Raw genomic sequence first — 55,658 nt, 5'->3', positions numbered from 1 at the left:
CGGCTCGACCTCCGGGGCCACCGCCAAGTACCTGGTGTACCCGGGTGACCTCGATCCGCGCCTGGAGCCGAGCCTGATGATCCCGCAGGACGGCGACGTCCTCGCCGACTCGCGGATCGTGATCAGCGGGCGGGCCGTGGACGACGTCGGGATGCTCAAGGTGGAGGTCCAGATCGTCAACAGCGCCGGCCAGGGAATGAACGCCTCCGGCGTGTTCGCGCCCAGCACCCCGGGCAACGCCCCCTGGCTCACGACGTTCCTCACCAGCCCGGGCTCGCCCGGGTCGAACTTCGCCTACACCACGCCGGTGGTTCCGGCGGGGGCCTACACGTTGACGATCCGGGCGGTCGACAACTACGGGCAGGTGCAGCAGACGCCGAGGGTCATCCCCGTCACGGTGAGCTGAGCCATCCGACCGCCGTCCCCGGTGCCGACCCGGCCCCGGGGGCGGCGGTCACCCGTCTCCGGCGTCCTCGATGCGGATGCCCAGCGCCCCCGCCAGGGTGTACGACAGGGCGGCGAGATCCTGGTGGGCCACGACGGCCCCGGCCATGCTCGTCACCCCGCCGATGCCCGCCAACACGCAGTCGGCGAACCGGGTGCCGGTCAGCGTCGCCTGGGAGAACTGCGCCCCGCTCAGGTCGCAGCCGGTGAACCGGGCCCCGCGCAGGTCCGCGTTCTGGAAGTCCGCCCCGGCCAGGTTGCACCCCTCGAACGCGACGCTGACGAAGTCCGTGAACCGCCACGACGACAGGTCCAGCCGGCAGTCCGAGATCGTCACGTCCCGCACCGAGCCGTCGACCCACTGCACGCCCGTCATGCGCGCCGTCGCCAGCCGCACCCGCAGCATCGACGAGCGCTGCGCCCGCAGGTTCGCCAAGTTCGTGCTCTCGAAGAGGCAGTCGGCGAACGTCGCGCCCTCCAGCCGGGCGCCGCTGAGGTCCGCGCCCCGGAACCGGCACTGCGTGAACTCGGCCCCGTCCGCCGACCGCCCCGACAGGTCGAGGTCGAAGAACCCGAGCCGCCGGAAGGTGGCCTCGTCCTCGACGGCGGCGTCGGAGGCGGTCGCCAGCTCCAGCGACGCCGGGGGCTTGGGCCGCACCGGCGCCCGCCACCCGGCCGCGCCACCACGCGACGATCGCACCGCCATCCCCGCACGCTAGCCGACCCGGCCGGCGGGGCGGAAATTCGCGCAGGTCAGGTGGCGCGCGGGGCGTACATGATGACGGCCACGCCGAGCAGGCAGATCGCCGCGCCGGCGAGGTCCCACCGGTCGGGGCGGAAGCCGTCGACCACGACGCCCCAGGCCAGCGAGCCGGCGACGAAGATCCCGCCGTAGGCGGCCAGGACGCGGCCGAAGTTCGGGTCGGGCTGGAAGGTGGCGACGAAGCCGTACGCGCCGAGGGCGATCAGGCCGGCGGCGATCCACCACAGGCCGCGATGCTCCCGCCAGCCCTGCCAGACCAGCCAGGCGCCGCCGATCTCCGCGAGCGCGGCGAGGGCGAACAGCAGCAGGGAACGGAGGACGGTCACCTGCCGGACCGTACCGCAGCCGAACCCCGCGCCGTCGCCGACCGGCGCGGGGCGGCGGTACGCCGGGGTGCCGAGAACGAGCAGCCGCCGCGTCGCTGTCACCCGGACCTGGTGCCCACGGTGACCGTGCTGTCGTCGTCCCCGCTGTACGGCTTCCAGGAGACCGCGGTCAGCGGCCCAGCAGGCGCTTGGCGACGCGGCGCAGCCGGGAGCGCAGGCCGGGGGCCGGCTTGCTGGCGACGACCTGGACGGGGGCGGCCCCGTCGGCGGCGCACCGGAACGTCAGCGGCAGCCGGCCGTCCTCGGTCCAGCCGTTCTCGGTGAGCCGGGCCTTGAGCAGCCAGGTGCCCTCGGTCCGGCCGGAGTTGATGGTGGCGAAGTCCAGCCGGGCGGTGGCGTGGTGCACGAGGTGCACGACGCCCGGCTCGGCGCCCGGGACCGGCACGTCCTCGACGCGGCACTCGACCGGCAGGAAGAACTCCTCGCCGCCCTCCTTGCGCCGGGCGACGATGTCGAGCCGCGCCATGGCCCGGCGCTTGGTGACGTCGAGCACGTCCGGGTCGACGTCGACGGGCAGGACGATCTGGTAGCGCCCGTCGGAGACGGTGAGGCCGACGGGCTCGTCGCCGGACGCCAGGTGCGCGCTGGCGGTGACGGTGAGGACCATCCCCTCGACCCGGTGCTCGTCGACCTTGGCGCGGACGCGGACCTTCGCCTCCCACTCGGCCAGCTCGCGCAGCCCGTCGACCCGGTCCTCGGCCGTGAGGGCGGTGATCGCCCGCTGCAACGGCGGGAGCCCGGCGGCGACGCCCGGCGCGAAGCGCTCGCGGACGATCCCGCCGCACTCGCGCGCCACCTGCGCCACCCAGTCGGCCGGCTCCTTGAGCAGCCGCTTGCCGCGCAGCCGGCTGACCATCTCGTTGCGCAGCCAGCGCCGGTGCAGCTTGTCGCGCAGCGGCCCCGGCTCGGTGTGCGCGTCGACGACGTCCAGCACGTCCCGCAGGTTGGCGTAGTACCCGGCCGGGTCCATCGCCTGGGCCGTCACGTTGCCGGCGTCCTCGCGGCGGATGTGGTGGTAGCAGACGTAGTTGGACAGCACGGAGGTGCGCTTCGACAGGAAGAACGCCCGGACCACGAAGAGGTGGTCCTCCAGCCGGCGTCGTTCCTCCACGAAACGGATCTCGTGCTCGTTCAGGAACGAGCGGCGGAACAGCTTGTGCGACGTCAGGCTGTCGATCAGCGGAGAGTTCTGCAACGTCGCGTCGGGGCGGTCCTTGCGGAACAGTTCGCGCGGCACCGAACGGTTGTGCCCGGCCATCTTGCCGACCACGATGTCCGCGTCGTTTTCCTTCGCGTAGGCGTAGAGGCGTTCCAGGGCCTCGTCGGCGAACCAGTCGTCGTCGTCGGAGAAGAAGACGTACTCGCCGCGGGCGTTGGCGACGCCGACGTTGCGCGGTCGGGACGGCCAGCCGGAGTTCGGGATGTGCACCACGCGGATGTGCTCGTGGGCGGCGGCCAGCTCGTCCAGGCGGGTTCCCGTGGAGTCGGTGGAGCCGTCGTCGACGAAGACCGCCTCGAACTCCCCGGGCGGCAGCGACTGGCGCAGGAGGGAGGCGATCAGCCGCTCGATGTGCGGGCCGGAGTTGTACGCCGGAACCACCACACTGACCTTCGGCGCATTCGTACTGGCGGTCATGGTCTTCTTCCCGTCAGCGGTCGAGAACACGAACACCGTAGCGGCCCCCGGACAGCGGCGACCGGCCGCCTTCCCGGGAAATCGCGCACCGGAGCCGGTGGGCGCAGGCAATTGTCACGATGTGGTCCGGTTGGGCGTGTCGAACCCGGGGAAGTTGATTTCCACCTCACCAGCCCGCGGAAAGGGATGCGACCGTGACCAACGACCAGTACGACAGGCAGGACCCCCAGGAGCAGTTCCGCACCCCCGAGGAGCAGAGCGGCGGCCAGCAGTCCGCCCCCGGCAGGACCGCGAAGATGCCGGACGCCCCCGACCACGGCGAGGAGAGCTACCGGGGCAACGGCCGGCTCACCGGCAGGCGGGCCGTGATCACCGGCGGCGACTCCGGCATCGGCCGGGCCGTCGCGGTCGCGTTCGCCCGGGAGGGCGCCGACGTCCTGATCACCTACCTGCCGGAGGAGAAGGACGACGCCGAGGAGACCGCGCGGCTGGTGCGCGAGGCGGGCCGGACCGTGGTGACCGTGGCCGGCGACCTGTGCGAGGAGGCGCACTGCCAGGAGGTCGTCCGGCGGGCCGTCGACGAGCTGGGCGGGCTGGACATCCTGGTGAACAACGCCGCCCACCAGATGTCGCAGGCCGGCGGGATCACCGACATCACCACCGAGCAGTTCGACCGGGTGCTGAAGACCAACCTGTACGCGATGTTCTGGCTCTGCAAGGCGGCCGTGCCGCATCTGGAGCCGGGCTCGACGATCATCAACACGGCGTCGATCCAGGCGTACCAGCCCTCCCCCGACCTGCTGGACTACGCCACCACCAAGGCCGGCATCGTCAACTTCACCAAGGGGCTGGCGCAGAACCTCGCCGACCGGGGCATCCGGGTCAACTGCGTGGCGCCCGGCCCCATCTGGACCCCGCTGATCCCGGCCACCATGCCCGAGGACAAGGTCGAGTCCTTCGGCAGGGACGTGCCGCTGGGCCGCGCCGGTCAGCCGGCGGAGCTGGCCCCGGCGTACGTCTTCTTCGCCTCGCAGGAGTCCAGCTACATCACCGGCGAGGTGCTCGGGGTGACCGGCGGCAAGCCGCTGGCCTGAGCCGGCGGCGTCACGGCAGCCGGCGGTGCCACGGCAGGTCGGTCGGCGCGGCGACCCGTCCCCACCGCACGGGTGGCGGGCCGGGTCGCCGCCGGGCGATCCGACGCGCCGGAGGCCGTGTGAGCGGCGACTACCCAGGGTAAAGCGAGATCATGGGATCGCTGCGAACCTCGCCGCCACCGCCCCGGGCCGTCGAACTGAAGTCCTGGCCCCTCACCAACGCGGCGGAGCTGCGCGGGCTCCGCGCGTCCCTGCACGAGGCGCTGACCGGGCACGCCCTCGCCGAGGGCGAGGAACTCGACGACATACCCGAGCGGATCGTGCTCGTCGCCACCGAGCTGGCCACCAACGCCCTCCTGCACGGGCTGCCGCCGACCACCGTCCGGCTGCTCCGCGACGACGACGTGTTCATCCTCGACGTCGCCGACCACGACCTCGCCACCGTGCCCGAGCCGGCGGACACCCGCCAGTTGGGCTCGGGTGGCCGCGGCCTCCAACTCGCCCGGGCCTTCTCCCTCGACGTCGGCTGGTACGCGACCCAGGAGTCGAAACACATCTGGGCCTCGTTCCCCCGCCAGGGCCACCACAGCGCCCGCTGAGCCCGCCGGGGGCCGGCAGGCCGGCTGAAATCCGCGCGCAGGGCCGGCTGAGCCCCCGCGCGGAGGGCCGACAGCGCCGGTTCGGCGCGCGGGAGACGCCCGGCCGACCCCCGGCGGGCCGGCCGCGCTCGGGCCGGGGCCGCCCGGCGGTACGGTTTCCCGGTGGACCGGCGCCGGCCGGTCCCGCCCAGCCACCGGCCACGCACCGGGACCAGGACCGACGGAGGGACGCCCGTGCCGGACGCCGACGAGCTGATCGCCGACGCCCTCGCGGCGGCGCGCGGCACCGACACCCGGGCGGCCGAACGGCAGCTCGACCGGCTGGTGGTCGGCGTCGGCGTGCCGGGCGGCCCGGCCGCGCTGGACGCCGCCCTGGTGGCCCGCCTCGTGCGCGGGGTGGGCGGGCTCTGGCCCCGGGGCTGGCAGCCGGCGGACCTGGCCCGGATCGCGGCCCGCCGCCTCGGCCCGGCGGCCGGACGGCTGGTGGTCGACCTGGTCGCCGCCCAGCGCCGGGTCCAGCCCGACCCGGTGCCCGGGTGGTGGGACGACCAGCTCGCCGGCCTCGACGCGGCCGTGTGGTGGGACGACGACCGCCGGTACCTGACGGCCTGGGCCGCCCGCGAGGGCACGGACCGGATCGCCGCGCTGCGCGAGGCGGTCGAGGTGCTCGCGCTCGTGGAGGGGCTGCCGCCGATCGCGGTGCTCCGCCCGCCGCCCGGCACGGCCGCCCCGGCGGCGGCGACGCCGCGCGGCGGGAGCGGCTCCCGGATGCTCGACCGGGTGCGGGCGCTGCTGGCGAAGGCCGAGTCGACCACCTTCCCGGCCGAGGCCGAGGCGCTGACCGGCAAGGCGCAGGAGCTGATGGCCCGGCACAGCCTCGACGTGGCCCTGGTCGAGGCGACCGTCGAGCGCGGCGACGTGCCCGGCGGGGTGCGGCTCGGCACGGAGCCGCCGTATCCGGGGGCGAAGGCGCTGCTGGTGCAGGAGGTGGCCGCCGCGAACCGGTGCGAGTCGGTCTGGTCCGACGACCTCGGCTTCGCCACCGTGCTCGGCTTCCCCGCCGACCTGGCCGCCGTCGAGCTGCTCTACACGTCGCTGCTGGTGCAGGCCACCGCCGCGATGCTGCGGGGCCGGACCGAGCGCCGGGCGCGGGGCGGCAGCCGGCGCACGAAGGCGTACGACGAGTCGTTCCTCAACGCGTTCGCGCTGCGGATCGGCGAGCGGCTGCGGACGGCCACCGACGAGGCGAGCCGGGAGGCGGCCCGGGAGCAGGGGTCGGACCGGCTGCTGCCGGTGCTCGCGGCCCGCACGGACGCGGTGCGGGAGCGGATGGACGACCTCTTCCCGGGGGTGACCAGCAAGCGGCTCGCCGTCGCCGACGAGGAGGGGTGGTCGTCCGGCACCTCGGCCGCCGACCGGGCCTCGCTGGGCGGCCCGTCCGGGCCACCGCCCCGGGCCGTGCGCGGCGGCCGGGCCACGCGCTGACCGCGCCGCGCGGGGGCGATCAGAACAGGCGGCCCCGGTACGGGTGCGGCCGGCCCCACTTCTCCTCCCAGTTCAGCAGGTCGGCCTCCCGCTGGGCAGGTCCGCCCCGACTTCCCCCGGCGGGTCAGGCCCGGCACTCCCGGGTCAGCTTCGGCGGGATGTCGACGAAGGTCGAGCCGAGCCACTTCACCGGCGTGCTCGACCTCGCCCCCGTGTCGAGCTGCTTCGCGGTCTCCGTGAGCAGCTCCTCGATCTCGTCGTCCTCGGCGCGTTCCGCCTGCTCGCGGACGTCGTCGGCGAGGCCGCCGAGGGTCGCCTTGAGCCGGGAGTTGAGCTCCTCGCTGGTCTCCTCGCCCCGGGTGGCGGCGGCCGACTCGTCGGCGATCTTCTTGCTCCCGGCCACGATCAGCTTGTCGACCGCCTGGCACACCTCGACCGTGTTGGCGGCGGTCACCGCCTGCGGGGACTCCGACGGCTCGGGGGCGGTGCCGGTGGGCGGATCGGCCGGGGCGCTGGTGGGCGGCGCGGCGGCGGGTTCCCCCGCGGTGTCGTCGGCCGACTGGCAGCCGGCGGCGAAGGCGGCCAGGGCCACCAGGGCGGCGGTGCGACGCAGGGTCACGGTACGACGAGACATGATCTCCCCACTCGGTTGTCGACCGTCCCAGCATGACGTTGGGCGTCACCGACCGTACCCGGCGGGGTGTGGGCGCGCACGGCCCGGACACGCCGGCGCCGGGCCGGCGAGTGGCCGGCCCGGCGCGCGTACGAGCTGGTTCAGCTCTTGAAGGCGTCCTTGATCTTCTCGCCGGCCTGCTTGAGGTTGGCCTTGGCCTGGTCGTTGCGGCCCTCGGCCTCGAGCCGCTCGTTGTCGGTGGCCCGGCCGGTGCCTTCCTTCAGCTTGCCGGCGGCGTCCTGGGACGTGTTGGCGAGCTTGTCGTCGATACCCATGTGAACCTCCCGCGTTGCGTTCTGTTTCGGCTACGACCTGGGGATACCCCGCCCCCGGGCTGCCCAACCATCCCCGCCGGTGATCCCGCACTCACGGTGACCGACCGCCTGGTTGGCCCCGACGGGGCGCGGGAAGAGGTAGGGCAGGACGGACGAAAGGAGAAGCCGGTGGACCAGTCCTCCGCGCCGATCCTGGAGGCGCTCGTCGCCTACCGGGAACGCGGTGACATCAACTTCACGCCGCCGGGCCACCGACAGGGCCCGGGGGTGGACGAGCGGGTCCTCGACATCCTGGGCCGGGACCTGTTCGCCGCCGACGTGATGACCATGAACGGGCTGGACGACCGCCTCCAGACGGGCGAGCTGCTCCCACCGCCCAGCGGCTGATGGCCGACACGGTCGGGGCCGACCACGCGTTCTTCTCCACCTGCGGCAGCTCCATCTCGGTCAAGACCCTGATGATCTCGGTCACCGGGCCGGAGGAGAAGCTGCTGATCAACCGCAACGCGCACAAGTCCGTGGTCGCCGGCATCATCATCGCCGGCATCCAGCCGGTCTGGATCGAGCCCCGCTGGGACGCCGACCTGCACCTGGCGTACCCGCCGGGCCCCGACACGGTGGAGGAGGCGCTGCGCGGGCACGTCGACGCCAAGGGCGTGCTGGTGGTGAGCCCGACCGACTACGGCACCTGCGCCGACCTGAAGGCGATCACGGAGGTCTGCCACCGCCAGAACAAGCCGCTGCTGGTGGACGAGGCGTGGGGCGCGCACCTGCCGTTCCACCCCGACCTGCCGGAGTGGGCGATGAACGTGGGCACGGACGCCTGCGTCACCAGCGTCCACAAGATGGGCTCGGGGCTGGAGCAGAGCTCGGTCTTCCACGTCCGGGGCGACCGGATCGACCCGGCGGTGCTCAAGCAGCGCGAGGACATGCTCAGCACCACCAGTTCCTCGCCGCTGATCTACGCCGCCCTCGACGGCTGGCGGCGGCAGATGGCCGAGCGCGGGCACGAGCTGCTGGCGTCGACCCTCGACCTGGCGCGCGAGACGCGGGCGGCGATCGACCGGCTGCCCGGCCTGGCCGTGCTGGGCGAGGAGTTCACCGGCCCGGGGAAGGCGTTCGAGATCGCCCCTTGAAGATCGTCGTCGACGTCTCCGAGCTGGGCATCAGCGGCTACCAGGCGGTCGACTGGCTGCGCGCCGAGCGGCACGTCAACGTGGCGCTGGCCGACCACCGGCGGATGTCGCTGGCGCTGACCCACGCCGACGGCCCGGAGACGACCCGGGTGCTGGTGGACGCGCTGCGGGCGCTCACCGGGGCGGCGGGCGAGCTGCCCCGGGCCAGGCCGGTGGCGCTGCCCGCCCCGCACGAGCTGCGGCTGGAGATGGCGATGCTGCCCCGGGACGCGTTCTTCGGCCGTACCGAGCAGGTGCCCGCCGACCAGGCGGTCGGTCGGGTGGCCGCGGAGCTGATCACCCCGTACCCCCCGGGTGTTCCCGCCGTGCTCCCCGGCGAGGTGATCAACGAGGCGGTGGTCGAGTACCTGCGCAGCGGGCTGGCGGCCGGCATGGGCATCCCCGACCCCACCGACCCGGAGCTGAAGACCATCAAGGTCCACGCCGGCTGAACGACGCCGCGCGCCCGCCGGGGTCGGCGGGCGCGCGGCGGGACCGGTCAGACCCCCCGGAAGCGGCGCAGTCGGAGGCTGTTGGCCACCACGAAGACCGACGAGAAGGCCATCGCCGCGCCCGCGATCATCGGGTTGAGCAGGCCGGCGGCGGCCAGCGGCAGGGCGGCCACGTTGTACGCGAAGGCCCAGAACAGGTTGCCCTTGATGATCGCCAAGGTCCGCCGGGAGAGCCGGATCGCGTCCACGGCGGCGGTGAGGTCGCCCCGGACCAACGTCAGGTCGCTGGCCTCGATCGCCACGTCGGTGCCGGTGCCCATGGCCAGCCCCAGGTCGGCCTGGGCCAGGGCGGCGGCGTCGTTGACCCCGTCGCCGACCATCGCCACGGTCCGGCCCTGCCCCTGGAGCCGCTTCACCACGTCCACCTTGTCGGCGGGCAGCACCTCGGCGATCACCTCGTCGATGCCGACCTCGGCGGCCACCGACCGCGCCACCGTGGCGTTGTCGCCGGTGAGCAGCACCGGGGTCAGGCCGAGGGCGCGCAGCCCGGCGATCGCCGCCGCGCTGGTCGGCTTCACCGCGTCGGCCACCGCCAGCACGCCCCGGACCTGGCCGTCCCAGCCGGCCAGCACCGCCGTACGCCCGGCGGCCTCCGCGTCGGCCGCCGCCCGCTCGACACCCTCCGGCACGTCGAGCCCGCGCTCCCGCAGCAGCCGCGGCCGCCCGACGATCACCTCGCGGCCGTCGACGCGCCCGGTGACGCCCAGCCCCTCGACGTTGGCGAAGCCCGTGACCGGGGCGAGCGGCCCCGCCTCGGCGGCCCCGGCGGCCACGGCCTGGGCGATCGGGTGCTCGCTCGCGGCCTCCAGCGCCCCGGCCAGCCGGAGCAGCTCGGCGGCGTCGGTGCCGTCGGCGGGGAGCACGTCGACCAGGGTCATCCGCCCCGTGGTCACGGTGCCGGTCTTGTCCAGCACCACCGTGTCCACCTGGCGGGTGGACTCCAGCACCTCCGGCCCCTTGATCAGGATGCCGAGCTGCGCGCCGCGCCCGGTGCCGACCAGCAGCGCGGTCGGGGTGGCCAGGCCCAGGGCGCACGGGCAGGCGATGATCAGCACCGCCACGGCCGCGGTGAACGCGGCGGTCGGCCCGGCTCCCGTGCCGAGCCACCAGCCGAGCGTGGCGGCGGCGAGCGCGATCACGATCGGGACGAAGACCCCGGAGATCCGGTCGGCGAGCCGCTGCACGGCCGCCTTGCCGGTCTGGGCCTGCTCGACCAGCCGCGCCATCTGGGCGAGCTGGGTGTCGCCGCCGACCCGGGTCGCGGTGACCACCAGCCGGCCCCCGGCGTTCACGGTCGCGCCGACCACGGTGTCGCCGGGGCCGACCTCGACGGGCACGGACTCACCGGTGAGCATGCTGGCGTCCACGGCCGAGGTGCCCTCGTCCACGACCCCGTCGGTGGCGACCTTCTCGCCGGGGCGGACCACGAAGCGGTCCCCCACGGCGAGCTGGTCCACGGGGACGCGGGTCTCCACCCCGTCGCGCAGCACCGCCACGTCCCTTGCCCCCAGCTCCAGCAGGGCGCGCAGGGCCGCCCCGGCGGTCCGCTTGGACCGGGCCTCGAAGTACCGGCCGGCGAGGATGAACACGGTCACCCCGGCCGCCGCCTCCAGGTAGATGTTGCCGGCGCCGTCGCTGCGGACGATGTCGAGGCTGAACGGGTGGGTCATGCCGGGCATCCCGGCGTCACCGAGGAACAGCGCCCACAGCGACCAGCCGAGCGCGGCCAGCGTGCCCAGCGAGACCAGGGTGTCCATGGTCGCCGCGCCGTGCCGCAGGTTGATCCACGCCGCCCGGTGGAACGGCAGGCCGCCGTAGACCACGACCGGGGCGGCCAGCGTCAGCGACAGCCACTGCCAGTAGTCGAACTGCCAGGCCGGGACCATGGCGAGCACGATCACGGGCACGGCCAGGACGAGCGACACCCACAACCGGGTCCGCAGGCCGCGCAGCTCGTCCACCGGCTCGGCGGCGGCCGGCTCCGCGCCGGCCGGGGCGGGCGGGGGCGGCACGACGGCCGTGTAGCCGGTCTTCTCGACCGTGGCGATCAGGTCGTCGGGGGTGACGTCGTCGGCGTACGAGACGGTGGCCTTCTCGGTGGCGTAGTTGACCGTGGCGGTCACCCCGTCCATCCGGTTGAGCTTCTTCTCGATCCGGGCGGCGCAGGACGCGCAGGTCATGCCGCCGATCGCCAGCTCGATCTGGTTCGGTGCGACCTGCAGCGGCCGCGTGGGCGATGTCATCGCTGCCTCCCGTTCAGTCATGCCCGTGGCCGGGGACGCCGTGTCCGGCGTCGGCGCTCGGGGAGCCGGTGGCGGCCGACGTGCCGGTCGTCGCCGGGCCGGTGTGGTCGTCGGCGGAGCCGCCGGCGACCACGGTGAACTCGGCCGTGCGCACGGCGTCGCCGTGCTTGAAGTCCAGGTAGAGCCGGTAGGTGCCGGCCGAGGGGAACTCGGCGGAGAAGACCACCGCCGGCCCGGCCGGGGTCCGCCCGTCACCGGGCGCGCCCTGCGGGTGCACGTGCAGGTACGCAAGGTCACCTTGACGCAGCGCGACCAGGTGCCCGTACGCCCCGAGGTAGGGCGCGAGGTCGGTCACCGGCGCGCCGCCCCGGCTCACGGTCAGGGTCAGCTCGCTGGCCGCGCCGGGGCGGGGCGTGCCGGCCAGAGTGACGGTGTAGCCGTCGACCGTGGTGCTGGTGGCGGGGGCCGGCAGCGGCCGGGCGTCGAGCGCGCCGGGCACGATGACGTCGACGCCGAGGGTCAACGCCGGGCCTCCGGTGGGGGTGAAGTCGGCGAAGGCGCGCCAGGCGCCCGGGCCGTCGAGCGGGGACGGGACCCGCCAGGTGCCGTCCGAGGCCATCTCCGGGTGGACGTGCCGGAAGCCGGAGAGGTCCCGCCGGGCGACGATCAGGTGCATCCGCCGGTCGTGCGCGACCTCGTACCGGGTCACCGGCGCGCCGTCCGGGCCGGTGACCCGGAAGGCGAACTCGCCGGCCGGGGCGGCCAGCGGGGTGAGGGTGAAGCCCTGGTCGGAGACGAGCAGGCCGCCGGGGAGGTCGGCGGGCGCGTTCCCGGCCGGGGAGTGTGCGGGCTCGCCGGCGTCGTGGCCGGGCTCCCCGGCGTCGTGACGGGTCTCGGCGGCAGGGGTCACGGGGCCGGCCACCCGGCCGACCCCGTACGCCGCGCCGAACACCGCCGCGAGCCCGAGGGCGAAACCGCTCAGTTTCGTCGCCGTGTTCATTCGTGGGCCTCGTTTTCCATGTGGGGCGGCGTCACGCGCCGACGAGGTCGTACCCGGCCTCGTCGACGGCGGCGCGCACGGTGTCGGTGGCCAGCGGGGCGTCGCTGGTGACGGTCACCTGGCCGGCGGCCAGGTCCACCTGGACGTCGGTGACTCCCTCGATCGCGCCGACCTCGGCGCTGACCGACCTGACGCAGTGCCCGCAGGTCATCCCCTGCACCTGGTACGTCGTCGTGACCATTGGAGCTCTCCTTCCGCCGTGCCCCACGTCACCCCGCGAGGGTGAACGCGGGACGGACCACGCCTGTTCGGTTACCGGTACCCGGTCGGGGTATCGACAGCGACGACGTTATCATACCCCCTAGGGGTACGCTATCCTCGATTCATGACCGCACCCAAGTCCTCCCCCGTCCGGGGGTACACCGCCAGCAAGGACCAACTGCTCGCGCGGCTCCGCCGCGTGGAGGGCCAGGTCCGCGGCATCGAGAAGATGGTCGACGAGGACCGCTACTGCATCGACGTGCTCACCCAGATCTCCGCGATCCAGGCCGCCCTGGACAAGGTCGCCCTCGGCCTGCTCGACGGGCACGCCCGGCACTGCATGCACGAGGGCGCCGCCGAGGGGCGGGCCGACGAGATGGCCGGCGAGATGATGGCCGCCGTCGGCCGCCTCATGAAGCGGGGCTGACTCTGCCTGACCGCCACCACGTCGGCGACATGGCGGTGTCCCGGTGGTTCCGACACCGCCATGTCGCCGACAGGCAGTTGATCAGAGCCGGGCGAGGATCTTCCTCATCTGGTCGATCTCACCCTGCTGGCTGCTGACGATCTGCTGGGCCATCGCCTTGGCGTCCGCGTTCGCGCCCTTGGCCAACTCCTCCTTCGCCATGCTGATCGCGCCCTCGTGGTGGGCAACCATCATGGTCAGGAACCGCCGGTCGAACTCGACGCCGCCCGCGCCGGCCAGCCCGGACATCTCCGCGTCGGACATCATCCCGGGCATCTCGTGGTCCATCTCCGGCATCCCGTGCCCGGAGCCGTGCGGCGGGACGGGCCGCCCCCACGCGGTGAGCCAGCCCGTCATGGTGGCGATCTCCGGGGCCTGCGCGGCCTTGATCTGAGCGGCGAGGCGCTTGACCTCCGGGTCCGCGGCCCGGGTCTCCGCCAGCTCGGACATCTCCACGGCCTGCCGGTGGTGCGGAATCATCATCTGGGCGAACATCACGTCGGCGTCGCCGAACGTGGCCGCCCCGCTCGCCGGGGCCCCGGTGGTGGCGTCGGCCGCCGGCCCGCTGTGGCCGGGCGAGCCGTGGTCGGTGGAGCCGCAGGCGGCCAGGGCGAGAACGGCCGTCAGGGCCGCGCCGGCCAGGGCGGCGCGGCGCGCGATCGTACGAGTGGTCACGGTGGATCCTTCGGTCTCGGTTGCGTGCTCGGGCAGGACGGCGGCACGGGTCACCGGCGGAGCCGGGGCACCCGTGCCGGGGCGTCCTACGTGCGCGACACCGAGATCTCGGCCAGGCGAAGGCCGAACGGATGGGGCGGCGGGGCGCGCGGGCCGGCGGGTGGGCCCTCGGGCCGGCACCCGGGCCGGGAACCCGCCCGGGTGGCGGTCAGCAGCAGCACGGCGACCAGCAGGGCCGCCCCGAGCGCGCCGAGCACCGCCAGGCAGGCGCTCCAACCGGCCGGCCCCTCGGCGGGGTCGCCGGCCGGCAGCGCCCGGGCGGCGACAGCCGTCACCTGGGCGGCGACAGCCGGGAGGTGGACGGCAACAGCCGGGAGGTGGACGGCGACCGCCGTCACCTGGGCGGCGACCGCCGTGACCTGGATGGCGGCAGCCGGGAGGTGGGCGGCGGACGCGGAGACCGACGGGTCGGCGTGCGACCCTGCCCCGTCGTGGCCACGGGAATGCGCGCCGTGACCGAGGGTGTGCATGGCGGCCAGGCCGACCAGGACGCAGAGCAGCAACGTGAGGCGGACCCACCGCCCGCCCGTCACCGCCGTCGCCCGCATGACCCCCACGCTAGCCTGCCCGCCCGGACGGACCGCCGGAACACCCGCGACAACGGTCCCCGATCGCCACGATGCCGCCGACCTGGCGGTGTCGATGCGGTCGGGACACCGCCACGTCACCGAGACGGGGGTGGTTCACCCGCATCCGCAGGTGAGGGTGGCTACGATTTCCGGGCGATGCGGTCCCACGTCGACCACCGTTTGGAGACCACGCCGATGGGCGCCGACCACACCCGGCCCGCCCCGCCCACCCCACCGGGGGTGCGGCGGGTCCTCGTGGCGACCGTGGTGCCGCTCTTCGTGATCACCCTGATCGCGGCGATCATCCTCTGGCCCCGCGACGGCGGCCCGGAGACCGACGGTGGGGCGGCGGTCCCCCGCTACCACGGCACGGTGACCCGGCTCGTCACACAGGAGTGCCCGCCGCAGCCCGAGACGCCGGAGGGCGGCGCGCCGGAGGGCCCCTGCGGCACCGCCACCGTCCGGGTCGAGCAGGGGCCGGACGCGGGCCAGCAGATCGAAACCCCGGTCCCGACCGGCCCCGGCGCGCCCACCGTCGCGGTCGGCGACCGGATCGTCCTGGTCGAGCTGACCGACCCGGAGGATCCGACGGTCAGCGCCTACAACATCGCCGAGCACCAGCGCGGCACCCCGCTGGTCTGGCTGGCGGTGGTGTTCGCGCTGGCCATCGTCGCGTTCGGCCGCTGGCGAGGGCTGGCCGCGCTGGCCGGCCTGGCCGCCAGCTTCGCCATCCTGCTGGCCTTCGTCCTGCCCGGCATCGGGTCGGGCGGGTCGCCGTTGCCGATCGCCGTGGTCGGCGCCGCGCTGATCATGTTCGTGGTGCTCTACCTCACCCACGGGGTCAGCGCGCAGACGTCGGTGGCGGTCCTCGGCACCCTGGGCAGCCTGGTGCTCACGGGCCTGCTCGGCAGCCTGGCCACCGCCGCCACCCACCTCACCGGGTACGGCACCGAGGACGCCACCACCCTGTCGATGTTCCGGGGTGACGTCGACCTGCACGGCCTGCTGCTGGCCGGCATCGTCATCGGCTCCCTCGGCGTGCTGGACGACGTCACGGTCACCCAGGCGGCCACGGTGACGGAGCTGGCGCACGCCAACCCGGGGCTGTCCCGGTTGCAGCTCTACCGGGCGGCGACGCGCGTCGGCCGGGCGCACATCGCCTCGACGGTGAACACCATCGTGCTGGCGTACGCGGGCGCGTCGCTGCCGCTGCTGCTCCTGCTCACCGCCGACTCCCGCCCGGTCGTCGAGATCCTGACCAGCGAGTTCATGGCGCAGGAGATCGTTCGCAGCGCGGTGGCCACGCTCGGGCTGATCGCCGCCGTGCCGCTGACCACCGGCCTGGCGGCGGTGGTCACCACGGCGGGCCGCGCCGACCGCCCGGCCGGCCACCCGGGCCGCCCGGCCGACGCCGGTGGCGCGGACGGTGGGGAGGGGCCGGCGGCCCGCGCCCCCGGCCCGCGCCCCGCCGAGCGGGGCCTGGCACTGGAGGCGCTGGGCGGGGGCCGGCCGGGCGACCCGTTTCCCGACGGGCCGACCCGCCCCACCGACCTCCCGGCCGGACGGCCGCACCGAGAAGGGGGCACGGATATCGCATGGTGACGACGCACTGCGTAACCGACCACGGCGCCCAGCCTGATAAACAGGTCACTGATCACGCAAGGCGATTACGAAATGACTCATTTAGTCGGCATCAGGGCGTAGATCCCCAGGAGGGCTGTCGGGTAACCTCGCTGCCGGTCACCGACGAAGGCGCGCAGCGGCGCCTGCGGTGCCGCCGCCCAATCGCCGCGAGGCGAGCCGGGGAACCAGGTAACAGGGGTGAGTCCGCGCGAGCGGTAGGGGCCACTTCCGCCCCGAACCCGTCAGCTAACCCGGTCGGCGGTCGACGGAAGGGAAAACTGTGACGGCACCCCTGCGCCGCTGGTTGACACCCGTGGTGGCCGTGCTCGCCGCCCTGGCGATCGTCGCCGGGCCAGCCGCCCCCGCGTTCGCCGCCACCCCCAACCCCTCGGGGCACGAGGAGGACGACGAGCCCAAGCTGATCAACGACGTCATCGAGGCGACGAACCGCGACTACACGCAGGCCAAGTCCAAGCTCGAGAAGTCCAAGAAGCGCCAGGACCAGCTCGCCAAGGAGGTGAAGGCGGCCCAGGAGGAGCTGGACGCGCTCGCCCCGCAGGTCGGCGAGATGGCGGCCCAGTCCTATCGGACCGGGCGGATCGGCGCGATGGCCATGCTGCTGGAGAGCAACACCCCCGACTCGTTCGTCAAGCGGGCCGCCGCCCTCGACGAGCTGAACATGGTCAACGCCAACAAGCTGGCCGAGGTCAGCGCCGCGAAGGCCCACGCCGAGCAGGCCAAGCTCGCGCTCGACGCCGAGGTTCGCGAGCAGCAGAAGCAGACCTCGATCATGGCGAAGAAGAAGTACGACGCCGAGAAGGCCCTCGCGCTCGTCGGCGGCCAGGGTTTCACCGGCGGCCTGGTCTCCGCCACCTCCCCGGTCGCCAAGATGGGGCCGGGCCGCACCTCGGACGGCGGCTGGCGTCCCCTGTCGTGCACCGAGGACGACCCGACCACCTCCGGCTGCATCACCGCGCGCACCCTGCACGCGTACAAGGAGACCAGGAGGGCCGGCTTCAAGCGGTTCGCCGGCTGCTACCGCCCGGGCGGGCCGTGGGAGCACCCCAAGGGCCGGGCCTGCGACTGGTCGTTGCAGAACAGCGGCTTCTCCCCGTGGCACAACAACGACACCCGGATGTACGGCAACAACCTCGCCGCGTTCCTCATCCGCAACGCCGACCGCCTCGGCATCTACTACGTGATCTGGAACCGGCAGATCTGGTTCCCGGCGACCGGCTGGAAGTCCTACAGCGGGCCCTCGAACCACACCGACCACGTGCACATGTCGCTGCTCTGACGACGACGGGCCGGCCGCCGCGCGCCGCTCAGGCGGGGCAGGCGGCGGCCGGCACCGCGTCGGAGCCCGGCACCGCGGCGGCCTCCGCGGCAGGGACCGGAGCGGCCTGCGTGGCGGTCGGGAAAACCGGGTCGGCCTCCGTGGCCGCGCTGGCCGGCACGGCGGCCACCGTCCGCACCCCCCCGGCGCTGAGCCGGTACGACATCCCGACGACCGCGCACCGCCCGGCCTCGACCTCGGCGGCCAGCACCGGCGACCTGGAGAGCATGGCCTCGACGGTGCAGGCGATGTGGATGTCGACGATCCGGTCGATCTCCTCGACCCCCCGCTCGGCGGCCCGGTCCAGGCTCGGCAGCACGGCGTCCACCACCGCCCGCAGATGGCCGGCGGGCGGGGCACCGGTGCCGGTCGCCGCCGCCCTGGCCGCCTGCACCGCGCCGCAGGAGTCGTGACCGAGCACCACCACGAGGGGGGTGCCCAGCACGGTCACGGCGTACTCGACGCTGCCGAGCACCTCGGGGCCGACGGTGTGCCCGGCGGTGCGGACCACGAAGAGGTCGCCCAGGCCACGGTCGAAGATGATCTCGGCGGCGAGCCGGGAGTCGGAGCAGCCGACGATCACCGCGAACGGGTGCTGCCCGTCGGCGACGGCGGCCCGGTGGCCGGCGTCCTGGTTCGGGTGGCGCGGCGTGCCGGTGACGAAGCGGTGGTTCCCCGCCCGCAGCTCGGTGAGGGCCCGCTCGGGCGTGCACCCGGCACCGGGAGTGCCCGGTTGACCGACGCTCGACGGGGGTTCGAGCAGCCCCGAGCCCGTCTGCGACATCGATACGCTGGACTGCTCCATGCCCCACCACCTCGCCCCTCGGCCGACACACCCGGCTCCCCCACGGTCACACGCAGCAAAAGATACGTCAAGCGTTACGTGATACGCATTTCATACGTCGGGAAAGTGTTGCGCCTCGCCCGCGCGCCCGTCCGCGCCCTGCCGCCCACGCCAGCGCCCGGCCCGGCAGGTGCCCGACGCCGTCGAGCCCTACCATGTCCGGCATGGCGACGACAGCAGGCGAGAACGGGAGCACGCGGAACTGGACGTTCCTGACCAATCACGGCCACGTGCTGCTCGCCATCGCCCGCAACCCGACCGCCCGTCTCCGCGACGTGGCGGACGAGGTGGGCGTGACCGAGCGGGCCGCCCAGGCGATCGTGGCCGACCTGGAGGCCGGCGGGTACCTGCGGCGCACCCGGGTGGGCCGGCGCAACGAGTACACCGTCAACCCCAGCGGCCACTTCCGGCACCCCGCCGAGGCCGACCGCCAGGTCGGCGACCTGCTCGCCCTCTTCACCGACGAGCGGTACACCGGCGGCAGCGCCGACGCCTGACCGCGCCCGCCACCCGTCGCCCATCTCCTGCGACAGGGGGTGGCGGGGGTACTCTCTGCCGGTGCGCGAGAGCTTCCGGCCGGACGGGATGGCAGTGATCGGGCGTACCGGGCGGTGCCGCAGGGCGCTCCTCGGCGGTCTCGCGGCGACGCTGCTCGCCACCGCCGCCGCCGCACCGGCCCCCGCACTGGCCGCGCCGACGTGCGGGCCGGCCGGTAACCCCGCCCCGACCGAGGCCCACTGGGCGCTGTCCCGGTTGGAGCCCTCCGCCGCCTGGCGGATCACCCGCGGCGAGGGGGTGACCGTGGCGGTCGTCGACTCGGGGGTCTCGGCCACCCATCCGCTGCTGCGCGGGCAGGTCCGCCAGGGGCGGGACTTCAACGGCCTGCCACAGCAGCTGGGGCAGTGCGACGAGGCCGGGCACGGCACGATCGTCGCCGGCATCATCGCCGGCCGGGAGGGCACCGGCACCCCGTTCACCGGCGTCGCCCCGGGCGCCCGCATCCTGCCCGTACGCGTGCTGCCGGACACCCGCCGCACCAACGACGAGGCCCTGCCGGCGCAGATCGCGCAGGCCATCCGCTGGGCCGTCGACTCCGGCGCCGACGTGATCAACCTGTCGCTGGTGACGCTGCCCCGCCCGGAGCTGGCCGCCGCCGTCCAGTACGCGCTCGACAGCGGAGTCGTCGTGGTGGCCGCCGCCGGCAACCGGCAGGAGCAGCAGCAGAACCTGCCCGCGTACCCGGCGGCGTACCCGGGGGTGATCGCCGTCGCCGGCGTCGACCCGCAGGGCGGCCACGTCGGCACCTCGGTCAGCGGCGACTACGTGGACATCGCCGCGCCGGGGCTGGACATCCTCGGCCCGGCTCCCCGGGGGCAGGGGTACCTCGCCGAGCCGCAGGGCGGCACGAGCTTCGCCGCCGCGTACGTCTCGGGGGTCGCCGCGCTGGTCCGCGCCGCCCACCCGGACCTCACCCCGAAGCAGGTCGCCCAGCGGCTCACCAGCACCGCGGACAGCCCGCCGGACGGGCACAACGCGGAGGTCGGGCACGGCGTGGTCAACCCGTACCGCGCGGTGACCAGCCTGCTCGGCACCCGCACCGACCCGCCGCCGGGCGCGCTGCCCGCGCCGGCCCCGCTGGAGGACCCGTTGGGCTGGCAGCGCGCCGTGGCCGTCTGGGTGGCCGTGGTGGGCGCGGTGCTGGCCGGCCTGCTGCTGGCCGCCAAGCCGATCCTGGCCCGGGGCCGGCGACGCGGCTGGCGCCCGGGACGCCGGCCCGGCGCGGCACCGTCCCGCTGAGACCCGGGGCATCATCCCGCTGAGACCCGCGGCACCGTCCCGCTGATACGCGCGGCACCGTCCCGCTGAAACGCGCGGCACCGTCCCGCTGAAACGCGCGGCCGTCCCGCTGAAACGCAGCGGTGCCGCCCCGGTCGGGCCGGGACGGCACCGTCGTGGCCTGCGTAGCAGGCGCGGCGGATCAGCGCAGGATGCCGGGGGCGCCGTCGCCGCCCGCGCCCCACACGTCCTCGTCCTCCTCCAGCCAGGTGTTGCGGACCTGCTCCTCCTCGGCGTAGCCGGCCCCGCCGTGGCCGCCCATCCCGACGCCGCCCCGGCCGGCCACCGCGCCGCCCGGTCGGCCGGCTCCCCCGGCCGCCGCCTTGCCGCCCGCGCCCCGGCCACCGGCGCCGCCGCCCATGCCGGGGCCCATCATGCCGCCCATGCCGGCCTTGCCGCCGCCGAGCCGGCCGCCCGCGCCCCGGCCGCCCGCGCCGGCCCCCCCGCCGCCCAGCATCGGCGGCAGCCCCGGGCTGACGGCCTTGCCGAGCGCGCCGCCGCCGGGGATGCCGCCGCCCGCGCCGCCGCCGGAGAGGCCCGCGCCGCCGCCCAGCCCGCCGCCCGAGCCGAGGCCCGAGGTGGCCGGGGCCGGGCCGGCACCGGCCAGGCCGGTGCCGTAGTCGGTGTCGGGACGGCCCACGCCCGGGTAGCCGGTGTCGGGGATGTTCCCCGTGCCGGTACCGGGCGGTCTGGTGGAGAGGTCGGGGTGGGTGGACGGAGGGATGTCGGGCTTGACGCCGTCGAGCTTCGGCGGGTCGCCGATGCCCGGCGTGGGGCCGTCGGGGAGGCCGGTGCCGGGCATCTTCGGCGGCCCACCGACGGACGGGACCTTGCCGGTGGGGCCGGCACCGGGGCCGCCGCCGAGGTTGGGCACCTCCTGCGGCCCGGGTTCGAGGCTGGTCAGGGGACTGGCGCTCGGCGCCTCCATCGTGCGGTCCTTGAAGTTGCCGTTGACCTCGTTGTAGACCTTGCGGGCATCGCCCTCCTGGTCGGAGAACCAGCCGGTCACCCAGTCGCCCAGCTTGCCGATCTGCTCGACCGGCCAGCTTCCCAGCAGGTCCGCCTTGACCCGGGTCTCGAAGAGCCCGACCCCGAGGGTGATCTCGCCGTTGCGGGCCGCCAGGACGTCACCGACGCAGGACGCCGGGATCGGCATCTTGGCCTGTGCCTCCTCCAGTTGCCGGGCGGCGGCCTCCAGGGTCGCCACGATGCTCACCTTGCCCCGGCCCGGGTCGTCGACCGCCTCGACGAGGGCGTTCGCGTTCTTCGCGAGCCCCTCGACGTGCGTCTTGAACGCCTCGTACGCCGGGCCCTTCCAGACCGCGCCGATGTCCTTGACGTTCTTCTCCAGGCTGTCCTGGACCTGACCGACGTTCTTGATCAGTTCCTTCCAGCCCAGCGCGGCGCTCTGCACGTCGGCCGGGCGGCCCTCGACGAGCACCTCACGGGCCATCTCCTCCCAGCTCTTGTCCCCCACGTCCCGCTCCCGTCGATCTAGCTGCCGCCGCGCGCGGCGTCGGTGAAGGCCTTCTGCATTTCCTGCGCGCTCATGGCGTTGGCGCCCTCGGCGGACTCGTAGTTCCGCTTGACCGTGCGCAGGGCCTCGGCCGCCGAGTACAGGTTCTCCGAGAGCGTGCGCAGGCCGCCCTCGGTGCTGCCGTACACCTGCTGGTGCTTCTGGGCCAACTGCTGGGCGTACTGGAAACCGCCGAGCGGCCCCTTGCCCGCGATGGCCTGGTCGCCGCCGAGCTTCTCCTTGATGTCGGACATGTCGTAGGAGAGGCGGTGCAGGTAGGCGGCGTGCGTCTCCAGCCAGGTGATGGCCGAGTCGAGGTTGCCGGCGTCCCACTCCGTCTCGACGCCCTTCTCGCCCTTCGGGGCGACCAGCCCGGACGGCGTCTTGGCCTGCTCCACGCCGATCCGGTCGAAGCTGATCCCCCGGACGTTGACCATCCCCGGGTAGCCCGTGCCGACCGGCATCGGAACGGGGAGGTCGACGTCCACCCGGTTCGGATCGTTCTTCTCGTCGCTCATGGTTCCCTCCCCTGACCCCGTTTCTCAGGTGTCGGTGTCAACGCTGTGGGTCCGTCGGCGGCCCGGCCGGTCCGCCTGGTTGCGGGCCCGGCCGTCCCCCCGGGCCCGGTGGCGGGAGGCCCTGCCCGCCGTACGGGGGCGGGGCGGCCGGCCGGCCCGCGGGGCCCGGCTGGTACGGATGCTGCTGTGCGGGGCGGCCCGGAGGCGGCCCGTACCCGGACGGCGCGCCCGGAGGCTGCCCGTACCCGGGGGTCGGGACGCCCGGCGGGCGGTTGGCCGGGGCGGCCTGGGCACGGCGGCGGGCCGCGCGCCGGTTCACCACGATCAGCGCCACGACCACCGCGCCGATCAGGAGCACCGCGAGCAGGCAGAGCCCGAGCTGGATCGGGGCGTTGTCGGCGAGGCCGATGGTGACCGGCGGCCCGTCGTCGCCGTCGTCGTCTCCCTCGTCACCGCCGGCGGCGTCCGGCTTCGGCGACGCGCCGGTCAGCAGGGGGTTGCCGCCCACCTTGGGCACCGACGCGGTCAGCGCCGCCAGCACGTCGAGCGTGCCGAAGCCGTACTCCGGGTCGCGGCCCGACGCGCCCCGGTCCCGGGCCGTGCGGATCAGGCGGTTCACCACGTTGGCGGCGTCGAGGTCCGGGTAGCGGGACCTGACCAGCGCGGCGGCCCCGGAGACGACCGCCGCCGCGTCGCTGCTCCCGCTGGCCACGCCGTAGCCGTTCGGCGACACCGGCGGCGGCACGGGACCGATGACCCGCTCGCCGGGGGCGGCGAGGCCCACCTCCGGACCGGTGATCGAGCCGCTCCACAGCGACCCCGTCCGGCCGACGGCGCTGACGGCGAGGACGCCGGGGATGTTGGCCGGCATCGGCACGGCCCGGTTGGTGGGGCGGTTGCCGGCGGCTGCCACCAGCACGACCCCCTTGTCCAGCGCGTACCGCACGGCCTCGGTGACCTGAGGGTCGCTGCCTTCGCCGCCGATCGACAGGTTGATCACGTCCGCGCCGTGATCGACGGCCCAGCGGATGCCGCCCGCGATGTCCCACTCGCGCGGCAGGCCCAGGGCGACCGGCAGGATCTTCGCTCCCGGGGCGATGCCGAGTTGCGTCATGGAGCCGCCGCCCCGGCCGGCGATGACGCCGGCCATCTTGGTGCCGTGGCCCGCCTCCCGGTCCGGGTCGGAGCGGCCGTCGGCGGGCACCGCGTCGGAGAGCGACGTGCCCTTGAGGACCTGGCCCCGCAGGGCGGGGTGCGCGGCGTGCACGCCGCCGTCGACCACCGCGACGGTGACGCCCTCGCCACGGGTCAGCTTGTGCGCCTCGGAGATGCGCAGCGTGTCGAGGTACCACTGGAGGCCGCGCACGGTGTCGGCGGCGCGGGCGGGCGCGGGCGCGGCCGAGAGGCCGGCTCCGGCGGCGGTGACCAGCGCCAGCACGGCGGCGGCGGACCGCAGCAACGGTCGGCGGCGCTTCCCCGTACGCATCGCTCTCCCCCGCCTCTTCATGGACCCGTCACGCAGAACGGCTCCGGTCCGGTCGAGCCGGACCGGAGCCGCGCTAGCGTCGTCTCAGCTCCACACCTTGGAGTTGCTCATCTCGGTGGTGACGTAGTTCTCGCGGGCGATGCCGACCGCGCCACCGATGTCGTTCAGGATCTTGTTGATGTCCTTGACGGCGGTGTCCCACTGCGCCTGGTGCTGCTGGTAGGCGACGCGGTCCTCACCCTCCCACTGGAGCTTGGTGAGCATGGACCGCAGCGTGTCGAGCTTCTCGTCGATGGTGCGCGAGATGGCCGTCATCTGCTGGTTGCTGCTCTCGAGGACCGCGTAGTCAACCTTGATCGTCACGATTTCCTCCTCTGCGCCTGGCTGCCGGTCACGGGTTGAGAGCAGCGTGGAACTTGTCCAGCATCTGCTGCTGCTCTTCGTCGTTGACCTGGTGCGTCGTACCGGACTGGTCGAGCAGGTCGGCGATGTTGTCCATCGCCGTCAGCAGCTTGGCGGTGTCCTCGTTCCAGCGCTGCATGAGCTGCTGGAAGCCCGAGGACGCCTGCCCCTTCCAGGCCATCGCCAGGTCGTCGACCACGCCCCACAGCTTCTTGAGCTCGCCGTCGACCTCGCTGCGCGTGGACCGCACGTCATTCGCCGCGGTATGCAGAGTCGATGCTTCGACCTCGAACGCCATGCTTCACACCCTTCCGTCATCGTTGTGGCGGCGGAACTCTGCCGCGCCCTCCCCCGCGGCAAGGCAACCAACCCCACCGACGGACATTCTCAAGGCACGGTAACCGATGCGACCAAGCCGGCGCAGCCCTGGCACCGCATCGTCTTCCGTGGACGGACACGCGTGGACACCGTGTTTCCGCACGCCTCCGCACGGTGGCGTCCGGCGGTCCGGCGGCCGGAAGTCAGGACGATCGGGTGTACGACCGCGCGTGCTTCACCACGCCGCCCACCAGCAGCACCACCAGCAGCGCCACGCCCGCCCAGAGCACCGGCTTCTCGAACGCCCGGGCGAGCACCACCGGGATCAGCGCGGCGACGCCGGTGAGGAGGACGATCTCGCTGGCCCGCCTGGCCCAGATCGCGTGGGTGAGCTGGGCGACCAGTGCCAGCCCGAGGAAGACCGGGATGGTCGCCAGGGAGTAGACGAACAACCCCAGAACGACTTTCACCACGTCGCCCGCCTCTCGTCAGCGGTAGAAGGAGGAGTCCTTCACCCAATCGATCTTGATGTCCTTGATCCCGGGGTCGGTGCCGCCGGCCGCCCAGCCGGGGCGCGAGTCCGACACGAAGGCGAACCGGTTGTTGCTGCCGAAGCCGGCCGTGACGGCGGTGAAGACCGCGCTGATGTCCCCGAAGACCAGCGCGAGGACGGCGACGCTCGCGGTCAGCCCGGCCACGCCGATCGCCTGGGCGATGGGCGCCGTGGCCGGGAACGCCTGGAGGGCGACCGACGCGATCACCGCGATCAGGATCGGGACGAGCGCCGCGACCAGAGCGTCCACGGCGTCGTTGAAGGCGTCCCGGGCCGAGGTGAGGGTGTCCTTGTTGGCGTTGAACGCCTCGGCCAGCGAGTTGATCTCCGCCCCCAGCTTGCGGAGGAAGAGTTCGAACGCGTCCCGGTCGTCGAAGTCCCACTCGCCCTCCGACGGCGGCACCTGCGCCATCGCCGCGCCGAACTGGTCGCCGCCGAGCAGGCGAGCGGCGTCGCCCCACTCCTTGATGGACTTGTTCACCTCGTCGTTGTCGAACGTCTCCAGGTAGGCGATCATCACCCCGATGAGGCCGGCGCCGACCAGCCACATCCAGTTGGCCCGCGCCGCCGGGAGCAGCCCCCGCACGGGCGCGGTCGTCGCCGCCACCGTGTGGGTGCCGGTCACCGTGCCGGACGCGTTGGCGATCAGGATCTCCGACATCAGCTCTCTCCCCCGTCGCGCCGCCGGGCGGTCACTTGACCACCCACGGCTGGTCCGACTTCTCCCAGTTCTTGGCGGTCTGCTCAAGCTGCTCGGCCGCCCGGCGCAGGTGCTCCACGCCCTTCTTGACGTTGTCCAGGTGGCCGTCGACCGCGTCGTTGTGTGCCGCGACGGTCGGGCCGCCGAAGAGCGTCAGCGCCCCGCTCGGCAGTTTCACGTCCTCGAGCAGCGCCTGCACGTTGCGCAGGTACTGGATCGGGCCGTCCGCGGCGTCGAGCCGCTGGGCCGCCTTGCGGATCGCGTCGACGTCGACCTTGTTCGCCATCGCCTCTCCCCCCGCCTCAGCGCCGCGCGCCGCGGAACGGGTCGGACAGATCCACCCCGAACTGGCGGAACCACTCGTCGGGGGTCAGGGTGCCCTCCTGGGCCCGGCGGACCAGCTCGGAGCCGCCGAGCGTCTCGGTCAACAGCTCCTGCTGCCGCTCGCCGAACGCCGCGTACGCCGCGTCGATCGCCGCCTGGAGCGACTCGGCGAGCGAGTAGCTGTCCAGCCGCATCGCGCGGGCGTCGATCTCGATGTCGCCGACCTTCATCTCGCCGTCGACCACGACCCGCACCAGGCCGTCCGGGCTCTCCCCGGGCACCCGCAGGTCGGCCCGGCGCTGTTGCAGGTCCGCCAGCCTGCGCTGCTGCTCCTGCGCCTGGCGCAACAGACCCTCCAAGGCGCCGCCGGCGCCACCGAAACCCCCCGAGGTGCTCACGACAGTCCTCTCTGCACGAACAAAAGGTCGACCCGACGCTACCGGAACCAGCCTCGACCTCCATAGACCCCGGGCCGGGCGACAGCAGGCTCGCAGTCGACGACCCGGCGCGGCGTGGTTCCGCCGCCGCGCCGACGACAGGGCCGCTCGACCGTCCCCTAAACCGGCTCGGACCAGGCGGTCTGGACGAGCTGCTGACCGTCGCGCCGGCGGACCAGCGTGCCCCGGCCGGGCGGCTGCGGGCTGGGCCGCAGGGTGCCGAAGACCGCGCCCTCCTCCCTGCTGCCGGACATCAGCAGGCCGGGCGAGTCCAACTCGCGGAGGCGTTGCAGCACCGGCTCGTACAGCGCCCGGGCCACGCCGCCGACGCGGCGGGTGACGATCAGGTGCAGGCCGATGTCGCGGGCCTGCGGCAGCAGCTCCTGCAACGCGCCGAGCGGGTTGCTGCCGCCCGAGGCCACCAGGTCGTAGTCGTCGACCAGGATGTAGAGTTCCGGCCCCTTCCACCAGCTCCGGTCGCGGAGCTGGGCGGTGGTCACGTCCGGGCCGGGCAGCCGGTTGGTCAGGGCGCTGCGGATCGACCCGAGCCCCTGGGCGAACGCCTGGTTGGACGGCGCGTAGTCGAGCAGGTGATCGCCCTCCACCGCGCCGAGCAGGCCGCGCCGGTAGTCGGCGATGACGAGGCGGGCCTGCGCCGGGGTGTACCGCTCGACGATGCCCTTGGCGATCACCCGCAGCAGGTTGGTCTTGCCGCACTCGGCGTCGCCGAAGACCGTCAGGTGCGGCTCGGCCGCCAGGTCCAGGTACACCGGGGCGAGCGCCGACTCGTTGACGCCGATCGGCAGGCCGGGCGCCGACCGGTCGACCACCCGGGCCAGCTCGTGCAGCGGCAGCCTGCGCGGCAGCAGCCGCACCTTCGGGGCGGGCGGGCCCGACCACGCCCGCGCCACCTGCCCGGCCAGCGCGACCGACGCCTCGGTCAGGTCGTCGACGTCCCGGCCGCCGTCGATCCGGGAGACCGCGGCCAGGAAGTGCAGCTTGTCGCGGGTCAGGCCCCGCCCCGGGGTCTTCTCCGGCACGTTCTGCGCGGCGCGGCGGTCGATCTCCGACTCGGCCGCGTCGCCGAGCCGCAGCTCCAGCTTCGTGCCGAGCAGGTCGCGCATGTTGATGCGGACCTCCGCCCAGCGCACCGCCGTGATCACCACGTGCACGCCGAAGCCGAGGCCCCGGTTGGCCAGGTTCGTGATGGTCTGCTCCAGCTCCTCGTACTCCTGGCGCAGCGTGTTCCAGCCGTCCACGACGAGGAAGACGTCGCCGAACGGGTCGTCGGCGAACTCGCCGGCCGCCCGTCGGCGGCGGTACGCGGCCACCGAGTCGATGCCGTGCTGGGCGAAGCGCAGCTCGCGCTCGTCGATGATCCCGACCACCTCGGCGACGGTACGGCGGACCGCCTCGGTGTCCCGCCGACCGGCCACCCCGGCGACGTGCGGCAGCCCCTCCAGGCTGCGCAGCGCGCCACCGCCGAAGTCGAGGCAGAAGAACTGCGCCTCGCGCGGGGTGTGGGTCAGCGCCAGCGAGGCGACCATCGAGCGCAGCATGGTGCTCTTGCCCGACAGCGAGGCGCCGACGATGACCACGTTGCCGCCCGCGCCGGCCAGCTCCACCATCATCGGGTCGCGCCGCTGCTCGTACGGGCGGTCGACCACGCCCACGGGGACGGTGAGCCGGCCCCGGCCCGCCCAGCCGGAGGTGGTCAGGCCGTGGGCGGGGTCCACGGCCAGCGGGCCGAGCAGGTCCAGCAGGCTCGGCGGCTCGGACAGCGGCGGCAACCACACCTGGTGGGCGGGGCGGCCCCGGCCGGCGAGCCGGTCGATCAGCACGTCGAGCATCGCCACGGCCTTGCCGTCGGCCGGCTGCTCCGGCTCGGCCACCGGCTCCACCGGCAGCTCGGGGGCGCGCACCGGCACGAACTCCGTGCCGTACGGCACGATCCGGCGCTGCACCTGCGCCTGCGACGACCTGCCCTGCTCCCCCGGCGCCCGGTACGGCCCGGACACGTACGCGGCCCGGAACCGCAGCATGGTGGTCGTGTCGGTCTTCAGGTACCCGTGGCCGGGGGCGCTGGGCAGCTCGTACGCGTCGGGCACCCCGAGCACGATGCGGCTCTCCACGGCCGAGAAGGTGCGCAGGCCGATCCGGTACGACAGGTGGGTGTCCAGGCCGCGCAGCTTCCCCTCCTCCAGCCGCTGGCTGGCCAGGAGCAGGTGCACCCCGAGCGACCGGCCCAGCCGGCCGATCATCACGAAGAGGTCGATGAAGTCGGGCTTCGCGGCGAGCAGCTCGCTGAACTCGTCGCAGATGATGAGCAGGCTGGGCATCGGGTCCAGCGGCTCGCCGGCGGCGCGCGCCTTCTCGTACTCGTACCGGGAGACGTAGTTGCCGGCCGCCCGCAGCACCTCCTGCCGGCGGTTCATCTCGCCGGCCAGCGCGTCGCGCATCCGGTCGACCAGGGGCAGCTCGTCGGAGAGGTTGGTGATCACGGCGCTGGTGTGCGGCAGCGCGTCCAGCGAGGCGAACGTCGCGCCGCCCTTGAAGTCGACCAGGACGAAGTTCAGCTCCTCCGACGAGTGGGTCACCGCGAGCGCGGCGACCACCGTGCGGAGCAGCTCGCTCTTGCCGGAGCCGGTCGCGCCGATGACCAGGCCGTGCGGGCCCATGCCCTCGTGCGCGGACTCCTTGAAGTCCAGCTCCACCACGTTGCCGTCGGGGCCGACGCCCAGCGGGATGCGCAGCCGGTCCCGGTGGCCGCGCGGTCGCCAGGTCTGCCGCACGTCGACGGCGGCGGCGTCGCCGACGCCCAGCAGGTCGGGCAGCTCGGTGCTGCGGGACAGCGGTTCCTCGGCGCTGGCCTGCTGCTGGGAGAGCCGGTAGGGGGCGATCTGCCGGGCCAGGCCCTCGGCGGCGGCGGCGTCGAGCCGGTCCGGGTGGCCCAGCCGCGTCACCGACGCCCCGCGCACCAGGTCCAGCGCGGTGCCGTCGCCGACGTCGAGGCAGAGCAGCCAGCGGCCGGCGTCGCGGGGGACGGCCCCGGAGAGGTCGATGACGGTGGTGCCGAGCAGGCTCGGCCCGGTCAGGTGGCAGGTGGGGGCGATCTCGCCGCCGTCGACCAGCACCACCAGGTGCGGCATCGTGGTCAGGGGCTTCGCCTCCGGGGCGAAGCGGGGACGGCCGGCCAGCTCGTCGGCGAGGGACTCCTCGGCCTCGGCGAGGGTGGCGAAGACCAGCCGGCGGGCGCCCGCCGCGTCGGCGCGCCCCGGGTGCTGGGCGTGCGGCAGCCACTTCACCCACTCCCAGGCCGACTGCCGGTCGTCGGCGGCGACCACCGCGACGACGAGGTCGTCGGGGGCGTGGAACGTGACGAGCTGCCCCAGCATCGCCCGGGCCACGTCGAGCACGGGCTCCCGGTCGCCGCGCAGCGCCACCCGGGAGAACGCCCGCACCGACAGCGCGGTCGGCAGGTCCGGCACCGTCGAGTGGGCCCGGACGAACCGGCGCAGCGCGATCGCGCTCATCGGCTCCAGGTCCTCCACCGGCTTCGTCTCCGGCGGCACGATCTCCACCGCCAGCCGCTGCGGGCCGACGGCGATGCGGGCCTCGCCGAAGTCGTCCTCGGTGATGCGCCGCTCCCACAGCCGGCGGGACGCGGCGATCGACCACAGCGCGTCGGGCTCCGGGTGCCGCCAGGTCATCGCGGCCCGCTGCTGCTCGGCCGCGCGCCGGGTGCGCTTGCGCATCTGGGCCAGGTAGCGCATGTAGTCGCGGCGCTCGGCGTTCAGCTCGGCCTTGTCGTTGCCGCCGTTGCTCAGCGAGCCGATCGCCATGCCGAGCATGGAGACACCGAACAAGCCACCCGCGACGTACGTCATCATGCCGCCGCCCCGGCCGGCGTAGAGGAACGCCATCGCGCCGACGCCGCAGACCATCGGCAGGATCATCAGGAGCTGCCCCATGCCCCGGGGGGTCTGCTCGGGCAGCTCCGGCGGGGACTCCAGCAGCACCTCGCCCCTCGGCAGGGCGGGCCCCGGTTGGCGCGGAAGCCGGCGGAACACCACGGTGCTCACGGCTGTCTCCTCCCCAGAAGCGGCCCGGACGCCGACCGGCGCGGCGCGACGTGCGGCCCGGGGGCCAGGACGGCCGACCGCTGGCCGTCGGGTGGGCATCGTACGTGGACGCCATCGTAGGTAATCTCCCGTGGGCGTCGTGGACCCACGGTGCGCTGCCGCCCGGGTGCGGTGGAGCGTAGGCGAGCGCGAGGAGGCCACAGTGGCGACGAAGACGGCGACCGGCGGCCTGAGCCGGATCACCATCGTGGCCCCCCGGACCCGGATGGACCTCGCGCTCCCCGCCGACGTCCCGCTGGCCGACCTGCTGCCGACCCTGCTCCGGTACGCCGGGGAGGACCTCGCCGACGAGGGGGTGCGGCACGGCGGCTGGAGCCTGGCCCGGCTCGGCGGGCAGCCGCTCGACGGTGGCCGCACCGCCGCGCAGCTCGGCATCCGTGACGGCGAGGTGCTCTACTTCAACCCCCGCGCGGCGGCGGCCCCGGAGATCGTCTTCGACGACGTGGTGGACGCGGTGGCCACCGCGACCAACCAGCGCCCGGGAAGCTGGCAGGTGGGCACCACCCGCTCGTTCTCGGTGCTCCTCGCCGCGTCGGCGCTCTCCGCCGCCGGGCTGGCCGCGCTGTTCGCGGGCCCGCCGCAGCTCCCCGGCGCGATCGCCGCCCTGCTGGTCGCGGTGGCCCTGGTGGTCAGCGCGGCGGTGCTGTCCCGGGCGTCCGGGGACAGCCGGACCGGCTCGGTGCTCGCCCTGGCCGGGATCGGGCACGCCGCGATCGGCGGCCTGCTGGTGCTGGCCGGCGACCGGGCGCTGACCGAGCTGGCGAGCCCGCACGTGCTGCTCGCGGCGACCGCCGTGGTGGTCTCCGGCGCGGTCGCGGCGCTGGCGGTCGGCGACCGGCTGCCGCTGTTCTTCGCCGCGATCGCCGTGGGCGCGGCGGTCGGCTTCGGCGCGGTGGTGAGCCTCGCGTTCTCGATCGGCGCTCCGGCCGCCGCCGCGGTGGTCGCCACGGTCGCCTTCGCCGCCCTGCCCGCCCTGCCGATGGCGGCCTACCGGCTGGCCCGGCTGCCGGTCCCGTCCATCCCGACCGGCCCGGAGGACCTGAAGACCGACACGGAGAGCGTCGACGGCCGCCGGGTGCTGCGGCTCAGCGAGCGGGCCGACGAGTTCCTCGCCGCCCTGCTGTGGACGGTGGCGCTGCTGGTCCTGGGCGGGGAGATCGTCCTCGCCCTCGACGGCCGGCTGCCGGCGGTGCTGCTCTGCCTGGTGCTGGCCCTGCTGTCGCTGCTGCGCGCCCGGCCGTTCATCGGCCGCGCCCTGCGCGTACCGGTGCTGCTGGCCGGCTCGCTCGGGCTGGGCCTGGCGGCGGCGGCCACCTTCGCCGCCGGGGACACGGCGGTCCGGCTGGGCGTGGTCCTCGGCGGCCTGGTCGTGGTGGCCGTGATCAGCCTGATCTACGGGCTCACCGTGGCGGGCAAGCGCATCTCCCCGGTCTGGGGCCGCCTCCTCGACATCGTCGAGATCCTGCTGATCATCTCCCTGGTCCCCCTGGCCGTCTGGGTCTGCGGCCTCTACGGCTGGATCGTCAACCTCCGCCCCTGACCTGCCTGTTGATCAAGAAGTTTGCGTCAGGAACCGGGCCGGCGTCCGACGCAAACTTCTTGATCGACGAGGTGTGGCCACGCGTGCGGTGGTCAGTCGGCGCGGTGGTCAGTCGGCGCGGTGGTCGATGACGCGCAGGGCCACCGGGGCGGTGGCGTAGACCCCCGGGCCGTGCTCGCCGTCCAGGGGGCGGGCCGGGACGCCGCCCCGCCTCGCGACGTTCCGGACCACCTCGACCAGCGCCTCGACGTGCTCGGCGGGGGCCGCGACGCGCAGCAGCGGCGGGGTCGGCCGGTCGCCGGGGCGGAACGCGGCGGCGAGGGTGTGCGACGGGGCGGAGGTCGCGGTCACCGCGTCCACCAGGGCGCCCCAGGGCACCCCGGCGCGGGCGCGCAGGGCCAGGCAGCGCTGGGTCCAACCGCCGCCCTGCAGCCCGGTCCAGGTCTCCTCCTGCGAGGCGGAGGCCAGGTCGACGCCGGCCGCCGAGGCGACGGCGGCGCGCAGCTCGTCGCGGCCGAGCACCCGGTGGGCCAGGCCGGCGGCGCGCAGGGCCTTGCCGAGCCGGCCGACCGCCGCGGACACGGTCCGGTGCACGCCCAGCGTCCCGCCGCCCCGGGTCACCGACTCGCCCCGGGCGTCCCGCACGGACAGCCGCACGGCCACCCACACGGTGCGGTGGGCGGCCGGGGGCGCGCCCGGCGCCGGGTACCAGACCAGGGTGTGCGAGACGACCTGGACGAGGGAGACCGGGGCGGAGAAGTCGGCCAGCACGGCCAGCGCCCGGTCCACCGTCGCCGCCTCGACCGAGCCGGCGGGCGCCCCGGCGGGCGGGTCCAGGGCCACGGCGGCGAACCAGCCCTGCCCGTCCTGGCCGATGCCGAGCCGGGTGCCCCGCTCGGTCAGTTCGAGGATGGTCAGCTCCGGGGCCAGGGCCGCCAGCCGGGGATCGCCGGAACCGGTCCCGGCCAGCGCCGTGCGGGCCCGCTCCCGGCGGCGGCGCAGCCGGCGGCGCAGCAGCAGGTCCTCGTACCACCAGCGCCCGCCCCGGCGGACGAAGGCGGCGCCGACCGCCGCCACCGCGAGGGTGGCGACGACGCCGAGCAGCCAGCGGGGGCCGCCGAGCGCGGCGTAGACGGCGAGGGCGGCCAGCTCCGCCACGACGAGCTGCCCGACGACGACGGGGCCGAGCCGCCCCCGGCTGCGCCGGTCGGCCGGAACGACCGCGCGGTCCGGCGGTGCCGGCAGGGCGGGCGGGTCGACCGGGCCGGTGGCCGTACGACCGGGTGGCGCCTGGACCTGCGTCATCGGTGCGTCCCTCCTGGACGGCGGCGTGGTGGGCCGGCGCGGGCGGGCGGTGCTCCCGATCCGCGGCCGACGGCCCCTTATCGTAGGGAAGCCCGCGGCGGAGCTCGGACCTGATCGTCGCGGACCCACCCCGCCGGAGGTAAGTCATGCGGACCCGCCGCGACCAGGTGCAGGCGTACCGCTTCGTCACCCGCCGGATCGTCTCCGCGCTGCTGTCCGGTGACCCGGAGACCACCAACCTGCCGATGCGGCGGCTCGGCCTCGCGGTGGTCGGCAGCGTGGTGGCCGCCGCGGTGGTGCTCGGCGGCGTCGGCGCGTACGGCCAGCTCACCGGCAACTCCGCGCCGCTGGAGACGAACACGCTGGTCATCGAGCGGGAGACCGGGGCGACGTACGTCTACGTCGACGGCCTGCTGCACCCGACCCTCAACTACGCCTCGGCGCGGCTGATCCTCAACGAGGCGGAGCCGGCGGTGCGGACCATGTCGCGGGCGTCCATCGCGGACCGGCCGCGCGGGCGTACCGTCGGCATCGTCGGCGCCCCGGATGCGCTGCCCGAACGGAAGTCCCTGATCGGGCTGCCCTGGTCGGTCTGCGACGTGCCGAACCCGGCCGACCCGCGTCGCTCCACCACCCACCTGGTGATCGACCGGCCGCTCTCCGGCGGCGTTCCGCTCGGCGACCGGGCGGTGCTGGTCACCGTCGCCGGCGGGCGGTACCTGCTCACCGGCGACGCCCGGCTGCGGATCGCCGGCGGGGACCAGGCGACCGCCGCGCTGCGGATGGCCGGCGCCCCGGCGCTCACCGTCGGCGAGCAGCTCCTCAACGCCGTGCCGGCGGGGCCGGTGCTGCGCGAGCCCGACATCGCCGGCGAGGGGGAGGCCAGCGCTCGGACGGTGGGCGACGGGCCGGCCCGCGTCGGCGACGTCTTCCGGGCCGCCGGCCAGCACTACGTGCTGACCCGGGAGGGGCTGGCCTCGATCGGCGAGGTCACCGCCCTGCTCCTGCTGCGCGACGGCGGCCAGGTCACCGACATCACCCCGGACCAGGCGGGCGGGCTGCTGACCCGGCAGCGGGTGGAGCCGGAGGGGACCCCCAGGGCACTTCCGACGCTGCACCCGGCCCAGACGGGCCGCACGGTGCTCTGCGCCACCTACCGGAAGGCCGCCGCCGGGGCGCCGCCCACCACCACGCTGGAGGTCTTCGACCGGATGCCGGCCGAGCTGACCAGCCCCGCGACGACGCCGGCGCGGCAGGGCGACCGCGACGCGGTCCGCACCGCCGAGCAGGTGCTGCTGCCCGGCGGCAGGGGCGTGCTGGCCCAGGCCGCCCCGGGCTCCGGGGAGGGCGGCGCCGGCGCGCCGGGCTCGACGGTCTACCTGATCAGCGCCCAGGGGGTGCGCTACCCGCTGGGCACCCGCTCGGGCGACGCGCTGACCGCCCTCGGGTACGGCGGGGTCACCCCGCTGGCGGTACCCGCGTCGCTGCTGTCGCTGATCCCGACGGGGCCCACCCTGGAGCGGGAGGACGCCCTGGCCTACTTCGCCCCGGGCGCCCCGACGGCGGGCCGCCGCCCGCCGGCCGGGGAGACGAGCCCGGACGCGGGAAAGGCGAGCCCTGAAGCGGGGAAGGCGAGCCCGGGCGGTGGAGAGGCGAGCCCGGGCCCCGGAAAGGCGAGCGGCGGGCCGAACCGGGCGGCGGGCACCGCAACGACCGGGGCCACCGGGGCACCCGCCACCGACCGTTGACCAGGAGACGCTCTCCACGGGTCGCCCGGGTTGGCCGCCGTCCACTAACCTGATCCTCACCAGCGGTTGTCGACAAGGACCACGGGGATGCTGCCATGACCGGGCGCACGACAGTAGACGTACTGTCCCTAGAGGACTTCCACCGGCGGTTGGCCGGCCGGCTCAGCGAGGCCGAAGCCGTGCTCAGGAAGCTCACCGCCGAGATGCAGTGCCGGCCACCGGAGCTGGGCACGTTCGCCGACGCGACCAGCAACGCCCGGCGCTACTCCGAGCTGCACCAGACCTACAGCCAGCAGGTCGAGCGGCTCCGCGACGCCGTGCGGGCGGCGCAGAGCGCGACCAGCACGATCCTGAACAACTACCGCACCACCGAGGCGCGCAACGCGGCCAACTCCGCCGACATCGCCGCCGCCCTCGGCGGCGTCGACGACGCGCTCGGCGGGAAGGAGGCCCCTCGTGTCTGAGTACACGGCGCGCTACGAGCACGTCAGCCACGAAAAGCTGTACGAGGCCGTGAACGCCGGCGACCCCGCCCAGATCGACGGGCTGGCCGCCAAGTGGAACTCCATGAAGGGCACCCTCGACGACCTCGCCCGCGACCTCAGGGGCGACCTCGACAAGCTGGCCAACGGCTGGACGGGGGACGCCGGGCGGGAGTTCCAGCGGCGGCTGTCGCTGGTCGTCGACTACTCGACCACCCTCTCCGAGGGGATGGCCGACGTCCGCCAGGGCCTGACGCTGATGGCCACCCACCTGCGCACCGCCAAGAAGGAGGCGGAGAGCCCCGAAGAGACCGACGACCACGACCAGGCGGTCTCCGGGGCGGTCAAGGGCGGTGTGACCTTCGGCCTGCCCGGCGCGATCGTCGGCGGCATCATGGGCCACCAGCAGGACAAGGCGGAGCAGGAGCGCGCCCACAAGCGGATGGTGAAGGTGGTGGCCGAGCTGGCCGCCGGCTACGACCTCTCCGCGTACGGCCGGCTGGTCGACCCGCCGAAGCCGGACCGGGACCTGCCGTACGACCCGAACACCACCCCGTCGACCCCGTCCACCGGCCCCGGGGCCCGCAAGCCGGGGTCCGCGCCGAACAGCAGGAAGGGCAGCCCGCGCCGCGACGGGAAGACCGCGCCCGACCCGCAGGCCGTCCTGCACGGGCCGGGGCCGGGCAACGGGACGGTGCTGTCGGGTGTGGAGCCCGGCGGCACGCACCCGGGCCCGGGTCCGGTCCACAACGGCCCGGGCACCACGCCGGGCGCGGGCACCGACCCGGGTACGTCCCTCGCCGGGGCCGACCCGGTGCTCGGGGGCACGCCGCCCACCGGCGGCACCACCGGCGGGGTCGGGCTGGGCGGGGCGACCGCCACGGCGGCGGCCGGCGCCGGTGCGGGCCTGCTCTTCGGCGCGCGCCCCGGAGCACCGGCCGGCGGCGTGCTCGGCGGCGGCACCGGCTCGCTGGCCGGGTCGACGCGCGCCGCCGCGCCGATGGCGGCGAAGCCGGCCGGCGGCCCGCCGATGACCGAGCACCGCCCCGCCACGAGCGTGGGCCGGTTCGGCGGCAACGGTGCCAACAACGGGGCCGCCAACCGGGCGGGCGTGCTCGGCGGGGCCGGGCGGACCGGCGAGGACGACTCCGACGAGCGGCTGACCTGGCTGACCGAGGACGAGATGGTGTGGAGCGACGGCGAGACGGGAGCCCCACCGGTGCTCGGCGCGAGCTGACCGTCCCTCCTTCCACCCGTACGGCGCGGGGCCCTTCCCACCGGGAGGGCCCCGCCGTGTTCCGGGAGCGCCCGGTGCGCGGGCGGATCCTCCGCGCCGAGGGGCCGGCGGCGCCGGTGCCGCCCGGGCTGGACCGGCTGCCGGTGGCCGGCGAGGTGGTCGTCTCCCCGGCCCTGCGGGACCTGCTCGGTTCTCCCGACGGCCCGCTGGTCGCACCCCGGCTCGGCGGCGCCCGGGTGACCGGCACGATCGGGGCGCAGGGCCTCACCGGCCCGCACGAGTTGGCCTTCTACCTGGGCAGCGACACCCTGACGGAGGCGGCGCGGATCGACCGGTTCGGCGGCGGGCCGCCGAGCGAGGAGTTCAGCCCCGTCCTGATGGTCCTCGTCGTGGTTGTCCTCCGATCCCGGCGACGCGCTGGCCCGGCTGGCCGCGTCCCAGGGCGTCACCCGCACCGTGGGGACGCTGACGACACTGGCGATCGGCGAGGAGCAGCCCGACGGGCAGTTCTCCTCGTTCGCCAAGGTGCGGATCGGCGACTGCGCCGCGCTGGCCGAGTACGCCCGGCTCGACGCCTGCGCGGACGGGGACGTCTTCCTCGCCGAGATGCCGCCTGGCGAGCGCCGGTCCACCCAGTTCGTCAACGTCCGGCGCGGCATGGTCGTCGGCGTGGTGGTGACGCTGCTGCTGATCGGCACGAGCATGCTGGTCGGCATGTTGGAGCAGTTGCGGGAGCGCCGCCGGCTGCTGGCCATGCTGGTCGCGGTCGGCACCCCTCGCCGCGCGCTGGGCTGGTCGGTGCTGTGGCAGGCGGCGGTACCGGTGCTGATCGGGCTAGGCCTCGCGGTCGTCTTCGGGCTGGGCCTCGGGACGGTGCTGCTGCGCATGGTCGGCTCGCCGATCTCGGTGAGCTGGCCGGCGGTCGCCACGGGGGTCGGCCTCGGCGGCGGGTTGGTGCTGCTGGTGACCGGCGCGAGCCTGCCGCTCCTCTGGCGGCTGACTCGTCCCGAGGGCCTGCGTGCCGAGTGACACCGTGGGCGGGGATCCAGCCGCGCGCCGGGTCGCCGCCCACGGGGGCGCGTCCGTCCACAGCGACGGGTGGTCCGGCTCACCCCACCCGCGCGGCGTCCGGGATGCGGGCGCTGCGGAACGCGGATAGGTTGGTGTGGTGCAGTCCGTAGCGTTCGCCCGCCCCGCCCGGTCGGGGACGCCGCGCCTGCCACGCCCGTCGTGGCAGGCGACGCTGCGCCGCTTCCGGGAGCTGGGTCGCCTCGCGCTGACCGCCCTCGTCCTCGCGGTCGGTCTCGGCGGGGTCTCCGCCGTGACGACCACCCCCGCCTCCGCCGCCGATCTGGCCCGCCCCGCCGTGGTGACCAGCCGGGTGGACGCGCTGCGCCCCGGGTCCGGCCCGGCCGTCGAGCCGCACAGCGCCCCGGCCGCCCGACCGACCCCCGACGACGCCCGGCACCCGGCGCCCGCCCCGGCGGCGGCCGGCGCGGCTGCCGTCCCGGTCGACCACCCCGCCGTCGACCCGATCGGCGGCACCGTCGTCCGTCGCGGCCCTCCCCGGCACTGACCCGGGCCGCTTCCGCCCGACCCGGTCCGCGTCGGCATCGCGCCGCCCCGGCACCGCGTCGGCTTCCCGCGAGCCCGCCGACGGCCGCGCCCTCCCGCGCCCCCGACGACCCCGCCCGCCGCCGCCCTCGGCGCTGACGGCCGGCGAGGACCGTCGCGCACCGGTCGAGGCGGCCACCGGCCCGCACGGCGGGCCCGACCGTCAGTCCACGTCGTCCCCTCCGAGGTGCTCCCCATGCAGACCGCGCTCTCCTCAGTCCTGCTCGACGTACCGCTGGCCGCCGTGATCTGGCTGGCCCTCCTCGGCGTCGTCGCCGTCGCGGTGGCCGGCCTGGTCCTGCGGCCGAACCTCCTGCGCTCCGCGGTGGCCGGGCGCGTCCGCGAGGCGGCCATGCCGAGCCTGCTGGAACAGGCGGAGGAGGAGCGGGAACGCCGCCGCTACGCCGAGGAGGTGGCGACGGCGGCGCAGCGGGCGGCGGCCACCGCCCAGCGGCTCCGGGCCGAGTGGCTCTCCGCGCAGGAGGAGGTCGAGGCCGACTGGCAGGCGTACGAGACCGCCGAGGCGGACGTCCGTCGGCTCTCCGCCGCCGCCCTGCTCCCCCGACCGAACACCGAGCGCAGCCCCGCCGAGTACGCCGACCGCGAGCGCTACCTGCACCGGGCCGCGCTGGAGGCGTACCGGCGTCGGGAGCTGTCGGAGGAGCAGCTCAGCGACGTGTTCGCGCACCGGGGCGGATGGGATCCCCGGCTGCACCCGGTCGAGCAGGAGCTGGTGCTGCGCCGCGCCGTACGGGACCACCTGCGCGCCCGGCACCAGCTCGCCCGGCGACGGGAGGAGGCCGCGTGGCGGGCCGCCGAGCAGGCCGCAGTGGCGGCGGGCAGCCTCCGGGACGAGGCGTTGGCGGCGACCGCACCCGCCGTCGCGCAGGAGCAGCCGCTGGTGCCCGGGGTGACCGACGTCGCCGACCGGACGCGCGAGATGCCGGTGGTCGCCCGCGAGCGGCACGTCGTCGCCAGGGGCCGCGCCGCCGTCCCCGCCTGACCCCACCCCGAGCGGTCACCCTGCCCGGTCACGTCCGCCCGGTCCCGCGAGGGCCCCAGCCAGCCCCGGCGCGACCCGTCCACCGGCACCCGCCCGGCCCGGCGCCCGCCACGGCCCGTCCGCCGGCGCCCGCCACCGGCGCGCCGACCTCGCCGGGGCGGGCGCGCCCCGGCGAGGTCGGCTAGCGTGGCGGCATGTCGCAGGAGCAGTGGGTCTTCGCGGTGCTCGCCGTCCTCGCCGGGCTCCTCGCCCTGGCGATGCTGGTCGGCGCCGTCCTGCTCGCCGTGCGGGTGGTCCGCACCCGCCGGATGCTCGGCACGCTGGGCGTCGGCGGCAAGGTCGCCTTCTGGGGCGCGCTGGTCTACACCGTCTTCCCGGTCGACGTGCTCCCCGACCCGATCTACCTGGACGACATCGGCGTGCTGGCCGCCGCGCTGCTCTACCTGGGCCGGCTCGTGCAGCAGCACCGCGCCGCCGAGCGGCTGCCCGGCGGGCCGGAGCCCCACGACGACCACGCCCAGCGCCCAGTGTCCTGAGCCGCACCACCGCCCGGCTTCCGGGTGACGGCGACATCCGGGAAGCTCGCCGACCCGGCGAACCCGGTCGTCCAGGAGTACTGGACGGACGCCGCCGAGCTGGCCAACCGGATCGCGGGCCGGGGCTACAACTCCTGACCCCGCACACTCACGTCACTCCCGCACCCCGCACACCCACCCCGCATCTGGCACCCGGCACGCCGCGCGCTCCGCGCGCTCCGTTGTGAGAGGGGCGCCCTTCTCTACCGCAGACGTTAGGAAGGGGCCCCTCCTTACACCTAGGGGGCGATGTGGCGGCGGCTGCCCGCCTCGGTGACGACGACCGCCTCCACCGGACAGGACTCGGCGGCATCCAGCACGGCCCGGGCCGGTGCCACCTCCTCGACCAGTGGCTGGGACAGCCCGTCCACCAGCACGAAGTGCGCGGGTGCGGCCCCGGCGCAGATGCCCGACCCGATGCACCGGGTCGGGTCCACCCGCAGCCGCCACCCGAGGCCGGTCGTCTCGTTCTCCGCGCTCACCTGATCCTCCCAACCGCCGCGCTCCACCTGGGGTCATGCCAGGAACACGGATCGTAGCGAGGAAACTCGATGCCAGGCCAGTGAGCTGGATGGATTTCCGGCGCGCACGCGCATCGTGGGACGGGCACGACGATCCCGGGCCGCCGCGCACGCGACGACCCGGGACGACGGTACGAAGGGTCAGGCCGGCGAGGTGTCGCCCCCGCCGGTGCGCTGCTGGGCCATGTCGACGCCCTTGTCGATCTGCTCGTCGTACTTGCCGCCGGTGCGCTTGTCGACCATGTCGCCGCCCTTGTCGAGGCCCTGGTCGACCTGCTTGTCGTGCTTGTCGGCGAAGTCCTTGGCCTTGTCCATGAAGTCGCTCACGGGTTCCTCCTCCACTGGGTCCACCAGGAGCCTTCCCTGCCCGGCACGGCACAAACCGCCGGGCGGCACCTTTGGCGATCTTGGAACGTCTCCGCTCTCGGCGAGAGGCCGGCGACCGCCGCGAATCCGGACATCGCACCCGGGCGGGTGTCGCCCGGGACGAAAGCGGGTATCGACGTCGCCCAGGGACGCGGGAGGGCCGGCGTGGCAGAGGACGGTGGCGGGCGGACGCCCGGGAACACGGCGGGCAGGGACGGCGATCCGGCGACGCCCGCTCCCGCGCTCCACGCGGGGCCCCGGCAGGCGTGGGCGGGGCTGCCGTGGCTGGTCCGCTCGGCGGTGCTCTGGAGCGCCTGCCTCGTGGTGGTCGTCACCGGGCTCTACCTGCTCGGGAAGATCGCCGTGCTGCTCGCGCCGCTGGCCATCGCGCTGGCCGCGACCCTCTTCCTCACCGCGCTGCTCGACCCGGTGCTGCTCCTGCTGCGCCGGCTCCGGCTGCCGGCGGCGCTGGCCGCCCTGCTCACCGTGCTGCTCCTGCTCGGCGTCCTGGCCGGGGTCGGGGTGCTGGTGTGGAACCTGACCGCGAGCCAGTTCGGCGAGCTGAGTCAGGAACTCGACCAGGGCCTCCAGCGCACCCGGGACTTCGTCACCTCCACGCTCCCGGTCACCGACGTCCAGCTCGACAACCTGGTCCGGCAGGCCCGCGACGGGGTGGGCGGCAACGCCCCCGACCCGGTCGGCGGGGCCCGCACGGCCGCCGAGGTCGCCGGCTCGGTCCTGCTCGCCCTGGTGCTGCTGTTCTTCCTGCTCAAGGACGGCCGGTCGATGTGGCACTGGGTGCTGCGCCGGATGACCGGGCCGAACCGGGAGGTGACCGCCGAGGCCGGCCGGGTGGGCTGGCGGACGCTCGGCTCGTACAGCCGGGGCACCATGATCATCGCGGCGATCGACGCCATCGGGATCGGCCTGGCCCTCGTGGTGCTGCGGGTGCCGCTCGCCCTGCCGCTGGCCCTGATCACCTTCCTCGGCGGGTTCGTCCCGATCATCGGCGCCACGGTGGCCGGCGCGGTGGCCGTGCTGGTGGCCCTCGCCGCGAAGGGGCCCACCATCGCGCTGCTCACCCTGGCCGCGGTGATCGCCGTCCAGCAGATCGAGGGGAACCTGCTGGAGCCCCTGGTGATGAAGCGCCAGGTCCAGCTCCACCCGGCGGTGATCCTGGTGGCGGTGACCGCCGGCACGCTCATCGGCGGGATCGCCGGGGCGTTCGTGTCGGTGCCGATCACCGCCGTCGCGTACCGCGTGATCGACACCGTGCAGCGGCACCGGCAGGCCGCCTGACCTCGCGGCCCGGGGCCGGAGGACCCGGTTCAGGACGACGGACGCAGGTGGTCGGCGAACCAGCCGGCCGCCGCGTCCGCGACCTGCTCCAGGGTGCCCGGCTCCTCGAACAGGTGCGTCGCCCCCGGCACCACCCGCAGCTCGCCGACCTCGCCCAGCTCGGCCAGAGCCTGCTCGTTCAGCGTGATCACCTGCTCGTCGAGCCCGCCCACCAGCAGCAGCGTCGGGGCCTCGACCCGGGGCAGGGCGGCGCCGGCCAGGTCGGGCCGCCCGCCGCGCGACACCACGGCGCGTACCCGCTCGGGGCGGGCCGCGGCGGCGACCAGCGCGGCGGCGGCCCCGGTGCTCGCGCCGAACAGGCCCACCGGCAGCCGGCCCAGGGCCGGCTCGCCGCCCATCCAGTCCACGATCGCGGCCAGCCGGTCGGCGAGCAGGCCGATGTCGAACCGGAGTTCGGCCGTGCGGGCGTCGACCCGGTCCTCGGCCGGGGTGAGCAGGTCGACCAGCACCGTGCCGAGCGCCCGCCGCTGGAGCACCCGCGCGACGGCGGTGTTGCGGGGGCTGTGCCGGGAGCTGCCACTGCCGTGCGCGAAGAGCACCACCCCGGCCGCCCCGTCCGGGACCACCACGTCGGCCGGCAGCCCGGCGTCCCCCACCGGGATCGTGACCTCGACACCCCCGGTGGCCGTCCCCACCTGCCCGCGCGCCCCCATGTCGTACCCCTCCCCGTCGTCCCGCCGGTGCCCCGACGGCCGCAACCGCGCGGATACCCGCCCCGGTGCCCGGGATTCGCCCTTGCCTTGACATCGACGGCAAGGTCTAGCGTGACGGCCAGAGGGGTGGAGGAGGGCGAATGCTGATCGGCGAACTGGCGGAACGCGCCGGCACCAGCCCCCGGACGCTGCGCTACTACGAGACGCAGGGGCTGGTACGACCACAGCGCTCGGCCAACGGGTACCGCGTCTACGACGAGGCGGAGCTGCGGGTCGTACACGAGATCCGCGCCCTGCTGGCGGTGGGGTTCGGCCTGGACGACATCAGGCCGTTCGTTGCCTGCCTGCGGGCCGGCCACTCCTCCGGCGACGTCTGCCCGGACTCCGTGGCCGTGCTGCGCCGCAAGCTCGCCGAGGTGGACGCCTACCTCGACCGGCTGGGCGGGGTACGGCGGCAGTTGCACGACCAACTCACCCAGGCCATCGCACACCGGGAGGAAAGATGCCTCAGAAGACGGGGACTGCCCCGCTGACCGCCGTCACCGACACCACCTTCGCCGAGACGGTGCTCGCCGCCGACCGGCCGGTGGTGGTCGACTTCTGGGCCGAGTGGTGCCCGCCCTGCGTGGCGGTCTCGCGGAGCCTCGTCGAGTTGGCCGACGAGTTCGGCGACCAGCTACGGATCGTCACGCTGAACACCGACGAGAACCCGGCCATCACCCGGGCGTACCAGGTGATGTCGATGCCGACCCTGCTGGTGTTCCGGGGCGGCGAGTTGGTCGGCTCGACCGTCGGCGCCCGGCCGAAGAACCACCTGCGGGGCATCTTCGCCCGACACCTGGAGCCGTGACGGGCGGCACCCCCACCGTGCCGTCGTCGTTTGCGGGTGGGGCGACCGGGAAGGCCCGGGGTGACCGCAGCACCGGCGCGGACGCGCCCCGACCGATCGCGAGGACCGTCATGGCCCGAGAGCAGGACAGGCCCCAGCAGCAGGACGCCGAGCGGGACGAACAGCGGGAGCGGGACGCCGAGCGCGGCCGGGACTGGGGGGACGAGGCGGCGCAGGCCCGTACGGCCGACGACCCGCGCGTCATGGCCCCGCGCGACTCCGCCGGGCGCCCCTCCCAGGGGCGACAGCTCTGAGGGCCCGGGCCTGCCGCCCCGGCGTGGGACTACCCGGCAGGTTCCGTGTCCGTTGTCGGGACGGCGCCCGGGCCGACCGTTCTGCCCTTGGAGACGAGGTTTACCTGGAAGATGCCCTTCGACGACACCAGGTCGACGACGAATCGGGGAAGCACCCGCGTCGCGAAGAGGTCGTGGGAGTAGTCCTGTGCGGTGAGCCACGTCGACACCGCCGCCTTCTCCTCGCCGCGTAGGGCGGGGGCGAGGCAGGAGTCCACCACCGCCCGGATCAGCCGGCGGCCCTTGGCTAGGCGCGGGTCGCTGGTGATGCAGAACAGGGTGGCGACCTCGCTGCGGTCCCCGTCCCGGCTCCTGGTGACCCCGAAACGGGTGCGGTAGGCGGTGCCCGGCAGCGTCGCCGTGGTGTCGTACCCCTTTGCGGAGGCCTTCGCCGGTTTCCCCCACCGCTGCGCCCAACCTGCCGCGATGGCCTCGACCTTCGCGCCGGGAATGGGCGGCAGCGGCCCGGCGGACCGTGGACCACCCGCGTCGGGGCGCTCCTCCCCGGCCGGGGCGCTGGTGGCCGAACCCGAGGGGTGGCCGCGCCCGTCGGCGACTGGCTCCGGCCGCGCAGCCCGGAACCACCATGCGCCGCCGACGACGAGCGCGGCAACGATCGACACGATCAGCAGTAGCCTTCCGCCCCGCGGCGATCGCTGTGGGCGCGGTCCGGTTCCGGCTTCGACCTGGCTCGTCATGCGCCTCCCCCCGCTTCTAGCTCAGGTTCTCCGGCAGGTGCATCAGGGGCGCCCGGCCGGGCGGCTGCTCCGGTTCGGCGGCGGGCGGGGTGAACGGCGGCACCGGCACGGTGACCGGCTCCGCGTGGGTCACCCGGACCTTCTCGCCGTGGTGGGTCAGCTCGATCGCGTCGTCCGGGCCGCCGTGCCGCAGCGCGTACGTCGTCTCGTGCGGCCGGACGTCGACCCGCAGCCGCAGCCCCCGCCACTGCAACGAGAACTCCAGCCGGCCCATCCGGCTCGGCAGCCGGGGCGCGAACGTCAGCAGCCCGTCGTGGTCGCGCAGCCCACCGAAGCCGGCGACCAGGGCGATCCACGCCCCCGCCAGCGACGCCATGTGCACCCCGTCGCGGGTGTTCTCGTTCAGGTCGTGCAGGTCCATCAGCGCGGCCTCGCGCAGGTAGCGGTGGGCCAGCTCCAGGTAGCCGACCTCGGCCGCGAGCACCGCCTGGGTGCACGCCGACAGGGACGAGTCCCGCACGGTCCGCCGCTCGCAGTACAGGAAGTTGCGCAGCTTCTGCTCGTCGGTGAAGGCGTCGCCCCGCCAGTGCATGGCGAGCACCAGGTCGGCCTGCTTGATCACCTGCTTGCGGTACAGGTCGAAGTACGGGTAGTGCAGCAGCAGCGGGTACTTCTCGGCGGGGGTGTGCTCGAAGTCCCACTCCTGGAGCCGGGTGAACCCCTCCACCGGCTGGTGCACGTCGAGTTCACCGTCGTACGGCACGGACATGGCGTTGGCCGCGTCCCGCCAGGCCGCCGCCTCCTCCTCGGTCACCCCGAGGTCGATGGCCTCGTCGCGCAGCCGCATGGCGCAGTCGGCGGCGGCGAGCAGGTTCCGCTGCGCCATCAGGTTGGTGTAGACGTTGTCGTCCTTCACGGCCGTGTACTCGTCCGGGCCGGTCACCCCGTCGATGTGGAACCGGCCGCGCCGGTCGTGGTGCCCGAGCGAGCGCCACAGCCGGGCCGTCTCGACCAGCAGTTCCAGACCGATCTCCCGTTCCAGCGCCGCGTCGCCGGTGACCAGCACGTACCGCCGCAGCGCGTCGGCGACGTCGGCGGCGATGTGGAACGCCGCCGTCCCCGCCGGCCAGTACGCCGACGACTCCGGCCCCTCGATGGTGCGCCACGGGAAGGCCGCGCCCTCGAGGTTCAGCATCCGGGCCCGCTCGTGTGCCTGCTCCAGGGTGGAGTGCCGCCAGTGCAGGGCGTCGCGCACGGCGCCCGGCTGGGTGTAGGTCAGCACCGGCAGCACGAACATCTCCGTGTCCCAGAACGCGTGCCCGTCGTACCCGGGGCCGGTGAGGCCCTTCGCCGAGATCGGCCGGCGTTCGGCCCGCGCGCCGGCCTGGAGCACGTGGAACAGGCCGAAGCGCACGGCCTGCTGCACCTCCGGGTCGCCGTCGACCCGCACGTCGGCGGCGTCCCAGAACTCGTCGAGGTACTCCCGCTGCTCGCGGCGCAGCCCGTCCCAGCCGTCGAGGCGGGCCGCGGTGAGGGCCGCCCCGACCTGGTCGCGCAGCGCCGGCAGCGACCGCCGGCTCGACCAGCCGTACGCCAGGTACTTGACCACCCGCAGCTTCTCGCCGGGCTTGAGGACGCAGCCGACGGTGGTGCGGACCCAGTCCTCGTACCCCTCCGACTCGACGGTGGTGTGCTCCGGGCCGTGCACGTCGTGGTCCATGACGGCGGCGACCCGCAGCCCGCTGACCTTGGTCCGGTGGATGAGCAGCCCGCCGTCCTCGGTGGTCAGCTCCTCCTCGGCCTGCAACGGGGACTCCAGCACGGCCGCCACCCGGGGGTCGCGGCTCTGCGCCGGGAGGGCCTCGTTGGCCACCAGCTCGGACTGGAGGATCAGCCGCAGCGGCCCGTCCACCGCCTCGACCTCGTAGTTGATGGCGGCGACCGACCGCTGGGTGAACGAGACCAGCCGGGTGCTGCGCAGCTTGACCTCCCGCCCGGCCGGGGAGCGCCAGTGCACCTCCCGGTGCAGGGTGCCGGCCCGCAGGTCGAGGATCCGCTCGTGGTGCAGCAGCTCGCCGTACCGGACGTCGAGCGGCTCGTCGTCGACCAGCAGCCGGATCAGCTTGCCGTTGGTGACGTTGACGATGGTCTGCCCGGACTCGGGGAAGCCGAACCCGGCCTCCGCGTACGGCAACGGGCGCAGCTCGTAGAAGGAGTTCAGGTACGTCCCGGGTAGGCCGTGCGGCTCGCCCTCGTCCAGGTTGCCGCGCAGGCCGACGTGGCCGTTGGAGAGCGCGAAGACCGACTCCGACTGGGCCAGCACGTCCACGTCGAGGCGGGTCTCCCGGACGTGCCAGGGCTCCACCGGATAGGCGCGTTCGCGGATCATGCGGGTGTCTCCCTGTCGATCAGGCCGGCGAGGTCGGTCACCACGACGTCCGCCCCGTGCGCGAGCAGCTCCTCGGCCTGGCCGACCCGGTCCACCCCGACCACGTACCCGAACCCGCCGGCCCGCCCGGCGGCGACGCCGGCCAGCGCGTCCTCGAAGACGACCGCCCGCGCCGGGTCCACCCCGAGCAGCCGGGCGCCCTCCAGGAAGGTGTCCGGGTGCGGCTTGCCGCGCAGCCCCCGCTCCCGGGCGACGAGCCCGTCGACGCGGGCCTCCAGCAGCGGTTCCAGCCCGGCGGCGGCGACCACCTGCCGACAGTTGGCGCTGGCGGAGACGACCGCGCGGCGCAGCCCGGCGTCGGCCGCCGCCTTCAGGTACGTCACGGAGCCCGGATAGACCTCGACCCCGTCGGTGCGCAGGCGCTCCAGCAGGACGACGTTCTTCCGGTTGCCGATCCCGTTGACGGTCTCCGCCTCCGGCGGGTCGTCGGGCGCGCCCTCGGGCAGGACGACCCCCCGGGAGGCGAGGAACGACCGCACCCCGTCGGCCCGGGGCCGCCCGTCGACGTAGCGGTTGTAGTCCGGACCCGGGTCGAACGGCCGGAACGGCTCCCCGGTCGCCTCGGCGTGGCGCAGGAGGAACGCGTCGAACGTCTGCGCCCAGGCGACGTTGTGGACCCGCGCGGTCTGCGTCAGCACACCGTCCAGGTCGAAGAGACAGGCGGTCACACCAGCAGGAAGCCCCAACACGCTACGAATCTACCCGCGGAAGAAGGAAGGGCACCTTGTTAACGCCTGCGATAGAGAAGGTCACCCCTCTCACCTCCGGGCTACGGGCGGGCGGGGCCCGTCAGCGGTGGGGGCGCAGCGTCCAGACCACCGTCATCGCCGAGGTCGGGGTGCCGTCCTCGGTGGCGATCTCGACCTCGACCGGGAACTCGGGCCGGCGGCCGGCGTCCAGCTCCGCGACCACCTCGGGCGCGGGCCGGCCGAGCCGCGCGGTGGCCAGCACCGGCCCTCTCGCCACCTTCCGGTAGGCGATGTCGGCCCGCACGGCCAGCGGCACCGCCCGGTCGAGGAGCTGCCCGAACGCGGCCATCACCACCGCGCCCGACGCCGTCTCGCCGAGCGTGAACATCGCCCCGGCGTGCGGGCCGCCGATGTGGTTGTGCACAGCCGGCGAGTCGGGCAGCCGGACCACGGCCCGCACCCCGCCCTGCGCCTCGGGGGCCACCTCGACGAACTCGATGCCGAGGGTGCGGGCGAACGGCACCGCCGCCAACATGCCGGCGGCGACCTGGCGCGAGTCGATGGTCATGGCCCCAACGTTACTCGCCGGTAACTAGGGGGGCAAGGGGAGGTCAGCGCCACCCCACGTCGATCCGGTCACCGCGCTCGTTGAAGAAGTGCAGGGCGTCCAGGCGCACCGAGACGGCCAGCGGGTGACCGGCGGAGATCCCCGGGTACGGCGCGAGCCGCACGCCCAGCTCCCCCGGCCGGCGGTGGTGGCGGCCCGGGTCGCTGAGCACGCTGTTCGGGTTGCGGCGCGACGGCTCGGCCGGGTCGGCCACCGGCTCGGCGCCCCGGCCGGTGAGCCGCTGGATGACCTGCCCGAGCTTGCGTCGTCCCCGCGGGCCGCCGGCCTCGTCACCGGTGCTGCTGCCCATCTCGTCGACGACGACGGCGGTCGCGCCGACGTCCACGAACGCGAGCGATTCGTGGCCGTGGTGCTCCAGGTAGCGGATGCGGCCCCGCAGCACCTCGCCCTTGGCGTCCGGGCCGACGGGGGTGAGCGCCTCGGCCCGCATCCCGACCACGATGCGCTCGCCGTGGTAGTGCGCCACGGCCCGGCTGCGGATGTCGTTCCAGGGCAGGTGGATGGCCTGGTCGCCGAGGTGCAGCGCGACGTACCGGTCTAGGTGGACGTAGACCGACGCCTCCAGCAGGTTCATCCGGGGGCTGCCGAGGAACGCGGCGACGTAGAGGGTGGCCGGCCTGCCGTACACCTGGGTGGGGGTGCCGACGTCCTGGAGCACGCCCTTGCGCATGATGGCCACCCGGTCGGCCATGGTCAGCGCCTCGGCCTGGTCGTGCGTGACGTAGATGGTGGTGACGCCCAGCTCGCGGGTCAGGCCGGAGATCTCCGCGCGCAGCTCGGCGCGCAGCCCGCTGTCCAGGTTCGACAGGGGCTCGTCCATCAGGAACAGGCCGGGCCGCCGGACGAGGGCCCGCCCCATCGCGACCCGCTGGCGCTGACCGCCGGAGAGCTGGCTGGGCTTGCGGCCCAGCACGTCGCCGATGCCGAGCGCGCTGGCCACGTCGGCAACCCGCTCGTCGCGCGGCCCCTGCTCCACCCCGGCGAGGCGCAGCGGGAAGGCGATGTTGTCGTGCACGGTCATGTGCGGGTACAGGGCGAAGTCCTGGAAGACCATGGCGATCTTGCGGTCCTGGGGCGCAAGGTCGTTGACCAGCTCGCCGTCGAGCAGGACCGCGCCGGAGGTCGGGGGCTCCAGCCCCGCGATCATCCGCAGGACGGTGGACTTCCCGCACCCGGACGGGCCGAGCAGGACCATGAACTCCCCGTCGTTCACGTCCAGGTTGATGTTGTTGACGGCGACGGTCCCATCCTGGAAGACCTTGGCCACATCCTTGAGCGCGACGGTTGTCACCGTCTCCTCCCCCAGCTCTTTTCACAGCACACGAAACCCCGAATGACTGACTGTGACCAGGATCATGGCAACCGCGCATCGGGTAAACGTGTCATGTTCGGCTCGTGACAGACGTATTGCCTGACCATGCGGTTCAGGAAGACTCGTCCAGGAACACCTGGCGGACGACCCGCTCGGCGGCCCGGCCGTCCTCGAGCGCGCAGAACCGGGCCCGGAACCGCCCCCGGGCCGCCGTCGCGGCGGGGGCGTCGACCGCCCCCGAGCGGAACAGGTCGAGCAGCCCGGGGAAGCTGGTCGTCACCGCGCCGGGTGGCTCGGCCAGCAGGTCGAGGTAGACGCCCCGGGCGAGCCGGTACGCCTCCCAGTCGGGCGCGTAGACGACGATCGGGCGGTCCAGCACGGCGTAGTCGAACATCGCCGAGGAGTAGTCCGTCACCAGCACGTCGGCGGCCAGGTAGAGGTCTTCGACCCGGTCGTGGTCGCTGACGTTGAGCACCCGGGGGTCCTCGACGGGCAGGAGGGGCCGGCCGTCCCGGTCGTGGAAGTAGTGGCTGCGCACCAGCAGCCGGCCGGCCGGGCCGAGCGCGTCGAGCAGCAGCCCCGGGTCGAACGGCGGCCGGTACCCGGGCAGGTGCTCGCGGTGGGTCGGGGCGTACAGGACCACGCGCTCGTCGGAGGCGAGGCCGAGCCGGGCGCGCACCTCGCGTACGTCGGCGGCGGTGGCGGTGACCAGCCGGTCGTTGCGCGGGTACCCGACCTCCAGCGTGGTGTACGCGGCCGGGTACGCCCGCTCCCACATCCGGGTGGAGAAGGCGTTCGCGGAGACGCTGTAGTCCCAGCGGTCCACCCGGCGCAGCAGCCCGCCGAAGTCCATCCCGGCCGCGCCGAGCGGGTAGCGCTGCTGGTCCAGCCCCATCACCTTGACCGGCGTGCCGTGGTGGGTCTGCACGTGCGTCGAGCCGGGCCGCTTGCGCACGAAGTCGGGGAAGTTGACGTTGTTGACCAGCCAGGTGGCCCGCGCCAGCGCCCGGTGGTACTCGCGGCTGCCCGCGACCACGTACTCCACCCCGGGCGGCAGCGAGTCGACCCGGTCCCGCCGGACGATCCACACCCCGCGTACGTGCGGCGCGAGCCGACGGGCCGCCTCGTAGACGGCGGCCGGGTTGCAGACGTACCCCCGGTACCAGTACGCCGCGTAGACGGCCAGCGTCGGGTCCGGCGGCCGGCGCAGCTCGGCGCGGTAGTACTCGCGCAGCAGCGCGTCGCGGCCCCGCCGGGCGGCCTCCCGGGCCATCGGCCCGGCCCGCCGGGCCTGCCGCCGGGCGGTCTCCCGCGCCTGGTTGGCGGCGCGCAGCGCGCTGAACGTGCGCCACCGGCCGGCGGCGACGAGCCGGTGCTTGAGCCCCTCCACCCCCTCGGGGGCCGGGTAGCCGCCGGGCGGCAGCCGGCGGGCGTGATCGGCGGCGATCCGGGCGAAGAAGGCAGGCCGCAGCTCGGGGGCGATCCGCTCCCCGTTGCCGAGCACGGTCAGGTAGTGCCAGATCATCCGCTCGAAGACCGCCGGGCGCAGGTCGTCGGCGCGCGCCCCGGCGGGTGTCGTCGCCCGCTCGTCCAGCCAGCGGAACACCCGGTCCCACTGCGCGAACACCTCGAAGTGCCGGTCCCCCCGGGTCCGGGTGATCGCCCCCGCCCGGCGCTGCCGGTAGTTGACGCAGACCCGGTCCAGCACCCCGATCCGCTCGGCGGCCAGCAGCACCGGGTAGCTGAACGGCACGTCCTCGTACCAGCCGGGCGGGAAGCGCAGCCCGAGGTCGAGCAGGAACTCCCGGCGGACCAGCTTGTTCCACGCCGTGTGCAGCAGCCGCAGCGCCTCCGGGCGCTCGCGCAGCCCGAACGTGACCGGGCCGGGCGGGGTCGGGAAGACCTCGGCCATCGCGCTGCGGGCGGCCCGCTGGTCCCAGTGCACCCGGACGTGGTCGACCACCAGCACGTCCGGGCGGGTCGCCCGCAGCCGGGCGGCGACCTCGGCCAGGCAGTCCGGGGCGAGCCAGTCGTCGCCGTCGACGAACCAGACGTACTCGCCGCCGGCCAGGTCCAGCCCGGCGTTGCGGGCCGGGCCGAGGCCGCCGTTCGCGGCGAGCCGGACGGCGCGGACCCGGTGGTCCCGGGCCGCGTACTCGGCGAGGATCTCGCCGCCGGCGTCGGGCGAGTGGTCGTCGACGCCGATCACCTCGACGTCGTCGACCGGCTGGCCGAGGATCGAGTCGAGGCACTCGCCCAGGTACGCCTGCACCCGGTAGGCCGGGACGACGAAGCTGATCAGCGGCATCGCCCCGGCCCTCCCGTCAGCCCGGCTGGCGAACCCCTCCGCGCGCCGGGACTCCCACGGCCCGCCGGGCGCGGGCGGGCAGCACGACCCAGGCCAGGAGCACACTCCCGGCGAAGAGCGCAATCAGGTACGCACCGAGTGTAGCCATGACGATCCCCGCGAAACCGGCGATCCCGGCGACGGCCAGCAGCGCCGAGCGCCCCTCCCAGCCCAGCGTGGCGGCGTGCAGGGGCGGGGCCGCCTGCCGCTTCTCCAGCCGTGCCGTCAGGTCGTAGTGGTGCAGGGTGAGCGCGAAGACGTACCCGAAGACCACCCACGCCGGGGCGTCGCCGACCACGCCGACCGCGATGGCGAACAGGTACTCCCCCGCCCGCAGCGCGGCCGGGACCAGCCAGTCCAGCGGCCCGCCGTGCGCCGCCCGCGCCCCGAGGCCGGCGACCAGCAGCACCAGCAGCGCCACCGGCACCGCCCAGCGCAGGCCGCCCGGGTCGCCGTCGTCCGATCCGGCCCGCAGCAGGGCCGCCACGAGCAGCGCCGCCGGGCCCAGCGCCCCCACCACCGCGAGCGCCAACGGGCCCGCCGCGCGCAGCGCCGGGAACCGGGCCGCGAGGGGGCCGTCGTCGCGGTGCAGGGTCGCGTCGACCGTGTCGAGCACCGGCACCCGCATCCAGCGGGCGCGCAGGGTGCGCAGCGCCCCCGTGTACGCGAACGCCAGCGCCCCCCAGACCAGCACCGCGACCAGCGCGACCAGCGGGCTGAACAGCGCCACGGCCAGCGCGATCAGCGCCCACCGCTCCCCGATCGGGAACACCACCGTCCGCTTCAGCCAGTACGACACCGACCCCGTGTCGGCCTGCACCCGGGTCGACGCGGCGTTGAGCTTGTCGCCGATCCCGCCACCGCCGCCGACCGCCTTCGGCCGGCGGGCCGCCTCGTCGTGCAGCACCCCGTACCAGGTGTCGGTCATGTGCCGCACGGTCTGGAGCGTCATCGCGGCGACCGCGAGCGCCCAGCCGTACCGGTGGCCGGCCGCCGTCGCGCCGTAGCCGAGGCCGGCGTAGACCACGTACTCCTTGGCCCGGTCGGCCATCGTGTCCAGCCAGCCGCCCCACGCGCTGAAGTGCCGGGTGTAGCGGGCGAGCTGGCCGTCGACGCAGTCCAGCACGAAGCCGAGGTAGAGCAGCACCGCGCCGGCAACCAGCGCGGGCCGGCCGCCGACGCCGAAGAGCACCGCGGCGGCCACCGCGAAGGCCACGGAGATCGCGGTGACCCCGGTCGGGGTCAGCCGCAGCCGCGCGCAGACCTTCGTCACGTACGGGGACCAGGTGCTGACGAAGAACGTGGTGAAGAAGTCGTCCCGCTCCTTCACCGACAGCCGCAGCTCCGCCCGGTCCTCGTCGACCGCGCCGACGGCGGCCTCGGCGGCGGCCAGCCCGACCGGGTCGGCGACCCGGTGGGCGACGAGCAGGCGTACCCGGTGGGCGAAGGTCAGCGTGCCGCGCGCCGCGAGGGCGGTGAAGAGCCGGTCCACGGCGGGCCCCGCCGCGTCGCCTCCGGGGCCGGCGGCCGCCGCGCGGGCGGCGGCGGCCAGGGCGGGCAGGTCGTCGGCGCCCACCCGCAGCGCCCCGCCGAACACGCCGGTGGCCTCGCCGTCGAGCTGCCCGTGGAGGCCGGCGGCGACCACCTGGCCGCGCTCCTCCCGCACCACGGCCCGGCCGGCGGCCGGCGGGTCGGTCAGCACCAGGGCCACCGTCGGCCCGACCGGGCTGGTGGCCAGGTGCCGCAGTACGGCGGTGTGCGCCACCAGGTCCGCCCCGCTGACGATCACCGGGCCGGCGGCGGCGTCCACGATCTCCGCCAGCTCCGTCAGGTCGGCGGCGTGCCGGGCCTGGCTCGCGCCGGCCCGCAGCCACTGGTCGGCGAGCCGGTCGGCCAGCGTCGCCCCGCCCCGCGTCGGCAGGCCCGCGGCCGGTGCGCCGGCGGCGAGCACGATCGCGAGCGTCACCGCGCGACCGCGCTGTGGTAGGCGTCCAGCGCCTCGGCGATCGTCCCGTCGACGGTCAGCCGCCCGGCGTCGAGGTACAGCCCCCGACGGCAGAACCGGGTCAGATCCTTTTCGTTGTGTGACACCAGCACCAGTGTGCGTCCCTCCCCCAGAAGTCGGTCGATCGTCGCATAGCACTTCGCGCGGAACTCCGCGTCCCCGACCGCCGTCACCTCGTCCATGAGCAGGATCGGGTGCGGCAGGTGGGAGATGACGGCGAAGCCGAGGCGGACCTTCATCCCGGAGGAGTAGTGCCGCACCGCCGTGTCGATGGCCCGCTCCACCTGCTCACCGGCGAAGGAGACGATCTCGTCGAAGTGTTCGCGCAGGTAGCGCGACGACAGCCCGTGCAGCCCGCCGACGAGGTACAGGTTCTCCCGCCCGGTCAGGTCGCCGGAGAAGCCGGCCGACAGCTCCAGCAGCGGCGCGACCTGCCCGCGCACCCGGATGCGCCCCTCGTCGGGGATGAGCACCCCGGCGATCAGCCGCAGCAGCGTGCTCTTGCCGGTGCCGTTGCGCCCCACCACCCCGACCGTGTCGCCGGCCGCGACCCGGAACGACACGTCCCGCAGCGGCCAGAACCGGCCGCCGTCGCCCGCCCGTCCGGCCGGGCGGATGAAGAACTCCCGCAGCCGGAGCTGCCGCCGCCGGTTGCGGACGAACCGGATGCCGAGCCCGTCCGCCTCGATGATCGGCTCCCCCGCCATCACGACTCCCCGCGCGCCGTCGCCACCGCGCCCCGCTGCGCCGGCATTCACAGCTCCTTGAGCACGGCGGGCTCCAGCCGGCGGAACGCCCACCAGCCGGCCGCCAGCACCAGCGCGCTCACCGCGACCGTGGTCGCCAGCAGCCGGGCGTCGGGGAACTGGTCCGGGTACCAGACCGCGTGGTGGAGCTGGAAGACGCCGACCAGCGGGTTCAGCTCGTAGGCGGCCTTCACCCAGCCCGGCATCGCCGACTCCCGCACCAGGCTCAGCGGGTAGATGATCGGGGTGGCGTAGAAGAGGACGCGGATGCCCAGCCGCATGAACCGCTCGATGTCGCGCATCAGCACGTTGAGCGCCGACAGCAGCAGCGCCAGCCCGACCAGCAGCACCGCCTGCACGGCCACGGCGAGCGGCAGGGCGAGCACCGACCAGCCGGGGCGCACCTCGCCGCGCACGGCGTAGCCGGTGGCGATGGCGGCCAGGATCGGCAGGCCGGCGGCGTACTCGGCGAACCGGCCGGTGACCCGGCCGATCGGGAAGACCTGCCGGGGCACGTTCATCGTGGTGATCAGCCGGGCCTGCCCGGTGAGCGCGTTGGTCGCCTCGCTCAACGCCGAGCTGGCCCACATCCAGGCGAAGATGCCCGTGACCAGGAACAGCGGGTACGACCCGGCGGCCTCCCCGAGGTGGCGGCCCGTGTCCCGGGAGTAGAGCACCCCGAAGACGAACCAGTAGATCGCGCCCATGCCGAGCGGCTCGATCAGCGACCAGAGGTAGCCCAGCACCGACTGCCGGTACTTCACCGCCAGGTCACGGCGGACGAGGATGCGCAGCGAGTTCCGGTGCGCCCAGAGCGCCCCGACGCCAGACGTCACCGCGCCTCCTCG

General features: G+C 74.7%; 58 protein-coding genes and 1 riboswitch (1 of these 59 running past the window's edge). Of the genes, 24 read left to right on the top strand and 34 right to left on the bottom strand.

Annotation, left to right across the window (positions count from 1 at the left end; translation table 11 throughout):
* A protein-coding gene (locus LPU43_RS23415) for a hypothetical protein (RefSeq protein ID WP_229402669.1) crosses the window boundary here: on the top strand, positions 1–406 show its 3' portion. 2,726 nt of this gene lie to the left of the window's left edge; 406 of the gene's 3,132 nt are visible here — the last part of the coding sequence; its start codon lies off the left edge, out of view; its stop codon occupies positions 404–406.
* Between the two features lie 48 nt (positions 407–454).
* Here LPU43_RS23415 and LPU43_RS23410 read toward each other — a convergent pair whose 3' ends face one another.
* From LPU43_RS23410 to LPU43_RS23400, 3 genes are all read right to left on the bottom strand, one after another.
* A complete protein-coding gene (locus tag LPU43_RS23410) occupies positions 455–1,150 on the bottom strand; it encodes a pentapeptide repeat-containing protein (RefSeq protein ID WP_229402668.1) in 696 nt (231 codons plus the stop codon).
* A 47-nt stretch (positions 1,151–1,197) separates the two neighbouring features.
* Positions 1,198–1,533: a YnfA family protein gene (locus LPU43_RS23405; RefSeq protein WP_229402800.1), complete on the bottom strand. Its 336-nt coding sequence runs from the start codon at positions 1,531–1,533 to the stop codon at positions 1,198–1,200.
* Between the two features lie 169 nt (positions 1,534–1,702).
* Positions 1,703–3,229, bottom strand: a complete 1,527-nt coding sequence (locus LPU43_RS23400) for a glycosyltransferase family 2 protein (protein WP_229402667.1) — start codon at positions 3,227–3,229, stop codon at positions 1,703–1,705.
* A gap of 194 nt (positions 3,230–3,423) precedes the next feature.
* Between LPU43_RS23400 and LPU43_RS23395 the strand changes: the two genes are divergently transcribed.
* The 3 genes from LPU43_RS23395 to LPU43_RS28720 all read left to right on the top strand — a co-directional run bounded on the left by LPU43_RS23395 (position 3,424) and on the right by LPU43_RS28720 (position 6,407).
* Complete coding sequence (locus tag LPU43_RS23395) at positions 3,424–4,323, top strand: SDR family oxidoreductase (protein WP_229402666.1); 900 nt, start codon at positions 3,424–3,426, stop codon at positions 4,321–4,323.
* Between the two features lie 152 nt (positions 4,324–4,475).
* Positions 4,476–4,922 (top strand): ATP-binding protein, encoded by a 447-nt coding sequence (locus tag LPU43_RS23390; RefSeq protein WP_229402665.1) that lies wholly within the window; start codon positions 4,476–4,478, stop codon positions 4,920–4,922.
* A gap of 234 nt (positions 4,923–5,156) precedes the next feature.
* On the top strand, positions 5,157–6,407 hold the full coding sequence (locus LPU43_RS28720) for a DUF2786 domain-containing protein (RefSeq protein WP_229402664.1): 1,251 nt from the start codon (positions 5,157–5,159) through the stop codon (positions 6,405–6,407).
* Positions 6,408–6,531: 124 nt separating this feature from the next.
* On the opposite strand, the gene LPU43_RS23380 is transcribed toward LPU43_RS28720, so the two are convergent.
* Positions 6,532–7,026 carry a hypothetical protein gene (locus LPU43_RS23380; RefSeq protein ID WP_229402663.1) on the bottom strand — a complete coding sequence of 165 codons (495 nt, stop codon included), beginning with the start codon at positions 7,024–7,026 and terminating at the stop codon, positions 6,532–6,534.
* Positions 7,027–7,181: 155 nt separating this feature from the next.
* Positions 7,182–7,355, bottom strand: coding sequence for a CsbD family protein (locus LPU43_RS23375; protein WP_229402662.1), 174 nt, complete (start codon positions 7,353–7,355; stop codon positions 7,182–7,184).
* Between the two features lie 168 nt (positions 7,356–7,523).
* On the opposite strand from LPU43_RS23375, the gene LPU43_RS23370 reads away from it, so the two are divergent.
* The 3 genes from LPU43_RS23370 to LPU43_RS23360 are packed head-to-tail and all read left to right on the top strand — an operon-like array spanning position 7,524 to position 8,982.
* On the top strand, positions 7,524–7,742 hold the full coding sequence (locus LPU43_RS23370) for a hypothetical protein (protein WP_229402661.1): 219 nt from the start codon (positions 7,524–7,526) through the stop codon (positions 7,740–7,742).
* On the top strand, positions 7,742–8,491 hold the full coding sequence (locus tag LPU43_RS23365; RefSeq protein WP_229402660.1) for an aminotransferase class I/II-fold pyridoxal phosphate-dependent enzyme: 750 nt from the start codon (positions 7,742–7,744) through the stop codon (positions 8,489–8,491). Before LPU43_RS23370 ends, LPU43_RS23365 begins: the two co-directional genes overlap by 1 nt.
* On the top strand, positions 8,488–8,982 hold the full coding sequence (locus LPU43_RS23360; RefSeq protein WP_229402659.1) for an Orn/Lys/Arg family decarboxylase: 495 nt from the start codon (positions 8,488–8,490) through the stop codon (positions 8,980–8,982). The genes LPU43_RS23365 and LPU43_RS23360 overlap by 4 nt, the downstream gene beginning before the upstream one ends.
* A 47-nt stretch (positions 8,983–9,029) precedes the next feature.
* Here LPU43_RS23360 and LPU43_RS23355 read toward each other — a convergent pair whose 3' ends face one another.
* From LPU43_RS23355 to LPU43_RS23345, 3 genes are read right to left on the bottom strand one after another with little or no spacing between them, the layout of a single operon-like run.
* Positions 9,030–11,285: a heavy metal translocating P-type ATPase gene (locus LPU43_RS23355; RefSeq protein WP_229402658.1), complete on the bottom strand. Its 2,256-nt coding sequence runs from the start codon at positions 11,283–11,285 to the stop codon at positions 9,030–9,032.
* A gap of 13 nt (positions 11,286–11,298) precedes the next feature.
* Positions 11,299–12,285 carry a DUF8832 domain-containing protein gene (locus tag LPU43_RS23350; protein ID WP_229402657.1) on the bottom strand — a complete coding sequence of 329 codons (987 nt, stop codon included), beginning with the start codon at positions 12,283–12,285 and terminating at the stop codon, positions 11,299–11,301.
* Between the two features lie 31 nt (positions 12,286–12,316).
* The gene (locus tag LPU43_RS23345; RefSeq protein ID WP_229402656.1) at positions 12,317–12,526 is read right to left on the bottom strand and encodes a heavy-metal-associated domain-containing protein; all 210 of its coding nucleotides are present in this window, start codon (positions 12,524–12,526) and stop codon (positions 12,317–12,319) included.
* Positions 12,527–12,670: 144 nt separating this feature from the next.
* On the opposite strand from LPU43_RS23345, the gene LPU43_RS23340 reads away from it, so the two are divergent.
* Positions 12,671–12,973, top strand: a complete 303-nt coding sequence (locus LPU43_RS23340) for a metal-sensitive transcriptional regulator (protein ID WP_229402655.1) — start codon at positions 12,671–12,673, stop codon at positions 12,971–12,973.
* An 81-nt stretch (positions 12,974–13,054) separates the two neighbouring features.
* Here the strand turns inward: LPU43_RS23340 and LPU43_RS23335 are convergent, their stop codons facing one another.
* Together LPU43_RS23335 and LPU43_RS23330 are read right to left on the bottom strand one after the other, a co-directional pair.
* Positions 13,055–13,687, bottom strand: coding sequence for a DUF305 domain-containing protein (locus tag LPU43_RS23335; protein WP_229402654.1), 633 nt, complete (start codon positions 13,685–13,687; stop codon positions 13,055–13,057).
* Between the two features lie 86 nt (positions 13,688–13,773).
* A complete protein-coding gene (locus LPU43_RS23330) occupies positions 13,774–14,295 on the bottom strand; it encodes a hypothetical protein (RefSeq protein ID WP_229402653.1) in 522 nt (173 codons plus the stop codon).
* Positions 14,296–14,511: 216 nt separating this feature from the next.
* On the opposite strand from LPU43_RS23330, the gene LPU43_RS23325 reads away from it, so the two are divergent.
* Positions 14,512–15,918, top strand: a complete 1,407-nt coding sequence (locus LPU43_RS23325; RefSeq protein ID WP_229402799.1) for a YibE/F family protein — start codon at positions 14,512–14,514, stop codon at positions 15,916–15,918.
* 166 nt (positions 15,919–16,084) lie between these two features.
* Positions 16,085–16,216, top strand: a riboswitch (cyclic di-AMP (ydaO/yuaA leader).
* 3 nt (positions 16,217–16,219) lie between these two features.
* Positions 16,220–17,236 (top strand): coiled-coil domain-containing protein, encoded by a 1,017-nt coding sequence (locus LPU43_RS23320; RefSeq protein WP_229402652.1) that lies wholly within the window; start codon positions 16,220–16,222, stop codon positions 17,234–17,236.
* Positions 17,237–17,264: 28 nt separating this feature from the next.
* Here LPU43_RS23320 and LPU43_RS23315 read toward each other — a convergent pair whose 3' ends face one another.
* Positions 17,265–18,080 (bottom strand): carbonic anhydrase, encoded by an 816-nt coding sequence (locus LPU43_RS23315; RefSeq protein ID WP_305074923.1) that lies wholly within the window; start codon positions 18,078–18,080, stop codon positions 17,265–17,267.
* Between the two features lie 194 nt (positions 18,081–18,274).
* Between LPU43_RS23315 and LPU43_RS23310 the strand changes: the two genes are divergently transcribed.
* Positions 18,275–18,616: a helix-turn-helix transcriptional regulator gene (locus LPU43_RS23310; RefSeq protein ID WP_229402651.1), complete on the top strand. Its 342-nt coding sequence runs from the start codon at positions 18,275–18,277 to the stop codon at positions 18,614–18,616.
* 61 nt (positions 18,617–18,677) lie between these two features.
* Entirely contained in the window at positions 18,678–19,916 is a 1,239-nt protein-coding gene (gene mycP / locus LPU43_RS23305; protein ID WP_229402650.1) for a type VII secretion-associated serine protease mycosin, read from the top strand.
* A gap of 181 nt (positions 19,917–20,097) precedes the next feature.
* Here mycP and LPU43_RS23300 read toward each other — a convergent pair whose 3' ends face one another.
* From LPU43_RS23300 to eccCa, 10 genes are all read right to left on the bottom strand, one after another.
* The gene (locus LPU43_RS23300; protein WP_229402649.1) at positions 20,098–21,432 is read right to left on the bottom strand and encodes a WXG100 family type VII secretion target; all 1,335 of its coding nucleotides are present in this window, start codon (positions 21,430–21,432) and stop codon (positions 20,098–20,100) included.
* A gap of 17 nt (positions 21,433–21,449) precedes the next feature.
* Entirely contained in the window at positions 21,450–21,989 is a 540-nt protein-coding gene (locus LPU43_RS23295) for a hypothetical protein (protein WP_229402648.1), read from the bottom strand.
* A gap of 37 nt (positions 21,990–22,026) precedes the next feature.
* Positions 22,027–23,475 carry a S8 family serine peptidase gene (locus LPU43_RS23290; protein WP_229402647.1) on the bottom strand — a complete coding sequence of 483 codons (1,449 nt, stop codon included), beginning with the start codon at positions 23,473–23,475 and terminating at the stop codon, positions 22,027–22,029.
* Positions 23,476–23,559: 84 nt separating this feature from the next.
* Positions 23,560–23,838: a WXG100 family type VII secretion target gene (locus LPU43_RS23285; RefSeq protein WP_229402646.1), complete on the bottom strand. Its 279-nt coding sequence runs from the start codon at positions 23,836–23,838 to the stop codon at positions 23,560–23,562.
* Positions 23,839–23,866: 28 nt separating this feature from the next.
* Positions 23,867–24,175: a WXG100 family type VII secretion target gene (locus LPU43_RS23280; RefSeq protein WP_255686542.1), complete on the bottom strand. Its 309-nt coding sequence runs from the start codon at positions 24,173–24,175 to the stop codon at positions 23,867–23,869.
* A gap of 223 nt (positions 24,176–24,398) precedes the next feature.
* Complete coding sequence (locus LPU43_RS23275; RefSeq protein WP_229402644.1) at positions 24,399–24,668, bottom strand: hypothetical protein; 270 nt, start codon at positions 24,666–24,668, stop codon at positions 24,399–24,401.
* 15 nt (positions 24,669–24,683) lie between these two features.
* The gene (locus tag LPU43_RS23270; RefSeq protein ID WP_229402643.1) at positions 24,684–25,409 is read right to left on the bottom strand and encodes a hypothetical protein; all 726 of its coding nucleotides are present in this window, start codon (positions 25,407–25,409) and stop codon (positions 24,684–24,686) included.
* Between the two features lie 31 nt (positions 25,410–25,440).
* Positions 25,441–25,734, bottom strand: a complete 294-nt coding sequence (locus LPU43_RS23265) for a hypothetical protein (protein ID WP_229402642.1) — start codon at positions 25,732–25,734, stop codon at positions 25,441–25,443.
* A gap of 16 nt (positions 25,735–25,750) precedes the next feature.
* Positions 25,751–26,170: a YbaB/EbfC family nucleoid-associated protein gene (locus tag LPU43_RS23260; protein WP_505846116.1), complete on the bottom strand. Its 420-nt coding sequence runs from the start codon at positions 26,168–26,170 to the stop codon at positions 25,751–25,753.
* A gap of 158 nt (positions 26,171–26,328) precedes the next feature.
* Positions 26,329–30,291 (bottom strand): type VII secretion protein EccCa, encoded by a 3,963-nt coding sequence (eccCa, locus tag LPU43_RS23255; protein ID WP_229402640.1) that lies wholly within the window; start codon positions 30,289–30,291, stop codon positions 26,329–26,331.
* A 202-nt stretch (positions 30,292–30,493) separates the two neighbouring features.
* On the opposite strand from eccCa, the gene eccD reads away from it, so the two are divergent.
* Entirely contained in the window at positions 30,494–31,891 is a 1,398-nt protein-coding gene (eccD, locus tag LPU43_RS23250) for a type VII secretion integral membrane protein EccD (protein WP_229402639.1), read from the top strand.
* Positions 31,892–31,999: 108 nt separating this feature from the next.
* Here eccD and LPU43_RS23245 read toward each other — a convergent pair whose 3' ends face one another.
* Complete coding sequence (locus LPU43_RS23245; protein ID WP_229402638.1) at positions 32,000–33,196, bottom strand: type VII secretion protein EccE; 1,197 nt, start codon at positions 33,194–33,196, stop codon at positions 32,000–32,002.
* A gap of 146 nt (positions 33,197–33,342) precedes the next feature.
* Between LPU43_RS23245 and eccB the strand changes: the two genes are divergently transcribed.
* The 7 genes from eccB (at position 33,343) to LPU43_RS23210 (ending at position 39,816) form a co-directional block, all read left to right on the top strand.
* Positions 33,343–34,944: a type VII secretion protein EccB gene (gene eccB / locus LPU43_RS23240; protein ID WP_229402637.1), complete on the top strand. Its 1,602-nt coding sequence runs from the start codon at positions 33,343–33,345 to the stop codon at positions 34,942–34,944.
* A gap of 95 nt (positions 34,945–35,039) precedes the next feature.
* Positions 35,040–35,408 carry a hypothetical protein gene (locus LPU43_RS23235; protein WP_229402636.1) on the top strand — a complete coding sequence of 123 codons (369 nt, stop codon included), beginning with the start codon at positions 35,040–35,042 and terminating at the stop codon, positions 35,406–35,408.
* Positions 35,401–36,663: a WXG100 family type VII secretion target gene (locus LPU43_RS23230; protein ID WP_229402635.1), complete on the top strand. Its 1,263-nt coding sequence runs from the start codon at positions 35,401–35,403 to the stop codon at positions 36,661–36,663. Before LPU43_RS23235 ends, LPU43_RS23230 begins: the two co-directional genes overlap by 8 nt.
* 393 nt (positions 36,664–37,056) lie before the next feature.
* Positions 37,057–37,692, top strand: a complete 636-nt coding sequence (locus LPU43_RS23225; RefSeq protein ID WP_229402634.1) for an ABC transporter permease — start codon at positions 37,057–37,059, stop codon at positions 37,690–37,692.
* 139 nt (positions 37,693–37,831) lie between these two features.
* Positions 37,832–38,239: a hypothetical protein gene (locus LPU43_RS23220; protein ID WP_229402633.1), complete on the top strand. Its 408-nt coding sequence runs from the start codon at positions 37,832–37,834 to the stop codon at positions 38,237–38,239.
* 234 nt (positions 38,240–38,473) lie between these two features.
* A complete protein-coding gene (locus tag LPU43_RS23215) occupies positions 38,474–39,280 on the top strand; it encodes a hypothetical protein (RefSeq protein ID WP_229402632.1) in 807 nt (268 codons plus the stop codon).
* Positions 39,281–39,474: 194 nt separating this feature from the next.
* The gene (locus LPU43_RS23210) at positions 39,475–39,816 is read left to right on the top strand and encodes a YkvA family protein (protein WP_229402631.1); all 342 of its coding nucleotides are present in this window, start codon (positions 39,475–39,477) and stop codon (positions 39,814–39,816) included.
* A 278-nt stretch (positions 39,817–40,094) separates the two neighbouring features.
* Here the strand turns inward: LPU43_RS23210 and LPU43_RS23205 are convergent, their stop codons facing one another.
* The gene (locus LPU43_RS23205; RefSeq protein WP_229402630.1) at positions 40,095–40,337 is read right to left on the bottom strand and encodes a ferredoxin; all 243 of its coding nucleotides are present in this window, start codon (positions 40,335–40,337) and stop codon (positions 40,095–40,097) included.
* A gap of 180 nt (positions 40,338–40,517) precedes the next feature.
* Positions 40,518–40,703, bottom strand: coding sequence for an antitoxin (locus tag LPU43_RS23200; RefSeq protein WP_229402629.1), 186 nt, complete (start codon positions 40,701–40,703; stop codon positions 40,518–40,520).
* 204 nt (positions 40,704–40,907) lie between these two features.
* Between LPU43_RS23200 and LPU43_RS23195 the strand changes: the two genes are divergently transcribed.
* On the top strand, positions 40,908–42,041 hold the full coding sequence (locus LPU43_RS23195) for an AI-2E family transporter (RefSeq protein ID WP_229402628.1): 1,134 nt from the start codon (positions 40,908–40,910) through the stop codon (positions 42,039–42,041).
* Positions 42,042–42,070: 29 nt separating this feature from the next.
* Here LPU43_RS23195 and LPU43_RS23190 read toward each other — a convergent pair whose 3' ends face one another.
* Entirely contained in the window at positions 42,071–42,754 is a 684-nt protein-coding gene (locus LPU43_RS23190; RefSeq protein WP_229402627.1) for a dienelactone hydrolase family protein, read from the bottom strand.
* Between the two features lie 140 nt (positions 42,755–42,894).
* On the opposite strand from LPU43_RS23190, the gene LPU43_RS23185 reads away from it, so the two are divergent.
* The 3 genes from LPU43_RS23185 (at position 42,895) to LPU43_RS23175 (ending at position 43,897) form a co-directional block, all read left to right on the top strand.
* Positions 42,895–43,287, top strand: coding sequence for a MerR family transcriptional regulator (locus LPU43_RS23185; protein ID WP_229402626.1), 393 nt, complete (start codon positions 42,895–42,897; stop codon positions 43,285–43,287).
* Positions 43,257–43,604 (top strand): thioredoxin, encoded by a 348-nt coding sequence (gene trxA, locus LPU43_RS23180; RefSeq protein WP_305074911.1) that lies wholly within the window; start codon positions 43,257–43,259, stop codon positions 43,602–43,604. Before LPU43_RS23185 ends, trxA begins: the two co-directional genes overlap by 31 nt.
* Positions 43,605–43,714: 110 nt before the next feature.
* A complete protein-coding gene (locus LPU43_RS23175; protein WP_229402625.1) occupies positions 43,715–43,897 on the top strand; it encodes a hypothetical protein in 183 nt (60 codons plus the stop codon).
* A 29-nt stretch (positions 43,898–43,926) separates the two neighbouring features.
* Here the strand turns inward: LPU43_RS23175 and LPU43_RS23170 are convergent, their stop codons facing one another.
* From LPU43_RS23170 to LPU43_RS23130, 9 genes are all read right to left on the bottom strand, one after another.
* Positions 43,927–44,559 (bottom strand): hypothetical protein, encoded by a 633-nt coding sequence (locus LPU43_RS23170; RefSeq protein WP_229402624.1) that lies wholly within the window; start codon positions 44,557–44,559, stop codon positions 43,927–43,929.
* Positions 44,560–44,650: 91 nt separating this feature from the next.
* Positions 44,651–47,023 (bottom strand): glycoside hydrolase family 65 protein, encoded by a 2,373-nt coding sequence (locus LPU43_RS23165; protein WP_229402623.1) that lies wholly within the window; start codon positions 47,021–47,023, stop codon positions 44,651–44,653.
* Positions 47,020–47,772, bottom strand: coding sequence for a beta-phosphoglucomutase family hydrolase (locus LPU43_RS23160; RefSeq protein WP_229402622.1), 753 nt, complete (start codon positions 47,770–47,772; stop codon positions 47,020–47,022). Before LPU43_RS23160 ends, LPU43_RS23165 begins: the two co-directional genes overlap by 4 nt.
* A gap of 100 nt (positions 47,773–47,872) precedes the next feature.
* Complete coding sequence (locus tag LPU43_RS23155; RefSeq protein ID WP_229402621.1) at positions 47,873–48,340, bottom strand: DUF4442 domain-containing protein; 468 nt, start codon at positions 48,338–48,340, stop codon at positions 47,873–47,875.
* A 43-nt stretch (positions 48,341–48,383) separates the two neighbouring features.
* Positions 48,384–49,691 (bottom strand): ABC transporter ATP-binding protein, encoded by a 1,308-nt coding sequence (locus LPU43_RS23150; RefSeq protein WP_229402620.1) that lies wholly within the window; start codon positions 49,689–49,691, stop codon positions 48,384–48,386.
* Between the two features lie 133 nt (positions 49,692–49,824).
* Positions 49,825–52,020 (bottom strand): bifunctional glycosyltransferase/CDP-glycerol:glycerophosphate glycerophosphotransferase, encoded by a 2,196-nt coding sequence (locus LPU43_RS23145; protein WP_229402619.1) that lies wholly within the window; start codon positions 52,018–52,020, stop codon positions 49,825–49,827.
* A 16-nt stretch (positions 52,021–52,036) separates the two neighbouring features.
* Entirely contained in the window at positions 52,037–54,025 is a 1,989-nt protein-coding gene (locus LPU43_RS23140; RefSeq protein ID WP_373321798.1) for a DUF5941 domain-containing protein, read from the bottom strand.
* Positions 54,022–54,771 (bottom strand): ABC transporter ATP-binding protein, encoded by a 750-nt coding sequence (locus tag LPU43_RS23135; protein WP_229402618.1) that lies wholly within the window; start codon positions 54,769–54,771, stop codon positions 54,022–54,024. The genes LPU43_RS23140 and LPU43_RS23135 overlap by 4 nt, the downstream gene beginning before the upstream one ends.
* A gap of 47 nt (positions 54,772–54,818) precedes the next feature.
* On the bottom strand, positions 54,819–55,646 hold the full coding sequence (locus LPU43_RS23130) for an ABC transporter permease (RefSeq protein WP_229402617.1): 828 nt from the start codon (positions 55,644–55,646) through the stop codon (positions 54,819–54,821).
* Positions 55,647–55,658: the final 12 nt, after the last annotated feature.

The sequence above is a fragment of the Micromonospora okii genome (assembly GCF_020884795.1).
Classification (GTDB): domain Bacteria; phylum Actinomycetota; class Actinomycetes; order Mycobacteriales; family Micromonosporaceae; genus Micromonospora; species Micromonospora okii.
This window is presented reverse-complemented; position numbering and strand designations above follow the sequence as displayed.

Excerpts from the sequence above, each read along its gene's own strand:
- LPU43_RS23410 (WP_229402668.1), bottom strand. The coding sequence starts at position 1,150 with ATGGCGGTGCGATCGTCGCGTGGTGGCGCGGCCGGGTGGCGGGCGCCG.
- LPU43_RS23400 (WP_229402667.1), bottom strand. The coding sequence starts at position 3,229 with ATGACCGCCAGTACGAATGCGCCGAAGGTCAGTGTGGTGGTTCCGGCG.
- LPU43_RS23390 (WP_229402665.1), top strand. The coding sequence starts at position 4,476 with ATGGGATCGCTGCGAACCTCGCCGCCACCGCCCCGGGCCGTCGAACTG.
- LPU43_RS23375 (WP_229402662.1), bottom strand. The coding sequence starts at position 7,355 with ATGGGTATCGACGACAAGCTCGCCAACACGTCCCAGGACGCCGCCGGC.
- LPU43_RS23365 (WP_229402660.1), top strand. The coding sequence starts at position 7,742 with ATGGCCGACACGGTCGGGGCCGACCACGCGTTCTTCTCCACCTGCGGC.
- LPU43_RS23355 (WP_229402658.1), bottom strand. The coding sequence starts at position 11,285 with ATGACATCGCCCACGCGGCCGCTGCAGGTCGCACCGAACCAGATCGAG.
- LPU43_RS23350 (WP_229402657.1), bottom strand. The coding sequence starts at position 12,285 with ATGAACACGGCGACGAAACTGAGCGGTTTCGCCCTCGGGCTCGCGGCG.
- LPU43_RS23345 (WP_229402656.1), bottom strand. The coding sequence starts at position 12,526 with ATGGTCACGACGACGTACCAGGTGCAGGGGATGACCTGCGGGCACTGC.
- LPU43_RS23340 (WP_229402655.1), top strand. The coding sequence starts at position 12,671 with ATGACCGCACCCAAGTCCTCCCCCGTCCGGGGGTACACCGCCAGCAAG.
- LPU43_RS23330 (WP_229402653.1), bottom strand. The coding sequence starts at position 14,295 with ATGCGGGCGACGGCGGTGACGGGCGGGCGGTGGGTCCGCCTCACGTTG.
- LPU43_RS23325 (WP_229402799.1), top strand. The coding sequence starts at position 14,512 with ATGGGCGCCGACCACACCCGGCCCGCCCCGCCCACCCCACCGGGGGTG.
- LPU43_RS23315 (WP_305074923.1), bottom strand. The coding sequence starts at position 18,080 with ATGGAGCAGTCCAGCGTATCGATGTCGCAGACGGGCTCGGGGCTGCTC.
- LPU43_RS23310 (WP_229402651.1), top strand. The coding sequence starts at position 18,275 with ATGTCCGGCATGGCGACGACAGCAGGCGAGAACGGGAGCACGCGGAAC.
- LPU43_RS23295 (WP_229402648.1), bottom strand. The coding sequence starts at position 21,989 with ATGAGCGACGAGAAGAACGATCCGAACCGGGTGGACGTCGACCTCCCC.
- LPU43_RS23290 (WP_229402647.1), bottom strand. The coding sequence starts at position 23,475 with ATGCGTACGGGGAAGCGCCGCCGACCGTTGCTGCGGTCCGCCGCCGCC.
- LPU43_RS23280 (WP_255686542.1), bottom strand. The coding sequence starts at position 24,175 with ATGGCGTTCGAGGTCGAAGCATCGACTCTGCATACCGCGGCGAATGAC.
- LPU43_RS23270 (WP_229402643.1), bottom strand. The coding sequence starts at position 25,409 with ATGTCGGAGATCCTGATCGCCAACGCGTCCGGCACGGTGACCGGCACC.
- LPU43_RS23265 (WP_229402642.1), bottom strand. The coding sequence starts at position 25,734 with ATGGCGAACAAGGTCGACGTCGACGCGATCCGCAAGGCGGCCCAGCGG.
- LPU43_RS23245 (WP_229402638.1), bottom strand. The coding sequence starts at position 33,196 with ATGACGCAGGTCCAGGCGCCACCCGGTCGTACGGCCACCGGCCCGGTC.
- eccB (WP_229402637.1), top strand. The coding sequence starts at position 33,343 with ATGCGGACCCGCCGCGACCAGGTGCAGGCGTACCGCTTCGTCACCCGC.
- LPU43_RS23235 (WP_229402636.1), top strand. The coding sequence starts at position 35,040 with ATGACCGGGCGCACGACAGTAGACGTACTGTCCCTAGAGGACTTCCAC.
- LPU43_RS23215 (WP_229402632.1), top strand. The coding sequence starts at position 38,474 with ATGCAGACCGCGCTCTCCTCAGTCCTGCTCGACGTACCGCTGGCCGCC.
- LPU43_RS23210 (WP_229402631.1), top strand. The coding sequence starts at position 39,475 with ATGTCGCAGGAGCAGTGGGTCTTCGCGGTGCTCGCCGTCCTCGCCGGG.
- LPU43_RS23190 (WP_229402627.1), bottom strand. The coding sequence starts at position 42,754 with ATGGGGGCGCGCGGGCAGGTGGGGACGGCCACCGGGGGTGTCGAGGTC.
- LPU43_RS23185 (WP_229402626.1), top strand. The coding sequence starts at position 42,895 with ATGCTGATCGGCGAACTGGCGGAACGCGCCGGCACCAGCCCCCGGACG.
- trxA (WP_305074911.1), top strand. The coding sequence starts at position 43,257 with ATGCCTCAGAAGACGGGGACTGCCCCGCTGACCGCCGTCACCGACACC.
- LPU43_RS23175 (WP_229402625.1), top strand. The coding sequence starts at position 43,715 with ATGGCCCGAGAGCAGGACAGGCCCCAGCAGCAGGACGCCGAGCGGGAC.
- LPU43_RS23165 (WP_229402623.1), bottom strand. The coding sequence starts at position 47,023 with ATGATCCGCGAACGCGCCTATCCGGTGGAGCCCTGGCACGTCCGGGAG.
- LPU43_RS23155 (WP_229402621.1), bottom strand. The coding sequence starts at position 48,340 with ATGACCATCGACTCGCGCCAGGTCGCCGCCGGCATGTTGGCGGCGGTG.
- LPU43_RS23145 (WP_229402619.1), bottom strand. The coding sequence starts at position 52,020 with ATGCCGCTGATCAGCTTCGTCGTCCCGGCCTACCGGGTGCAGGCGTAC.
- LPU43_RS23135 (WP_229402618.1), bottom strand. The coding sequence starts at position 54,771 with ATGGCGGGGGAGCCGATCATCGAGGCGGACGGGCTCGGCATCCGGTTC.